This window comes from Streptomyces sp. NPDC029674 (genome assembly GCF_044903205.1).
Classification (GTDB): Bacteria; Actinomycetota; Actinomycetes; order Streptomycetales; family Streptomycetaceae; genus Streptomyces.
The window spans coordinates 418,440-474,196 of sequence record NZ_JBJDPY010000006.1; the positions used below are offsets into that span (position 1 = coordinate 418,440).

Annotated in this window: 52 protein-coding genes and 1 pseudogene (2 of these 53 cut by a window edge); 21 read left to right on the top strand and 32 right to left on the bottom strand. The window is 71.1% G+C overall.

Annotated features, from left to right (window positions below; translation table 11 throughout):
- Window positions 1-1,510, bottom strand: the start of a protein-coding gene (locus ACI2L3_RS17605; protein WP_404753232.1) for a tetratricopeptide repeat protein. 1,637 nt of this gene lie to the left of the window's left edge; 1,510 of the gene's 3,147 nt are visible here — the first part of the coding sequence; its start codon is at window positions 1,508-1,510; its stop codon lies beyond the left edge, outside the window.
- A 116-nt stretch (window positions 1,511-1,626) separates the two neighbouring features.
- Window positions 1,627-2,124, bottom strand: a complete 498-nt coding sequence (locus ACI2L3_RS17610; RefSeq protein WP_404753233.1) for a hypothetical protein — start codon at window positions 2,122-2,124, stop codon at window positions 1,627-1,629.
- Between the two features lie 188 nt (window positions 2,125-2,312).
- Here ACI2L3_RS17610 and ACI2L3_RS17615 point away from each other — a divergent pair, with 188 nt between their 5' ends.
- The 3 genes from ACI2L3_RS17615 (at window position 2,313) to ACI2L3_RS17625 (ending at window position 4,746) form a co-directional block, all read left to right on the top strand.
- Window positions 2,313-3,467, top strand: coding sequence for a lipase family protein (locus ACI2L3_RS17615; RefSeq protein ID WP_404753234.1), 1,155 nt, complete (start codon window positions 2,313-2,315; stop codon window positions 3,465-3,467).
- Between the two features lie 161 nt (window positions 3,468-3,628).
- Entirely contained in the window at window positions 3,629-3,772 is a 144-nt protein-coding gene (locus tag ACI2L3_RS17620; RefSeq protein ID WP_404753235.1) for a hypothetical protein, read from the top strand.
- Window positions 3,769-4,746 (top strand): molybdopterin-dependent oxidoreductase, encoded by a 978-nt coding sequence (locus ACI2L3_RS17625; protein WP_404753236.1) that lies wholly within the window; start codon window positions 3,769-3,771, stop codon window positions 4,744-4,746. Before ACI2L3_RS17620 ends, ACI2L3_RS17625 begins: the two co-directional genes overlap by 4 nt.
- Here the strand turns inward: ACI2L3_RS17625 and ACI2L3_RS17630 are convergent.
- Window positions 4,743-5,189: an ATP-binding protein gene (locus tag ACI2L3_RS17630; protein ID WP_404753237.1), complete on the bottom strand. Its 447-nt coding sequence runs from the start codon at window positions 5,187-5,189 to the stop codon at window positions 4,743-4,745. The genes ACI2L3_RS17625 and ACI2L3_RS17630 overlap by 4 nt on opposite strands.
- A gap of 139 nt (window positions 5,190-5,328) precedes the next feature.
- Here ACI2L3_RS17630 and ACI2L3_RS17635 point away from each other — a divergent pair, with 139 nt between their 5' ends.
- From ACI2L3_RS17635 to ACI2L3_RS17645, 3 genes are read left to right on the top strand one after another with little or no spacing between them, the layout of a single operon-like run.
- The gene (locus tag ACI2L3_RS17635) at window positions 5,329-6,192 is read left to right on the top strand and encodes a Scr1 family TA system antitoxin-like transcriptional regulator (protein ID WP_404753316.1); all 864 of its coding nucleotides are present in this window, start codon (window positions 5,329-5,331) and stop codon (window positions 6,190-6,192) included.
- Window positions 6,189-6,491, top strand: coding sequence for a DUF397 domain-containing protein (locus ACI2L3_RS17640; protein WP_404753238.1), 303 nt, complete (start codon window positions 6,189-6,191; stop codon window positions 6,489-6,491). Before ACI2L3_RS17635 ends, ACI2L3_RS17640 begins: the two co-directional genes overlap by 4 nt.
- A gap of 22 nt (window positions 6,492-6,513) precedes the next feature.
- Window positions 6,514-7,380 (top strand): phosphotransferase, encoded by an 867-nt coding sequence (locus ACI2L3_RS17645; RefSeq protein WP_404753239.1) that lies wholly within the window; start codon window positions 6,514-6,516, stop codon window positions 7,378-7,380.
- Here the strand turns inward: ACI2L3_RS17645 and ACI2L3_RS17650 are convergent.
- The 3 genes from ACI2L3_RS17650 to ACI2L3_RS17660 all read right to left on the bottom strand — a co-directional run bounded on the left by ACI2L3_RS17650 (window position 7,359) and on the right by ACI2L3_RS17660 (window position 13,928).
- Entirely contained in the window at window positions 7,359-7,805 is a 447-nt protein-coding gene (locus tag ACI2L3_RS17650) for a hypothetical protein (protein WP_404753240.1), read from the bottom strand. The genes ACI2L3_RS17645 and ACI2L3_RS17650 overlap by 22 nt on opposite strands.
- A 30-nt stretch (window positions 7,806-7,835) precedes the next feature.
- On the bottom strand, window positions 7,836-11,633 hold the full coding sequence (locus tag ACI2L3_RS17655) for a HEAT repeat domain-containing protein (protein ID WP_404753241.1): 3,798 nt from the start codon (window positions 11,631-11,633) through the stop codon (window positions 7,836-7,838).
- 876 nt (window positions 11,634-12,509) lie between these two features.
- A complete protein-coding gene (locus ACI2L3_RS17660) occupies window positions 12,510-13,928 on the bottom strand; it encodes an MFS transporter (RefSeq protein WP_404753242.1) in 1,419 nt (472 codons plus the stop codon).
- A 307-nt stretch (window positions 13,929-14,235) separates the two neighbouring features.
- On the opposite strand from ACI2L3_RS17660, the gene ACI2L3_RS17665 reads away from it, so the two are divergent.
- Window positions 14,236-15,114 carry a helix-turn-helix transcriptional regulator gene (locus tag ACI2L3_RS17665; protein ID WP_404753243.1) on the top strand — a complete coding sequence of 293 codons (879 nt, stop codon included), beginning with the start codon at window positions 14,236-14,238 and terminating at the stop codon, window positions 15,112-15,114.
- A 21-nt stretch (window positions 15,115-15,135) separates the two neighbouring features.
- On the opposite strand, the gene ACI2L3_RS17670 is transcribed toward ACI2L3_RS17665, so the two are convergent.
- The 9 genes from ACI2L3_RS17670 to ACI2L3_RS17710 form a co-directional block, all read right to left on the bottom strand.
- Window positions 15,136-16,692, bottom strand: coding sequence for an alpha/beta hydrolase (locus ACI2L3_RS17670; protein WP_404753244.1), 1,557 nt, complete (start codon window positions 16,690-16,692; stop codon window positions 15,136-15,138).
- A gap of 139 nt (window positions 16,693-16,831) precedes the next feature.
- A complete protein-coding gene (locus ACI2L3_RS17675) occupies window positions 16,832-17,479 on the bottom strand; it encodes a TetR/AcrR family transcriptional regulator (protein WP_404753317.1) in 648 nt (215 codons plus the stop codon).
- Between the two features lie 141 nt (window positions 17,480-17,620).
- A complete protein-coding gene (locus ACI2L3_RS17680) occupies window positions 17,621-19,021 on the bottom strand; it encodes a dicarboxylate/amino acid:cation symporter (RefSeq protein ID WP_404753245.1) in 1,401 nt (466 codons plus the stop codon).
- Window positions 19,022-19,346: 325 nt separating this feature from the next.
- Window positions 19,347-19,640: a DUF4229 domain-containing protein gene (locus tag ACI2L3_RS17685; protein ID WP_404753246.1), complete on the bottom strand. Its 294-nt coding sequence runs from the start codon at window positions 19,638-19,640 to the stop codon at window positions 19,347-19,349.
- Window positions 19,641-19,727: 87 nt separating this feature from the next.
- On the bottom strand, window positions 19,728-20,891 hold the full coding sequence (gene mqnE / locus ACI2L3_RS17690) for an aminofutalosine synthase MqnE (RefSeq protein ID WP_404753247.1): 1,164 nt from the start codon (window positions 20,889-20,891) through the stop codon (window positions 19,728-19,730).
- A 62-nt stretch (window positions 20,892-20,953) separates the two neighbouring features.
- The gene (locus tag ACI2L3_RS17695) at window positions 20,954-21,409 is read right to left on the bottom strand and encodes an Lrp/AsnC family transcriptional regulator (protein WP_030791839.1); all 456 of its coding nucleotides are present in this window, start codon (window positions 21,407-21,409) and stop codon (window positions 20,954-20,956) included.
- Between the two features lie 114 nt (window positions 21,410-21,523).
- Window positions 21,524-22,198, bottom strand: a complete 675-nt coding sequence (locus ACI2L3_RS17700) for a UbiX family flavin prenyltransferase (protein ID WP_404753248.1) — start codon at window positions 22,196-22,198, stop codon at window positions 21,524-21,526.
- 25 nt (window positions 22,199-22,223) lie between these two features.
- Window positions 22,224-23,126 carry a menaquinone biosynthesis prenyltransferase MqnP gene (gene mqnP / locus ACI2L3_RS17705; RefSeq protein ID WP_404753249.1) on the bottom strand — a complete coding sequence of 301 codons (903 nt, stop codon included), beginning with the start codon at window positions 23,124-23,126 and terminating at the stop codon, window positions 22,224-22,226.
- A complete protein-coding gene (locus ACI2L3_RS17710) occupies window positions 23,123-24,577 on the bottom strand; it encodes a menaquinone biosynthesis decarboxylase (protein WP_404753250.1) in 1,455 nt (484 codons plus the stop codon). Before ACI2L3_RS17710 ends, mqnP begins: the two co-directional genes overlap by 4 nt.
- Before the next feature lie 89 nt (window positions 24,578-24,666).
- Between ACI2L3_RS17710 and ACI2L3_RS17715 the strand changes: the two genes are divergently transcribed.
- On the top strand, window positions 24,667-24,981 hold the full coding sequence (locus ACI2L3_RS17715; RefSeq protein ID WP_404753251.1) for a PLD nuclease N-terminal domain-containing protein: 315 nt from the start codon (window positions 24,667-24,669) through the stop codon (window positions 24,979-24,981).
- A 4-nt stretch (window positions 24,982-24,985) separates the two neighbouring features.
- Window positions 24,986-25,876: pseudogene (locus ACI2L3_RS17720) on the top strand (LysR family transcriptional regulator); the annotation flags it as partial.
- On the opposite strand, the gene ACI2L3_RS17725 reads toward ACI2L3_RS17720, so the two are convergent.
- Entirely contained in the window at window positions 25,779-26,744 is a 966-nt protein-coding gene (locus ACI2L3_RS17725; protein WP_404753252.1) for a DMT family transporter, read from the bottom strand. The pseudogene ACI2L3_RS17720 and the gene ACI2L3_RS17725 overlap by 98 nt on opposite strands.
- 122 nt (window positions 26,745-26,866) lie before the next feature.
- On the opposite strand from ACI2L3_RS17725, the gene ACI2L3_RS17730 reads away from it, so the two are divergent.
- On the top strand, window positions 26,867-27,799 hold the full coding sequence (locus ACI2L3_RS17730; RefSeq protein ID WP_404753253.1) for an isopenicillin N synthase family dioxygenase: 933 nt from the start codon (window positions 26,867-26,869) through the stop codon (window positions 27,797-27,799).
- Between the two features lie 45 nt (window positions 27,800-27,844).
- Here ACI2L3_RS17730 and ACI2L3_RS17735 read toward each other — a convergent pair whose 3' ends face one another.
- From ACI2L3_RS17735 to hemL, 9 genes are all read right to left on the bottom strand, one after another.
- A complete protein-coding gene (locus ACI2L3_RS17735; RefSeq protein WP_404753254.1) occupies window positions 27,845-28,753 on the bottom strand; it encodes a CU044_5270 family protein in 909 nt (302 codons plus the stop codon).
- Window positions 28,750-29,385, bottom strand: a complete 636-nt coding sequence (locus ACI2L3_RS17740; RefSeq protein ID WP_404753255.1) for an RNA polymerase sigma factor — start codon at window positions 29,383-29,385, stop codon at window positions 28,750-28,752. The genes ACI2L3_RS17735 and ACI2L3_RS17740 overlap by 4 nt, the downstream gene beginning before the upstream one ends.
- Before the next feature lie 80 nt (window positions 29,386-29,465).
- Window positions 29,466-30,569, bottom strand: a complete 1,104-nt coding sequence (gene ccsB / locus ACI2L3_RS17745; protein ID WP_404753256.1) for a c-type cytochrome biogenesis protein CcsB — start codon at window positions 30,567-30,569, stop codon at window positions 29,466-29,468.
- A complete protein-coding gene (locus ACI2L3_RS17750) occupies window positions 30,566-32,296 on the bottom strand; it encodes a cytochrome c biogenesis protein ResB (RefSeq protein WP_404753257.1) in 1,731 nt (576 codons plus the stop codon). The genes ccsB and ACI2L3_RS17750 overlap by 4 nt, the downstream gene beginning before the upstream one ends.
- 3 nt (window positions 32,297-32,299) lie before the next feature.
- The gene (locus ACI2L3_RS17755) at window positions 32,300-33,064 is read right to left on the bottom strand and encodes a cytochrome c biogenesis CcdA family protein (protein ID WP_404753258.1); all 765 of its coding nucleotides are present in this window, start codon (window positions 33,062-33,064) and stop codon (window positions 32,300-32,302) included.
- Window positions 33,064-33,699 (bottom strand): TlpA family protein disulfide reductase, encoded by a 636-nt coding sequence (locus ACI2L3_RS17760; RefSeq protein WP_404753259.1) that lies wholly within the window; start codon window positions 33,697-33,699, stop codon window positions 33,064-33,066. Before ACI2L3_RS17760 ends, ACI2L3_RS17755 begins: the two co-directional genes overlap by 1 nt.
- An 85-nt stretch (window positions 33,700-33,784) precedes the next feature.
- Complete coding sequence (locus ACI2L3_RS17765; protein WP_404753260.1) at window positions 33,785-35,005, bottom strand: hypothetical protein; 1,221 nt, start codon at window positions 35,003-35,005, stop codon at window positions 33,785-33,787.
- Window positions 35,006-35,162: 157 nt separating this feature from the next.
- Complete coding sequence (locus tag ACI2L3_RS17770; RefSeq protein ID WP_404753261.1) at window positions 35,163-35,867, bottom strand: histidine phosphatase family protein; 705 nt, start codon at window positions 35,865-35,867, stop codon at window positions 35,163-35,165.
- Entirely contained in the window at window positions 35,864-37,189 is a 1,326-nt protein-coding gene (gene hemL / locus ACI2L3_RS17775; RefSeq protein ID WP_404753262.1) for a glutamate-1-semialdehyde 2,1-aminomutase, read from the bottom strand. Before hemL ends, ACI2L3_RS17770 begins: the two co-directional genes overlap by 4 nt.
- A gap of 341 nt (window positions 37,190-37,530) precedes the next feature.
- On the opposite strand from hemL, the gene ACI2L3_RS17780 reads away from it, so the two are divergent.
- Complete coding sequence (locus tag ACI2L3_RS17780) at window positions 37,531-37,968, top strand: hypothetical protein (protein WP_030565229.1); 438 nt, start codon at window positions 37,531-37,533, stop codon at window positions 37,966-37,968.
- A 7-nt stretch (window positions 37,969-37,975) separates the two neighbouring features.
- On the opposite strand, the gene ACI2L3_RS17785 is transcribed toward ACI2L3_RS17780, so the two are convergent.
- Together ACI2L3_RS17785 and ACI2L3_RS17790 are read right to left on the bottom strand one after the other, a co-directional pair.
- The gene (locus tag ACI2L3_RS17785) at window positions 37,976-38,659 is read right to left on the bottom strand and encodes a CE1759 family FMN reductase (RefSeq protein WP_404753263.1); all 684 of its coding nucleotides are present in this window, start codon (window positions 38,657-38,659) and stop codon (window positions 37,976-37,978) included.
- Window positions 38,656-39,747: an LLM class flavin-dependent oxidoreductase gene (locus ACI2L3_RS17790; RefSeq protein ID WP_404753264.1), complete on the bottom strand. Its 1,092-nt coding sequence runs from the start codon at window positions 39,745-39,747 to the stop codon at window positions 38,656-38,658. Before ACI2L3_RS17790 ends, ACI2L3_RS17785 begins: the two co-directional genes overlap by 4 nt.
- Window positions 39,748-39,861: 114 nt before the next feature.
- Here ACI2L3_RS17790 and ACI2L3_RS17795 point away from each other — a divergent pair, with 114 nt between their 5' ends.
- From ACI2L3_RS17795 to ACI2L3_RS17815, 5 genes are all read left to right on the top strand, one after another.
- Window positions 39,862-40,425, top strand: a complete 564-nt coding sequence (locus ACI2L3_RS17795; RefSeq protein WP_404753265.1) for a GNAT family N-acetyltransferase — start codon at window positions 39,862-39,864, stop codon at window positions 40,423-40,425.
- Window positions 40,426-40,519: 94 nt separating this feature from the next.
- Complete coding sequence (locus ACI2L3_RS17800; protein WP_404753266.1) at window positions 40,520-40,855, top strand: YnfA family protein; 336 nt, start codon at window positions 40,520-40,522, stop codon at window positions 40,853-40,855.
- A 413-nt stretch (window positions 40,856-41,268) separates the two neighbouring features.
- Complete coding sequence (locus ACI2L3_RS17805; RefSeq protein ID WP_404753267.1) at window positions 41,269-42,033, top strand: SDR family NAD(P)-dependent oxidoreductase; 765 nt, start codon at window positions 41,269-41,271, stop codon at window positions 42,031-42,033.
- Between the two features lie 2 nt (window positions 42,034-42,035).
- Window positions 42,036-42,245, top strand: a complete 210-nt coding sequence (locus ACI2L3_RS17810; protein ID WP_404753268.1) for a hypothetical protein — start codon at window positions 42,036-42,038, stop codon at window positions 42,243-42,245.
- Between the two features lie 182 nt (window positions 42,246-42,427).
- On the top strand, window positions 42,428-43,261 hold the full coding sequence (locus ACI2L3_RS17815) for a hypothetical protein (RefSeq protein ID WP_404753269.1): 834 nt from the start codon (window positions 42,428-42,430) through the stop codon (window positions 43,259-43,261).
- Between the two features lie 52 nt (window positions 43,262-43,313).
- Here ACI2L3_RS17815 and ACI2L3_RS17820 read toward each other — a convergent pair whose 3' ends face one another.
- Entirely contained in the window at window positions 43,314-44,507 is a 1,194-nt protein-coding gene (locus ACI2L3_RS17820) for an RtcB family protein (RefSeq protein WP_404753270.1), read from the bottom strand.
- A 211-nt stretch (window positions 44,508-44,718) separates the two neighbouring features.
- On the opposite strand from ACI2L3_RS17820, the gene ACI2L3_RS17825 reads away from it, so the two are divergent.
- The 3 genes from ACI2L3_RS17825 to ACI2L3_RS17835 all read left to right on the top strand — a co-directional run bounded on the left by ACI2L3_RS17825 (window position 44,719) and on the right by ACI2L3_RS17835 (window position 48,111).
- Window positions 44,719-45,597, top strand: a complete 879-nt coding sequence (locus ACI2L3_RS17825; protein ID WP_404753271.1) for a DUF3558 domain-containing protein — start codon at window positions 44,719-44,721, stop codon at window positions 45,595-45,597.
- Window positions 45,598-45,740: 143 nt separating this feature from the next.
- Entirely contained in the window at window positions 45,741-46,622 is an 882-nt protein-coding gene (locus ACI2L3_RS17830) for a DUF3558 family protein (protein ID WP_404753272.1), read from the top strand.
- Between the two features lie 190 nt (window positions 46,623-46,812).
- On the top strand, window positions 46,813-48,111 hold the full coding sequence (locus ACI2L3_RS17835) for a DUF2637 domain-containing protein (protein WP_404753273.1): 1,299 nt from the start codon (window positions 46,813-46,815) through the stop codon (window positions 48,109-48,111).
- Window positions 48,112-48,136: 25 nt separating this feature from the next.
- Here ACI2L3_RS17835 and ACI2L3_RS17840 read toward each other — a convergent pair whose 3' ends face one another.
- Complete coding sequence (locus tag ACI2L3_RS17840) at window positions 48,137-48,346, bottom strand: hypothetical protein (RefSeq protein WP_404753274.1); 210 nt, start codon at window positions 48,344-48,346, stop codon at window positions 48,137-48,139.
- Window positions 48,347-48,484: 138 nt separating this feature from the next.
- A complete protein-coding gene (lysS, locus tag ACI2L3_RS17845; protein WP_404753275.1) occupies window positions 48,485-50,263 on the bottom strand; it encodes a lysine--tRNA ligase in 1,779 nt (592 codons plus the stop codon).
- A 156-nt stretch (window positions 50,264-50,419) separates the two neighbouring features.
- Between lysS and argS the strand changes: the two genes are divergently transcribed.
- A complete protein-coding gene (gene argS, locus ACI2L3_RS17850) occupies window positions 50,420-52,186 on the top strand; it encodes an arginine--tRNA ligase (protein WP_404753276.1) in 1,767 nt (588 codons plus the stop codon).
- 153 nt (window positions 52,187-52,339) lie between these two features.
- Here argS and ACI2L3_RS17855 read toward each other — a convergent pair whose 3' ends face one another.
- Both ACI2L3_RS17855 and ACI2L3_RS17860 read right to left on the bottom strand, forming a co-directional pair.
- Window positions 52,340-53,578 (bottom strand): PLP-dependent aminotransferase family protein, encoded by a 1,239-nt coding sequence (locus tag ACI2L3_RS17855; protein ID WP_404753277.1) that lies wholly within the window; start codon window positions 53,576-53,578, stop codon window positions 52,340-52,342.
- Window positions 53,579-53,712: 134 nt separating this feature from the next.
- On the bottom strand, window positions 53,713-55,014 hold the full coding sequence (locus tag ACI2L3_RS17860; protein ID WP_404753278.1) for a helix-turn-helix domain-containing protein: 1,302 nt from the start codon (window positions 55,012-55,014) through the stop codon (window positions 53,713-53,715).
- Between the two features lie 282 nt (window positions 55,015-55,296).
- On the opposite strand from ACI2L3_RS17860, the gene ACI2L3_RS17865 reads away from it, so the two are divergent.
- Window positions 55,297-55,757, top strand: partial view of a carboxymuconolactone decarboxylase family protein gene (locus ACI2L3_RS17865; protein WP_404753279.1) — the 5' portion only. The gene runs 13 nt beyond the window's last position; only the first 461 of its 474 coding nucleotides appear in the window; the start codon lies at window positions 55,297-55,299; its stop codon lies off the right edge, out of view.

Genomic DNA, 55,757 nt, shown 5'->3' on the forward strand with positions numbered 1-55,757 from the left:
ACATCTCGGCCCGGTCGGCCCGGGCCCGGAGGGTGTCGACGTGGTCGGCCCCGAGGCGCCGCCCGGCCTGCTCGGCGAGGACCTTGAACTGTTCCAGGGCGTGCGTGTAGTGCCCGGACGCCGCCACGCTGTTCGCCGCCCGGAAGATGACGTCGTGCGCCGCGCCCGCCCACAGCGCCCCGTCGGCCACGCGCCGCAGCGCGTCGGTGTTCGCCCGCAGCGCCGCGCCAAGGGCGGTGTCCTTCTCGACCTCCGGCCACGCCTCGACCAGCGCGTCGGCGGCCACCACGGCGGCCTCGTCGATCCGCTCCCGGGACAGCGACTCGCGGATGCTGCGCTGCACCAACTGGTGGGCGCGGACCGCCTGGTGGGCCACGCCCGGCGTGTAGTCGACGAGGTGCATGCGGTGCAGGGCGAGCAGTGCGTCGGTGGCGTCGTCGGGCTCGAGGGCGTCCACTGGCTGCGCGGGTTCAGCGGCCTGCACGGGTTCCGCTGTCTTCGCGGTCTCCAGTGCCTTCGTCGGCTCCGTCGCGGCCCGGTACCGGGCCAGATAGCGGCGGGCCGCGCCACTCGTGAGCACCGCCTCGGGGATGCCGCTGGGGTCGAGCAGGGCGATGAGGGCGAGCAGCGGGCTCGCCACGCCCTTCGGGCGCATCCGGTCGGCGCGGTCGACGGACAGCGACCAGGTCGCGGCGAGGGTGACGGTCTGCGCGTCCGGCAGCGAACCGGGCTCGGGCATCAGACGGGCCAGGTCGCGCGTGCGTCCGGCGAGGCGTTTGCGGTACTCGGAGCAGTCCAGGCCGGTCTCCAGGAGGTACGCGGCGGCCTGCGCCAGCGCGAGCGGCAGGTCGCCGAGGTCCTGCGCGAGCCGGGCGATGCAGTCGGACGACGGCTGCCCGGGGGGCGGGTCGCCGCCGTTGCCCGTGCCCCGGCCACCCGCATCACCCCTGCTGCCCGTACCGCCCGCGTCACCCGTACCGCCTCCGTTGCCCCGGCGCGCCCCCGAGAGCACCTGTGTGAGGTAGCCGACCGACTCCTCCCTGTCGAAGAGGCCGACGTCGATGCAGCGGTGCCCGTGCCCGGTCAGTACGGCGTCGCGGCGCCGCGTCGTGACCAGCGTCCTGCCGTGCGGGCCCGCCGGGGGCCACAGGGCGATGCGCGGCGCGGAAGGGTCGGCGAGCAGGTCGACCGGGTCGGCGAGGTCGTCGAGCACCACCATCCAGCCGGGCCCCGGCTCGCCGTCGCCGCTCGGTGGCCGCGGCTCCAGCCAGGCGAGGAAGCGGGCGGCGGCCTGCTCCGGGTCGGCCAGGGAGATGCCGAGCACGTCTTCGGCGGCCTGCGCGTACGCGGCGACGACCGCCTCGCGCTTCACCGCCGTCACCCACAGGAGCAGGTCGACCTCGCCGCCGCGCAGCAGGTCGCGCGCGTACCGGGCGGCCAGCTGGGTCTTGCCGACGCCGCCGGTGCCGGACAGGACCTGGCCGAGCACGGCGGTGCCGCCGTCGGCCATCTCCCGCGCGAGCCGCCTGCCGACTCCGCGGTCCTGGAAACAGTGCGCCTCCTGGGGCAGTACTCCGACGATGTGGGGGCTGCGCCGCGTGAACGGCCTGACACCCGCCGGTCCGCTCAGCCCTCGGCCGGATCCGGCGGGGAAGGGCGGTCCAGCCTCAGGTCCCCGTGCATTTCTCCGATGTTGACCGGGCTGCCGTAGTTCACGACGGGCCCCGCGGCGGCCTGCGCGCCGGGGCCGGAGACCGTCATGTGCCCGACGGAGGGCCCGCTGCGCGCGACGGCGGCGCGCAGTTCGCCGACGAGCGCCCGCAGTTCGTCTCCGCGCTCCCCGCGCGCGCCGTCGTCGAGGTCGTCGAGGGCGATCTCGAACCGGGTGCGCCAGGAGATCTGCTCGTCGCCGCGCAGCCGGCGTCCCAGGTCGCCCGCCGCTCCCGCGACGTTCGCGTCCGTGCGGTCCAGGCGGGCCAGCTCGGCCCGCTCGCGCGCCGGATCGCCCCTGCTGAACCACCGTGCCACCGGCCCCCGCACGCCCGGCCAGGCGTCCGTGCCCGCGGCCTGCACGACGGCGGCCGAGCCCGCGGCCGCCAACTCGTTCATGGCGTCGTCGAGCATCGCCACACCCCCACTCGCTCCAGAGCCCGCGGCTCCCCCTCTGCGAACGTAGCGCCGGGGCGGCGCGCTGGATACCTGCGAGCCGAAGTCAACGAAGGTGAGCGTCCCGGTCAGCCCCTGGATTACCCGCGGGTCTCTACGGTCGTTGCCAGAACACCCTCGCCTCCACAGACAGTTGGGAGAGCCGCATGCACACACGTACCAGCGTCAGAGCGTGGGCCGTGGTGGCCGCGCTCGGCCTGTCGGCCGTCACTCCGCTCACCGCGGCGCACGCCGGGGAAGCCGGCTCCCCCGGCGATGTGGTGAGCGCCGAGCCGAGCAGCTTCCACCCGCTGCCGGGCCAGCCCACGAACACCCGGGCCTGGAAGATCCACTACCGCTCGACCACGGCCAAGGGCGAGCCGAACACCGTCTCCGGCACGGTCATCGTGCCGCAGGACGGCCGCGAGGGCCCCCGCCCCTTGATCACGTACGCCGTCGGGACCGTCGGCGTCGGCGACCACTGCGCGCCCAGCGCGGGCTTCCCCAAGGGCACCACCCTGGAGGCCAACCTCATCCAGCAGCTGACCCGGCGCGGCTGGGCGGTGGCCGTCACCGACTACGAGGGGCTCGGCACGCCCGGCGACCACACGTACACGGTGGGCCGTGCCGAGGGTCACGCCGTGCTTGACGCCGCGCGCGCCGCGATCCGGCTGCCCGAGGCGGGCCTGGACGAGGACACGCCGGTCGGCATCATGGGCTACTCGCAGGGCGGCCAGGCGTCGTCGTGGGCGGCCGAACTGCACGGATCGTACGCCCCCGACCTCGACGTCAAGGGCACGGCGGCCGGCGGTATCCCGGGCGACCTGCTGAAGGTGGCGAAGTTCAACGACGGCCTGTACGGCTCGGGCCTGATCTTCATGGCGGCGATCGGCCAGAACGCGGCCTTCCCCGAACTGAACCTCGACTCCTACCTCAACCCGCTGGGCAAGGGGCTCTTCAGCGCGATGAAGGACGCCTGCGTCGCGGACGGCGCGGTGCTCGGCTCGTTCCGCACCATCGCGTCGGTGACCACGAAGAACCCCCTCGACCAGCCCGACTGGAAGCGGCGCCTCGACGAGTCGCGGGTCGGCACGGTCAAGCCGGACGCGCCCGTGTACCAGTACCACGCGCTCGGCGACGAGCTCATTCCATACGGCGTGGGCAAGCAGGTCCGCGAGGACTGGTGCGCGCGCGGCGCGAACGTGGAGTGGCAGACGGTGCGGGTCGGTGAGCACGTCAGCGGCGTGATCACGCAGTCGCCGCACGCGGTGCAGTGGCTGGCGGACCGGTTCGCGGGCAAGCGGGCGCGAGGGGACTGCTGAGCCCGGTCGATGCCCCGGGTTACGGCTCCGTCGGTGAGCCTTAACCCGGGTATCTCCGGATGGTCGGCAAAAACCGGTGGGCAGCGCGGTGTGGCCCCCCATAGGATTTCGAGGTTTGCATGAGGTTTGCACGACTTCGAGAACCGGGGGGAATTCTCGTCATGCTCTTGGCTCCCACGGCACTGTCCCTGGCCATGCTGGCCCTCTTCGTCCTGGCGATGAAGGCGTCCGACGCGCGGCCGCACCGCCCCACGACGGAGCCGGGTGCGGATCCGGAGGTCACCGGACAGGAGGCCGCCCGGTGACCGCACAGGCCCCGTTGGCACCGCCGCCGGGTGACCCTTCGCTGGCGGATCCCGCGCCGGGCCCCGACTTCGTCACCCCGGTGGACAACGTCTTCGTACGCGCGCACCTGGGCATCCCGGAGATCGACCCGGACACCTGGACGCTGACGGTCGAGGGCCTGGTCGCCCGCCCCCTCCGCCTCGACCTGCCCGCGCTCCTCGCCCTCCCCCGACAGCAACTCACCGCCGTACACGAGTGCTTCGGCAGCCCGCTCCGCCCGGACACGCCCACCCGCGCGGTCACGAACATCGAGTGGACGGGCCTGCCGCTGGCCGCGCTCCTGGACCGCGCGCTCCCGCTGCCCGCCGCGCGGCACGTGCGCTTCGAGGGCGCGGACACGGGCTCCTTCCAGGGCGAGGACGGCCTCACGTACGTCAAGGACCTCCCCCTGGAGACCGCCCGCCGCGACGTGTTCCTGGCCCACGGCATGAACGGCGCGCCGCTGCCCGCCCGGCACGGCCACCCGCTCCGGACCGTCGTCCCCCGCATGTTCGGCACCAACTCGGTGAAGTGGCTGACCCGCGTCGTCCTCACGGCCGAACGCCCGCGGCACATGTTCACGACGACGCTCTACACACGGGTACTCCCGGGTGACGACGCCCCGCGGCCGGTCCGCGAACTGGACGTCAACAGCAAGATCCTCTCGCCGGCGGGCGACGCGCGGGTGGCCCACGGCGAGGTGGTGTTCCGCGGCCGCGCCTGGAGCACGGCGGAGGTCGTCCGCCTCGACCTCTCCGTCGACGGCGGCCCGTGGGAACCCGCCACCCTCGACGTCCTCGGCGCCGACCCCACCTGGCAGGGCTTCTCCCTCCGCCGTACGCTCCCGCCCGGCCCGCACACGGTCCGCTCCCGCGCGACGGACGCCGCGGGCCGCGTCCAGCCGCCGCCGGGCTCCCGGAACTCGGTCCACGAGGTGCGCTTCACGGTGGGTTAGCCGCGGCCTGACTGCCCCTCGTGGCGCAGCTCGGCCCAGACGGTCTTGCCGACGGCCCGCTCGGTCACGCCCCAGGCACTGGCCAGCGCCTCGACGAGCAGCAGCCCGCGTCCCGACTCGGCGTCGGGGGCGCCCTGTTGCTCCTCGGGCCGCCGGTCGCCCCGGCTGTCGGCGACTTCGACACGGAGCGTGTCGGGCCTCGTCCGGACGAGGCGCAGCTCGAAGTCGCGGCCGGCGACGTGGCCGTGCGTGACGGCGTTCGCCGCGAGCTCGGCGACGACGTGCGCGACGGCGTCGGACAGCTCGCTCCCGTGCGGGATGCCCCAGAGGTCCAGCTGGTGGGTGGCGAGGCGCCGGGCCAGGCGGGCGCCTCGCCGGGTGGAGCTGAACAGTTGCGCAAATCTCTGGGGTGCGGCCTCGGAGTCGCTGACGCGAGTGGTCATTTGGGGATTCATGTGACTCAGCGTGGTCGAGTGGTCCTACGGTGGCCAGGTACGACGCCACGACGCCGGGTAGCAGTACGGGTACGGCCCGTTGGCGTACGAGACGTCGACCGTGACCCAGACAAGGGCGGTACGGGCAATGGCGAGTAATCACGAGGAGCGCCCCGAGCGGCCCTCAGTAGTGGACGGAACTGCCCACCTTTTCCGGGCACTCGGCAAACAACTGAAGGTCCTGCGCGAGCACGCCGGGATGAGTCAGAAGGAACTGGCCCTGGAGGTGCACTGCACGGAGGGCCTGATCTCCGCGATGGAACGCGGCGTCCGCACGCCCCAGCCGGAGTTCCTCCGGCGGGCCGACAAGGTGCTCAGGGCCGGCGGGGTGCTGGTGGCGGCCATCGAGGACGTCGAGGAGGCACTGAAGAAGGCGCGGACTCGACATCCGGAGTGGTACCGGGGCTACGCGGAGTTGGAAGCCCAGGCCGTTGAGTTGTACGACTACAGCTGCATGGCAATCCTCGGTCTCCTGCAAACCGAGGAATACGCACGTGCCGTCTTCACGCAACGTCGGCCGCCGCTGGACGAGGAGACTGTCGAGACGCGGATCGCCGACCGGCTATCGCGTCAACAGATCTTCGAGCAGTGGCCGCCCCCGGAATTCAGCTTCGTCATCGAAGAGTCGGTCCTGCGACGGCCGATCGGCGGCCCTGACGTCCACGAGAAGCAGCTGCAGCATCTCCTGCGCATCTGTCACATGCGAACTGTCCAGCTCCAAGTGATGCCAACAGAGCGCGAGGAACACCCGAGCCTGGGCGGCTCGTTCACGCTGCTTACGCCTAAGAAGCGTGAGTCAGTGGCGTACATGGAAACACAGGGATACCCCCGGCTCATCACAGACCGGGAAGAGGTCCGCATCATCGCCCTCCGCTATGGAATCATCCGAGCCCAGGCCCTCAACCCTCAGGAGTCCCGGGCGCTGATCGAGAAGATGCTGGGAGATCGATGAACACCGAGCAACTCCACTGGTACAAGAGCAGCTACAGCGACGGGGAGGGCGGCCAGTGCCTCGAAGTCGCCTACAACTGGCGGAAGTCCAGCCACAGCGGCGGCGAGGGCGGAACGTGTGTCGAAGTCGCTTATCCCTGGCAGAAGTCCAGCCACAGCAGCGGCGAGGGCGGCCAATGCGTAGAGCTATCGTCCTGCCCCCACGCCATCCACATCCGTGACTCCAAGAACCCCACCGGCCCCACCCTCTCCATAACCCCCGCCACCTGGTCCGAGTTCCTCCCCTACGCCAAGGCCTGACGTGGAGGAGGCCACCCCCACCGTGCTCCGCACGCTCCTCAAGGAGCAGCACCCGGACCTCGCGGAGCTGGAGATCCACTCCCCGGTGAGGGGGTGGGACAACGAACTCTGGCGGCTGGGCCAGAACCTGGCCGCCCGCCTCCCCCGCACGGAGCGCGCCCCGGAACTGCTCCGCAAGGAACACCGCTGGCTACCGGCGCTCGCGCCGACGCTCCCCCTCCCCGTACCGACCCCCGTACACCTGGTGGAGCCGACGCCCCGCTTCCCGCAGCCGTGGACCATCGCCGCCTGGGTGCCGGGTTCTCCGGCGGACCGCACGCCGATCAGCAGGGCCGACCACGGGGCGGAGACGCTGGCGGAGTTCCTGCGGGCGCTGCACAAGGAGGCCCCGGCGGACGCACCCCGCACCCAGGACCGTGGCGCACCCCTCCCCACCCTCGCCCACGCCTTCGAACGGCAACTGCGGGACCTGGCCCAGGAAATAGGGGAGCAGGAGCCGGCCCTCCGCACCATCTGGCAGGACGCCGTCACGGCACCGCCGTGGCAAGGCGCCCCCGTCTGGCTGCACGGCGACCTGCACCCCGCGAACGCCGTCGTCACCCACGGCACGCTCTCCGGCGTCATCGACTTCGGCGAACTCTGCGCGGGCGACCCGGCGCTGGACCTCGCGGCGGCGTGGCTGCTCCTGCCGGCGGGGGCGGCGCCACGCTTCTTCGCCTCGTACGCACGGGCCGACGAGGCGACAGTCCGTCGCGCCCGGGGACGAGCCGTCCTGCAAGCCTTCGCCCTCATCTCCGTCGGCCGGGCCGGCGAACGCGGGCTGCCCGGCGGCAAGGTGACGTGGGGCTGCGCGGGCCGGGCGACGCTTCAGAGGCTGATCGCCCGGTAGTTCAGCAGCTCGTCGACGACCCGCGCCGCCGCGCCGGCACCGTCGCCCGCCAGGACCAGGTCGCGGGCACGGGGGTGCGGGACGTTCGCGGCGAGAAGCAGCAGGTAGTACTCACAGTCCGTGGAGCCCGGATCCGCCAGAACCCGCCGCACGATCTCGACGAGCTCGTCCCGTGTGGCATCCGGCACCCGGGGCCACGCGGGCCGCGCGGCCTCCCGCGCGAACTCCTCCAGGCTCCGCCACCCCTCGTACTCGACGAAGTCGAGCGGACCGTAACGGTGTCCGGTCGCCGCGTTGAACGCCGTGACGGCCTCGCCCCCGTCCCCGTCGAGGACCAGCGCGGCGACGCGCTCGATCTCACGGCTCAGCGCGGCCAGCCGTCGCGGGGGCACGGGCGGGGGCAGGAGTTCGGGTCGCAGGTCCACGGTGGGGATTATGGGCGCGCGGAACCGGAGTCACGACACCTCGTGCCCGAGCGACGCCATCGCCTCCGCCGCCGCGAGCGCGCGGGCGGCCTCCTCGCGGACCACCGGGTCGGCATCGGCGTCCGCACGCTCCCGGAGCAGCCGCAGCGTGTCCGGGTACGCGGGCCGGCCGAAGGCCAGTACGCGGAGGGCCGCGATACGGACGTCGGCGGCCGGGTCCGCGACGGCCCGGTCGCGCGCGGTCCCGGCGGCGAGGTCACCATCGTCGACCACGGCCAGCCAGCGCAGGGCCGCGCGCCGGACCTCGGGCTCGGCGTCGGAGAAGGCACGGTCGCGCAGCAGCTCACGTGTGCCGGGGTCCGGGGCGTGCCGGGCGCCGAGCAGACGGACGGCGATGAGGCGGACGCTCTCATGGGGGTCGGTGGCGGCGGGACCGGCGATGTCCTCCCAGCCGCCGGGCGCGTCGTCGGGGCGGCGGCCCAGCGCCTCCAGGGCGGCGCGACGGACCGAGGCGGACGCGTCGCCGGTCGCGAGGGTCTGGAGAAGGTCTCCCGCGTCGGCCCGGCCGGCCAGCTGCCGGGCCGCCTCCGCCCGGACGAGCTGGTCCGGGTCCGTGGCGGCGCGGTTCCGGACCAGCTGCCATGTGGCGGCGTCGGCGCCCCGGTACACGCCCAGCCGGCGCAAGGCCACCGCGCGAAGGGCACCGTGCGGAGCGTCGGCCGCCAGCTCACTGGCCAGCCGCCAGGTGGTCTCCTCGGCGGGGCGCGCCTCCGTGAACAGGCGCAGCGCGGTGGCGCGGTTGGTGTCGTCGGGTTCGGAGAGTGCGCGATCGTGCAGCAGGTCGGCCGTGGCGGCGTCGTCTCCGGCGAGGCCGCTCAGCCGGTTGAGCGCGACACTCCGCAGCCACGCTTCCTGGTCGTGCAGTGCGCAATGACGCAGCGGTTCCCAGGCGAGGGGGTCGCCGTCCGGCCCACGGGACCACGCCCACAGAGCCGTCTCGCGGACGTACGCGGAAGGGTCGTGGCGCAAGCGGTCGGCCGCGAGCTCCCGCACCCCGGCGTGGCCGGGGCGGTCGGCCATCAGGAAGTCCAGCACCCCGCCCCGGACGAGCTCGGCCGGATCGGCGACGGCCCGTTCGCAGAGCAGCCGCACAGTGGCGGGATCGCCGCCCCAGCCGTGGAGCAGCACGAGCAGCGCCACGCGGCGGACATGGGCGGAGGTGGACCGGACGGCCGCCTCGGTGATCAGCTCTCGCGTGCCGGGGTCGGACCTCCGGTGCAGAAACAGGGCCTCCAGTGCCGCGGCGCGCAGGCCCGCCTCCGTGTCGGACTCCGCGCGGGACCGGATGAGCCGCATCGTCTCGCCGTCGCCGTCCCGCAGCCGGGCGAGGGCCAGCAGCGCCTCGGCACGGACCAGCTGATGGGGATCGGCCGCCGCACGGTCCCTGGCCAGGGCCACCACCTCGGCCTCCTCGTCCATCGGGGCCACGGCGAGCTGGGACAGCGCGGCCTGGCGCACCCGTTCATCGGGGTCGGCGACCGCCCGCTCCGCCATCAGCTGCCGCGTGGCCGCCTCGCCCCACCGGTGGTCGCACAGGAGCAGCACAGCGCTCTTCCGCGCCTCGGCGGCACGGTCGGCGACGGCGCACTCGCGGATCAGCTCCCAGGTCGTGGCCTCCCCCTCCCACCGCAGGACCAGCTGCCGCATGGCCTCGCGCCGCACCGCGGCACTGTGTCCGTGCACGGCGAGGAACCGGTGCGACGCGGCGTCCGGGTACAGCGCGCAGGCGATGCGTACGGACAGCTCCGCGGCCCGCGCGTACTGCCCCCGCAGGTGGAACCAGCGCAACAGGCGGGCCCGGCCGCTCCAGTGCGGTGCGAACGTCCCGAATGCCGGGACGGCGTCCGCGAGTTCCGGCAAGAGAGGGCTCTCCGGGTCCACCGCCTCCAGCACCCCGATCACCGCGTCCACGACCGCCCGGCTCTGCGCGGCCAGCGGCCCGATCCTCCGCACCTCCGCCAGCGCGCGGACGGCCAGCACGACGAAGCGGGTGTCGTCGTGCTCGGTCCGCGACCGGTGCAGGCCAAGGAGCCGGTCGATCGCCGCCGCGGCCTCCGGTTCCCCGATCTGTCCGACCAGGAGCAGCAGCACCTCGTGCCAGGCGGGGTCGGCGGCGTGCCGTGCGAAGACCTCCTCGACGAGTTCGTCCCGGCTCCACTCGCGGTAGCGGGTGTACCGGCGGTCGATGTCCTCCGCCGCCAGGTACTCCAGGAACGCCCGGTGCACGAACCCGTACACGCCGCCGCCGTAGTGGCTCAGGATGAAGTTGCGCTCACGGAACTGCCGGACCATCGTCCGGGCCGCCGACACCGCCTGCGCGGCGGGCAATTCGTACTGCTCGCGGAGGTAATCCCTGAACGTGGCCAGCAGCTCGTCGGTGTGGATGTGGTTACCCGCGATGCCGCCCCGCCCGTCCTGCATGCGGCGCGCCACGAGGCGGAGCAGCTCGTGCCGGTCCTCGTCCCCCAGGTACGAGAGGGCCTCGGCCTCCGCCGGGTCGCGCAGGTGCTTGGCGTGCTCGTCCCAGTGGGCGACGAGGACCGCGACCGCGTGCCGGTAGACGCCCTGCCGGTCGCGCGGCAGCTCCCGGCGGCGGCCGATGATGGCCAGAATCGTCAACAGGAGCGGGTTTCCCGCGAGTTCGCGTACGGGGCGGGAATGGGTGACCGCCTCCTTGAGGCGGCGGCACAGGCGCGCGGCGCGCTCGGCGTCGTGCGGGCACGCGGTCGCGTACCACTGGTGCGCGAATCGGCCGATCTGCTCGGCATTCAGGTCCTGGATCATGTGGTGGGCGAAGTCGGCGCGTTCGAGTACGCCTCGCTGGTAGCCGATGACGCGCGAGGTGACGATCACCCGCACGCCTGCCGCCCGGTAACGGCTCGCGAAGTCGGCGATGCGGTGGCTGACCTGTTCGCGCGCGCCCGGGTCGAAGAGCTCGTCGAGCCCGTCGAATACCACCACGACCCGTCCGCCGACGAGGAGTTGCCCGAGCACCGCTCGCGCCGGCGCCAGACCCTTCGTGATGTGCAGGTGGTCGAAGAACTCCTCGAAGGTACGGTCCCGCCAGGGCGCGGCGGCGTACTCGCGGAGCTCCACGACGAGCGGTACGCGGCCCGTCAGGGCTTCCAGCGGTCCGGGCGGCACGGCACCCGTCAGCGCCAGCGCCACGTGGTGCGCCAGTGTCGACTTGCCGGACCCCGGGTCGCCGAGCAGCACCGTCCGGTCGGCGTCGGGCTCGGCGAGGGCCTCCAGGACCTCCCGTACGGGACGCCGCAGATAGGCCTGGCGCGCGTGCTCCAGCGTCTGCGGGTCGAGCTCCACGCCCGGCGGCACCAGATCCGCGGGCCACTCCCCGGCTTCGAGGAGCCGGTTGAGGAGATCGCGCGGCAGCTCCACGGGGGGCGGGTCGGCGCGGACGAGGGGCGGCACGAACACCGCGTTCAGCTCGACCGGTGGGTGGTCGCCCTCCTCCGTGGGGATCAGGACGTCCAGGTCGAGCCGCCCGTAGCACTCGCGGACGCGGACCGCGTACTGGCGCAGGGCGTCGTCGACCTCCTCGGGCGACGCCGGGCCCGGACCCGGGGGCGGGACCGCCTGCTGCACCACGAACTGCTGCTCGATGTGCGTGTGCGTGACGCTGCTGTGCGCGCCGATGGCGTTCCCGGCGACGTCACCCCCGGCGCCGATCGCCCCGTCCCCGCGCACCCCGACGCGCTGCCGCCACGCCTTCCGCCCGGCTGCCTCTGCCCCGTCGCGCGTCGAACTCATCGCTGCCCGGCCTCACTTCCGTCGCCGAACGCGTTCCCGTGTACGTCACCTCCGGCGGCGACGGCACCGTCACCGCGGGCGGAGACGTGGGAGCCGGGTGCAGGGCTGCTGGGCGCAGGGCCGGCGGGCGCAGGGCCGGCGGGCGTTGGGCCAGCGGATGCAGGGCCGGCGGATGCAGGGCCGGCGGGCGTTGGGCCGGCGGGCGCAGGGCCGGCGGGCGTTGGGCCGGCGGGCGTTGGGCCGGCGGGCGTTGGGCCAGCGGATGCAGGGCCGGCGGATGCAGGGCCGGCGGGCGTTGGGCCAGCGGGCGCAGGGCCAGCGGGCCCAGGGCCAGCGGGCCCAGGGCCAGCGGGCCCAGGGCCAGCGGGCGTTGGGCCAGCGGGCGTTGGGCCAGCGGGCGTTGGGCTGGCGGGCGTTGGGCTGGCGGACGCGGAACCAGTGGGCGCGGAACCAGTGGGCGCAGGGCTGTCGGACGTCGCCCTGCTGCGGGTCCCGAACGCGTTCCCGGTCACATCGCCGCCCGCCGCGACCGCGCCGCGCCCCCGGGCCCGTACGACATGAACATCCCCGCCTCCACCGCCCGGACCGCCACCCGCCTGCGTCAACGCGTGCGCGGAGAACCCGAGGCCCGCCAGCCCGGCGACAGCTCCCACGAGACTCGCCGTCCGGTCCGCGGTGTCCAGGTCCACCAGGAACGCCACCAGCGTCAGCCCCACGGCGACCAGTGCGCCGCCCGCCGCGACGCACCACACCACAGCCCGCCGAGCCCCGGACAATCCCGCCATCCCGCCCCCTCGTACGCCCGCCCCTGCACCGCCACGCCCCCCGAAGCTAGCGCGCCGGCCGGCCGGAGCGGGCCCGGTCCGGGGAAGCGGGTCAGTCGCGCGGGAGCAGCCAGGCCGCGAGGGCAGTCGTCGCGCAGAGGGTTACGCCAGCGACGACCAGCCCCGTGTGCATCCCGGAAAGGGAGAACCCGGAGGCCCCAGCACCGGCACCACCGCCACCGCCTCCGCTCGCGAGGAGCGCTCCGAACAGGGCCACGGACATCGCCCCGCCCGTCTGGCGGAGCGAGTTGAGGAGGCCGGAGGCCGTGCCCGCGCGTTCGCCCGGGACACTGTCGAGGAGTTGGGCGGTCAGCGCGGGGACGGCGAAGGCGCCGCCGAGGCCCGTGGGGACGAGCAGGACGAGGACGAGCCACAGCGGCGTACCGGCGTTCAGTGGGACGAGTGCGAACATGGCGAGGGCGAGCATCGCCTGCCCGAGGACGATGACCGTGCGCCGCCCGAGCCGCTCGGCGGCCCGCGGCGAGACGAGGTTCGTCCCGGTGATGAACGCGGCGAGCGGCACGAACATCAGGCCCGCCTCGATGCCCGACATGCCGCGCAACTGCTGGTAGTAGAGGCCGAGGAGGAAGGTCACTCCGTAGAACCCGGCGTTCACCGCGAAGCCGACCGCGAGGGCGACCGCGACCGGCCGCTGCCGCAGCAGACCCAGCGGGACCATCGGCGCGGGGTGCCGCTTCTCGGCGCGGTGGAAGGCGAGACCGGCGCCGACGGCCACGGCGAACGCGGTGAGCACGGGCACGCTGCCCCAGCCCAGGTGCCCGCCCTCGATGACCGCGAACGCCAGCCCGGCCAGAGCCAGTACGGCCGTCACCTGCCCGGCGAGGTCGAGCGGCGCCGGGCGGCGCGGGGAGCGGGCGACCCGGGCGAGGAGGACGAGGATCACGGCGCCCACCGGCAGGTTGAGGAGGAAGACGGACCGCCACCCGGCGGTCTCCGTCAGCACGCCACCGAGCACGGGCCCCACCGCGACGGACGCGGAACCGCCCACCGTCCACAGCGCGATGGCGCGGGCGCGGCGGCGCGGATCGTCGTACGCCTGCCGGATCAGCGCGAGCGAGGCGGGCATCACGACGGCCGCGCCCGCGCCCTGCGCGACCCGGGCCGCGATCAGTGCCCCGATGCCGGGCGCCAGCGCGCACGCCAACGACGCGGCGGTGAACACCCCCACGCCCCACACGTACGCCCGCCGCGCCCCCGCCCGGTCGGCCAGCGCCCCGGCGGACAGCATCAGCGCCGCGAACATCAACGTGTACGAGTCCACGACCCACTGCAGCCCCGCCATGCCCCCGTGCAGGCTGTCCCGGATGTCGGGCAGCGCGATGTTCACGGCGGTGACGTCGATGGTGATGACCGCGAACCCGAGCAGGGCGGCGACGAGGGCGAGGTGGGCGGAACGGGTGGGGCGGGCACCGGCCTGGGTGGGGCCGGGCGCCAGCACTGCGGTGGGCATGTCACTCCTATGGCGAGACCACCCCGTCACGGGGTGGCGTATGGAAAGGGCCGTCGCCGAACCGTGCGGCGGCACGACGGTCCGGGGCACGAGCGCCGGCACCGCGGAAGGCACGGCCACCAAGACCGCGGCCCGGCGCCATGCACCCCCTGGGCCGAGGCGGCCGAGCCCCCCGCAGCAGCGACCACTCTCCGCCCGATCCCGACGCGGTGGCAGGCCGCGCTTCACAGGGGCCCCCCGTTCCTGGCCCTCACACGGCCCCTCAGGCCGGCCCCGCCCCTCGTACCCCACCAGGGACAATGAACGGATGACGGACAGCACAGCGAGCGCCCCGGCGCGACCGGGAGCCACCAGCACCGGTACGGAACTCGGCCGGTATCTGCGGGCCCGCCGGGCCAGGGTGACGCCGGCCGAGGCGGGGCTCCCCGCCGGTGCGGGGATCCGCCGCACGCCGGGCCTGCGCCGCGAGGAACTCGCCACCCTCGCCGGGGTGAGCGTCGACTACTACACGCGGATGGAGCGCGGCCGTGAGACCAATCCCTCCCCCGCCGTCATCGACGCCCTGGCCCGCGCCCTGCGCCTGACGGGCGACGCCCACGAACGCCTCCGCGACCTGGCCGAGCTGGCATCGGGCCGCCTCACGGAACCGCACCCGACGGCCGACCACACGGTCCGCGACTCCACGCTCCGCACACTGGAGGCGCTGGCCCCGCTGCCCGCGTACGTGGTGAGCAGGCACAGTTACATGCTGGCCGCCAACGCCCCGGGCAAGGCGCTGCTCCCCGGCCTGTGGGAGTGGCCCGCCGAGCAGCGCAACGTGATCCGTTACGTCTTCCTGCACCCCGTGGGCCGCGAGCTCTACCGGCCGTGGGAGGAGACGGTCGCCAGGTCGGTGTCCCACCTGCGCGCGATCGGCGGCACGGACACCGACTCGCCCCAGCTGACGCACCTGGTCGGCGAACTGCTCCTGAAGTCACCGGACTTCGCCCGCATCTGGGAGCGGTACGACGTGTGCGAGCGGGGCGGCGGCACCAAGTCGTTCGAGCACCCGAAGGTGGGCGCGATGACGCTCACGTACGAGGTGATGACGCTGGCGAGGACGGGCGGGCAGCGCATGGTGGTCTACCAGGCTCCGCAGGGCACCCCGGACGAGAAGGCGATGCTGGGCCTGACCCGGGCCCACTGACCGGCGGCCGGCTCACTCGGCTCACTCCGCCGCGCACGAACTCCCCGTCTTGGGCGTCTCCCCGTACAGCAGGAACCCGTTCACCTTGTCCTGCACGCACTCGGACCCCAGGTAACCCGTGTGTCCGTCGCCCTTGTTGTCGAGGACGACGGCCTGCGGCCCGAGGCGCCGCGCGGTCTCCTCCGTCCACCGGTACGGCGTCGCCGGGTCGCCGCGCGTGCCGACGAGCAGCAGCTTGGGCGTCTGCACGTCGCGTACTTCCTCACGGATGTACGTGGTCCCGGGAGGCCGCCCGAAGCAGAGCAGCACGGGCGTCAGCATCGACTTGCCGAAGACGGGCGACGCGGCGTCGAACTCCTTCTGGAGCCTGCCGACTTCCTTCTCTATGCGCGCGGCGTCGGGCCGGTCCGGATCGTCGGCGCAGTTCACGGCCATGAGGGCGGCGGCCATGTTGTCGCCGGGGACTTCTTCCCGCACGGCCGTGTGGGCGAGACCGCCGCTCATCCGTATCAGCGCCCGCGGGTCACCGTCCGCGAGCAGCGCCCCCAGGGCCTGCGACAGCGCGGGCCAGGCCTGCCTGCTGTACAGCGCCTGGCCGAGGACGCCGACGACGTCCTGGCCGGTGAACTCCTCGCCGCTCATGGACCGCAGCGGCATCTCGTCCATCTCCTGGATGAGCCTGACCATGCTCTGCCGCGCGGCACGCGAGTCCGTGCCGAAGACGCAGCCCGCGTTACCCGTGCACCAGGTGAGGAAGTTGTCGAGGGCGGTCTGGCGTCCCTCGGCGGTGGCGAGGGACTGCGCGGCGACGGGTTCGGTCAGCGTGTCGACGCCGTCGAGCGCCATCCGCCCGACCTTCTTCGGGAACTGGGCGGCGTAGACCGCGCCGAGCCGGGTTCCGTACGAGAATCCCAGGTAGTTCAGCTTCTTGTCGCCGAGGGCCTGCCGCATGACGTCCATGTCGCGGGAGACGTTGACGGTGCCCATGTGCGGCAGGACGGGTCCCGACCTGGCCGCGCACTCCTTGGCGACCTCGCGCATCTCCTTCAGGACGGCGGCCGCGTCCTCCGCCCCGCCGGACGCGGGGCCGGTGCTCTCCTCGGCGTCGCCGCAGCTGACCGGGGCGCTCCGGCCGACTCCGCGCGGGTCGAAGGAGACGACGTCGTAGTCCTTGCTCAGGAAGCCGAAGTCCTTCTGCGCCCCCGCGAGCGCGGAGACGCCGGGCCCGCCGGGTCCGCCGAAGTTGAGCAGCAGGGAGCCGCGCGGCTTGCCGCTCGTGCTGGACTTCATGCGGATCATCTGGACGTCGACGGTTCCGGCGCCGGGCTTCGCGTAGTCGATGGGGACGGTCACGTGTCCGCACCGGATGTCCTCGGCGCCGCCCGTGGCCTCCGCCATGGCCTCGGTGTCGCCCGTACAGGCGGCCCACTTGATCTTCTGCGTATAGAAACGGGACAGGTCGGGGCGTCCGTCACCGCCTCCGCCGCCACTGGCGCCCACGGCACCCGGCACGCCCGCCACGCCCGCTCCCGCGACCACCAGCACGGTGACGCCGGCGACTGCACAAGCCTTGCGCACGGCAACCTCCCAGGGTGTGCCCCTCGATCACCCTAAGCGCGGCACGCGCCCCTCGCCCGTTCAGGAGATACGTCTGGCCGGGCTCCTGACCTGCGGGTACCCTTCGCCCGGCACCGCGCCCCGGCCAGCAGGAGGCCCCTCAGGGGCACGACCACCGGCGCCCCTCCATCAGGCCCCCGAGCCCCGCCCACGCGAAGTTCATGAGCGTGCCGGCGGCCTCCCTGGCCGAGACGGACCCGTCCGTGTTGGCCCACCCCGCCAGCGACTCCGCCGCCCCCACCAGCGCCTGCGCGAGCCCCGCGACCTCCCGGTCGGGCAGCGACGGGTCACCGTGCGCCGACCGCGCCGCCTCCGCGATCAGCGACGTCACGAACGCGACGATCTCCTCCCGCATCGCGGCGACCTCCGCCGCGAACGGCTCCCCGTGCGTCCGGGCCTGACTGTGCAGCACGGACCAGCCGTCGGGCCGTTCGGCGGTGTGCGTGAAGAACGCCCGCAGCCCTTCCCACAGCTGCCGGTCGGCGGGCTCCCCCACGGCCCCGCCGGCCCCCTCCCGCACCGCGGCGACCAGCGCGGCGGCCTCCCGCCGTATGCACGCGCTGAAGAGGTCTTCCTTCGAGTTCAGGTACAGGTACACGAGGGGCTTGGACACCCCCGCGAGCTCCGCGATCTCGTCCATGGAAGCGGCCCGGTACCCCCGCTGCCCGAAGGTCCGCACCGCCGCGTCCAGCATCTGCTGCTCGCGCACGGCCCGCGGCATCCTCTTCTGCCGCCGCTTCTCGCCCATGCCCACGCCCACCCCGGCCCCCGCCTTCCCACGCTGTCCGTCCACACGTCAGCGTACGGTCAACGGACGCCGGGTCACGATCACCGGAAAGCCCCGCCCCGGAATCCCGGGACGGGGCTTCGGCCGAGAACTCGGACGGACTCAGACGGTGGCGGGCACCGCACGCGACGGTGCCGCGTCCTCGGGGGTGTCGGTCCCGTCGAACTCGTCGAGCGGCGACGCCGACGCGCTGTCGTACGCCTCGTGGTCGAGGATCTTCTCGCGGGCGGCGACGATCACCGGGACCAGCGCCTGCCCGGCGACATTCGTCGCCGTGCGCATCATGTCCAGGACCGGGTCGATGGCGAGGAGCAGGCCCACGCCCTCCATCGGCAGGCCGAGCGTGGAGAGGGTCAGGGTCAGCATGACCGTGGCGCCGGTCAGGCCCGCCGTCGCGGCCGAGCCGACGACCGAGACGAACGCGATGAGCAGGTACTCCTTGATGCCCAGGTTCACGTCGAAGATCTGCGCGACGAAGATCGCGGCGATCGACGGGTAGATCGCGGCGCAGCCGTCCATCTTCGTGGTCGCGCCGAAGGGCACGGCGAAGGACGTGTACTCCTTCGGGACGCCGAGGCGCTCGGTGACCTTCTGGGTGACCGGCATGGTGCCGACCGAGGAGCGGGAGACGAAGGCCAGCTGGATCGCGGGCCAGGCGCCCTTGAAGAACTGGAGCGGGTTGACCTTGGCGACGGTGGCGAGCAGCAGCGGGTAGACGCCGAACATCACCAGGGCGCAGCCGATGTAGATGTCGGCGGTGAACGTCGCGTACTTGCTGATGAGGTTCCAGCCGTAGTCCGCGATGGCGAAGCCGATGAGGCCGACGGTGCCGATCGGGGAGAGCTTGATGACCCACCACAGGGCCTTCTGGAGCAGGGCGAGGACGGACTCGCTGAGCTCCAGGATGGGCTGGGCCTTGTCACCGATCTTCAGTACGGCGATACCGGCGACGGCGGCCATGAAGACGATCTGCAGGACGTTCAGCTCGGTGAAGGGCGTGATGACGTCCGTCGGGATGATCCCGGTGAGGAAGTCGATCCAGGAGCCGGCGTGGTCGGGGGCCTTGCCATCCTTGGGGGTGAGGCCGGTGCCGGAGCCGGGGTTGGTGAGCAGGCCGATGGTGAGGCCGATGGCGACCGCGATCAGCGACGTGATCATGAACCACAGCAGGGTGCGGGTGGCCAGCCGTGCGGCGTTGTTGACCTTCCGCAGGTTGGTGATCGACACCAGGATCGCGAAGAAGACGAGCGGGGCGACGGCCAGCTTCAGGAGCCCGATGAAGGTGTCACCGACCTTGGAGAGGGTGGTGACGAGCCAGTCGACGTCCTGGTCGCGGGCTATCCAGCCGAGCAGGACACCGAGGACGAGACCGCCGAGGATCTGCGCCCAGAACGGCATCTTGAGGTACTTGGATATCCGGAAGCTGGGCTCCCGCTGCTCGTGCTTCTCGGGCTTCTCGGGCTTGCCGGCCTTGTCGGCGGGCGTCGCGGGGTTCGCGGACACGGACACACTCCGGTGAGGAAAGTCAGGGTGAGGGGGACGTACGGGAGCGGCGACCGCGAAGGGTCAGCAGCGCCGCCGCAGCGGGGGTCACGTTCAGATGTGACAGGCCGCGGACATGCAGCGGCAGAGGTCGACATGCAGGCGCGCCACGAGCGGGACGCTCATGGCGTGGCGGTGCGCTGCTGCTGTCTTCATGACAAACACGTTAACACTCGTGCTTTGAGAACATCAAAGGTCTTGTTTGAGGTAGCGCCCGTCCGCGAATGCCCGGAACGCACGGAACCCCGGCGCCGCAGCGCCGGGGTTCCGGTGAGAGTGATGAACGTTACGAACGCTGGGCGCGCGCCACGTCGTCCGCCTCGTCCTCCTGGGTGCGGTTCGCCTCCAGGTTGGCCTTGGCGCGGTCGACCTTGGCGACGACCTGCTCCGAGGCGCGGTCGCGCTCCTTGCGGAGGGCCACGAAGCTGATGGGCGCGGAGACGACCAGCGAGAGCAGCAGCACCCACAGGAGGTTGGAGTCGCCGAGTCCCCGCGGCAGGATCTCCGAGTAGACGAGGCCCCAGACGACCAAGAAGCAACCCACGAAGATTCCGAGGCGCATCAGCGTGTAGCGGAGCATGTCAATCCACTCTTCCGTTCCGAAATGGGCCCGAGCAGGACGAGCCTCTCCAGTGAAGCATGAGAGGGCTCGTCCCCGGCAAGGGGGTCAGACCCGCATCGCCTGCGGGGTCTCCCGCAGCATCGGGTCGGGTCCCTCGTACTCGCGGATCGCCTCGTAGCGCGTGTTCCGCTCGACCGGGCGGAAGCCTGCCTCGCGGATCAGGTCGAGGAGGTCCTCGCGGGTCAGCTTGTTCGGCGTACCGAAGTTGTCCGCGTCGTGCGTGATCTTGTACTCGACGACCGAGCCGTCCATGTCGTCGGCGCCGTGCTGCAGCGCGAGCTGCGTGGTCTGGAGGCCGTGCATGACCCAGAAGACCTTGACGTGCGGCACGTTGTCGAAGAGGAGCCGGGAGACCGCGAAGGTCTTCAGGGCCTCGGCGCCGGACGCCATGGTGGTGCGCGCCTGGAGGCGGTTCCTGACCTTGCCGTCCTTCATGTCCACGAAGTCGTGCTGGTAGCGCAGCGGGATGAAGACCTGGAAGCCGCCGGTCTCGTCCTGCAGCTCACGCAGGCGCAGGACGTGGTCGACGCGGTGGCGGCGCTCCTCGATGTGGCCGTACAGCATCGTGCACGGGGTCTTCAGACCCTTCTCGTGCGCGAGGCGGTGGATGCGCGACCAGTCCTCCCAGTGGGTGCGGTGGTCGACGATGTGCTGGCGCACCTCCCAGTCGAAGATCTCCGCGCCGCCGCCGGTCAGCGACTCCAGGCCCGCCTCGATCAGCTCGTCCAGGATGTCGGAGGCCGACATGCCGGAGATCGTCTCGAAGTGGTGGATCTCGGTGGCGGTGAAGGCCTTCAGGGAGACGTTCGGGAGCGCCTTCTTGAGCTCGCTCAGCGAACGCGGGTAGTAGCGCCACGGCAGGTTGGGGTGCAGGCCGTTGACGATGTGCAGCTCGGTGAGGTTCTCGCCCTCCATCGCCTTGGCGAGGCGGACGGCCTCCTCGATGCGCATCGTGTACGCGTCCTTCTCGCCCGGCTTCCGCTGGAACGAGCAGTACGCGCAGGACGCGGTGCACACGTTCGTCATGTTGAGGTGACGGTTGACGTTGAAGTGCACGACGTCGCCGTTCTTGCGCGTGCGCACCTCGTGGGCGAGGCCGCCGAGCCAGGCCAGGTCGTCCGACTCGTAGAGCGCGATGCCGTCCTCGCGGGACAGCCGCTCGCCGTCCCGGACCTTCTGCTCCAGCTCGCGCTTGAGACCTGCGTCCATGCCCTCGCCCTTACCTCTCCAGCCACCTACGACAAACTCACGCCAACGGTACGCCCCGGAGCTCACTCCTCTTCCGGCAGCTCCCCGACCCGGTTCTCCCACTTGGTGGAGAGCACGATCGTCGTACGCGTACGGGACACCCCGCGCGTGCCGCTGAGCCTGCGGATCGTCTTCTCCAGGCCGTCCACGTCGCTGGCCCTGACCTTGAGCATGTACGAGTCGTCGCCCGCGATGAACCAGCAGTCCTCGATCTCGTGCAGGTCCTTCAGGCGTCGCGCCACGTCCTCGTGGTCGGCGGCGTCGGAGAGCGAGATGCCGATGAGGGCGATGACGCCGAGGCCGAGCGAGGCGGAGTCGACGGTCGCGCGGTAACCCGTGATGACACCGGCCGCCTCGAGGCGGTTGATCCGGTCCGTGACGCTGGGCCCGGAGAGGCCCACGAGCCGCCCGAGTTCGGCGTACGAGGCCCGGCCGTTCTCCCGCAGGGCCTGGATGAGCTGCCTGTCCACGGCGTCCATAGGTGCGATGCCTTTCATTATTCAGCGATACCGCGAGTCTATGTGCAGAATCTAAGGCGCAACAGGGTCTAAACCCTGCGAATCTCGGAGCGCACCGCCAGGGAGCCGGAGGCGCTACTCCCCCCGGGAGCCGGAACCCAGCTCCCCCTTCCACCGGCGGTACAGGCTGTGCGGCACCCCTGCCGCGTCCAGCGTCCGCCCGGCGACGAAGTCCACCAGGTCCTGGATGTGCGTCGCGCCCGCGTAGAACGCCGGAGAGGCGGGCAGCACGATCGCGCCCGCGTCGTCCAGGCTCACCAGGTGCTTCAGCGTCTGCCCGTTCAGCGGCGTCTCGCGCACGCAGACCACGAGCCGCCGGCCCTCCTTCAGCGTCACGCTCGCCGACCGCTGCAGCAGGTCCTTCGAGAGCCCGAGCGCCACCCCGGCCACGCACGCCGTGGACGCCGGCACGATCAGCATCCCCTTCGTCGCGTACGACCCCGAGGACGGGCCCGCCGCCAGATCACCGGCGGCCCAGTACCGCACGTCGGACACGTCGGGGTCGAACACCCCCGGCTTGCCGTCCGCGCCGCGCGCCAGCCACTGCCGCAGGTCGTCCCGCCAGTGCGCGTCCCGGAACGCGATGCCCGTCTCGTCGAGCAGCGTCAGCCGCGAGGCCCGCGAGACGACGAGGTCGACGCTCTCCCCCGCCGCGAGCAGCGCGCGCAGCACCGCGGCGGCGTACGGGGTCCCGGAGGCCCCCGACACCCCCACGATCCAAGGCCTACGCTGCGTGTCTCCTGGGTTCACGCTGTGCAGCCTATCCGTCGGCGTTTCAGACGGTGAGCCCGCGTACGAGCAGATCCAGCAGCGCGCACGCGAACAGGGCGATCCCGATGAAACCGTTCACCTGGAAGAAGGCGCGGTTGAGGCGGGACAGGTCGTGCGGCTTCACGATCGAGTGCTCGTAGACGAAGGCACCCGCGACCACCGCGAGGCCCAGCCAGAAGAACACGCCCGCGTCCGTGGCCGCGGCGTACCAGACGAAGAGCGCCGTCGTCACCAGGTGACAGCCGCGCGCGCCCCAGATCGCGGCCGGGATGCCGAACCGCGCGGGCACCGACTTCACGCCGACCTCGCGGTCCGTCTCCACGTCCTGGCAGGCGTAGATCAGGTCGAAGCCGCCGATCCAGACGCCGACCGCGAGCCCGAGGATCACCGCCAGGCCCGACCACTCGCCCGTGACCGCGATCCACGCGCCGACCGGGCCCATCGCCTGGGCGAGACCGAGGATGGCCTGCGGGAAGTTGGTGAACCGCTTGCCGTACGGATAGACGACCATCGGGATCACCGCGACGGGCGCGAGCGCCAGACAGAGCGGGTTGAGCAGCGCGGCGGCGCCCAGGAAGATCACGAGCGCGATGAGCGCACCCGTCCACGCGGACTTCACCGACACGGCGCCCGTGACGAGCTCGCGGTGGGCGGTGCGCGGATTGCGGGCGTCGATCTCGCGGTCGATGATCCGGTTCGCCGCCATGGCGAACGTACGCAGACCGACCATGCAGACGGTCACCAGGAGCAGCCGCCCCCAGTGGATGTTCTCGTCCAGCCGGAACATCGCGGTCAGCGCGGCGATGTACGCGAACGGCAGCGCGAACACGGAGTGCTCGATCATGACGAGCCGCAGGAAGGCCTTGGTGCGTCCCGGCTGCGGGAGCGCGGCTGATGCTGAGGTCACGAGAGTCCGTACTCCTTCCAGCGACGGTCGACCTTCTCCGCGACGGCCGGGTCGGACTCGACCATGTTCGGCCAGCCGCCGTCCCGGGTGTAGCCCTCCTCAGGCAGCTTCTTCGTCGCGTCTATGCCTGCCTTGCCGCCCCAGAACTGCTGGTAGGAGGCGTGGTCGAGGTGGTCGACCGGGCCCTCGACGACCGTGAGGTCACGGGCGTAGTCCGTGTTGCCGAGCGCGCGCCAGGACACCTCGTGCAGATCGTGGACGTCACAGTCCTTGTCCACCACGACGATCAGCTTCGTCAGGGACATCATGTGCGCGCCCCAGATGGCGTGCATGACCTTCTGGGCGTGCTTCGGGTACTTCTTGTCGATCGAGACGATCGCGCAGTTGTGGAAGCCGCCCGACTCCGGCAGGTGGTAGTCGACGATGTCCGGGACGATCACCTTGAGGAGCGGCAGGAAGAAGCGCTCCGTCGCGCGGCCGAGGGGGCCGTCCTCCGTCGGCGGGCGGCCGACGACGATGGACTGGAGCAGCGGCCGCTGCCGCATCGTCACGCAGTCGATCTTCAGCGCGGGGAACGGCTCCTGCGGCGTGTAGAAGCCCGTGTGGTCGCCGAAGGGGCCCTCGGGGAGCATCTCGCCCGGCTCCAGCCAGCCCTCGATGACGACCTCGGCGTGCGCGGGCACCTGGAGCGGGACCGTCTTGCAGTCGACCATCTCGACGCGCTTGCCCTGGATGAACCCGGCCAGCATGTACTCATCCATGTCGCCGGGCAGCGGCGCCGTCGACGCGTACGTCACGGCCGGCGGGCAGCCGAACGCGATCGCGACCGGCAGCTTCTCGCCCCGGCGGGCGGCCACCTGGTAGTGGTTGCGGCTGTCCTTGTGGATCTGCCAGTGCATGCCGATGGTGCGCTTGTCGTGGCGCTGGAGGCGGTACAGACCCAGGTTGCGGACCCCGGTGTCCGGGTCCTTGGTGTGGGTCAGGCCCAGGTTGAAGAAGGAGCCGCCGTCCTCGGGCCAGGTGAAGAGCGCGGGCAGCTGCTCCAGGTCGACGTCGTCGCCGGTGAGCACGACCTCCTGGACAGGAGCATCCTTCACCTTCTTCGGCGGTACGTGCGTCATCGCGCCGAGCTTCCCGAACGCCTCGCGCACCCCGACGAAGCCGTGCGGCAGCTCCGGCTTGAGCAGGCCGCCGATCTTGTCGCTGATCTCGCCGTACGACTTCAGGCCCAGCGCCTTCAGGAGGCGGCGGTCCGTCCCGTACACGTTCATCGCCAGCGGCATCGCGGAGCCCTTGACGTTCTCGAAGAGGAGCGCGGGCCCGCCGGCCTTCTGTACGCGGTCGACGATCTCGCCGACCTCCAGGTACGGGTCGACCTCGGCCTTGATGCGCTTGAGATCGCCCTCGCGGTCCAGTGCCCGGAGCAGGGAGCGAAGATCGTCGTAAGCCATGCGTTCCAGTATCCGGCACCGGTTACCCTGGCCCCGTCACCGGGGGGCTGCACGCCTGCCGCCGTCATCGCTTGGGGGACCCCGCCACCATGCTCAGGTATCTGCCGTTCCTGCTGGTCCTGGCGGTGTGGATCTACGCCTTCATCGATGTCCTGAACACTCCGGAGAAGGAGGTCAGGCATCTGCCCAAGGTGGTGTGGGTCATCATCGTGCTGCTCTTCGGAGAGGTGCTGCTCGGCCCGATCGCCTGGTTCGTCACGGGCAAGGTGCGGCACACCCCCGCCGCCGGCGGCGGACGCGGCCGGACCCGGTGGGTGGCGCCCGACGACAATCCGGAGTTCCTGAAGTCCCTGCGGGACGAGGACCCGGACGAGAAGAAGCGGGACAAGGGCGACGAGGGCTGAGCCGATGGAACTGCGGCTCCTCGTGACCTTCGAGAAGGTCGCCACCGTCCTCAGCTTCACCCGCGCCGCCACCGAGCTGAAGTACGCGCAGTCCAGCGTCACCAGCCAGGTCCGCGCCCTGGAGAGCTCCCTCGGCACCGAGCTCTTCGACCGGCTCGGCAGCCGGATCCGGCTCACCGAGGCGGGCGAGCGGCTGCTGCCCTACGCCCGGCAGCTCATCGACCTCGCCGACGAGGCGCGGGCCGCGGTCGTCGACGCCGAGGAACCGTCCGGCGCGATCGCGGTCGGCACGATGGAGTCGCTGACCTCCTACCGGCTTCCGCCGCTCCTCGAACTCTTCCACCACCGCTATCCGAAGGTGCGGCTCTCGCTGCGCCCCACGCTGGGCGACGAGACCCGGCAGGCGCTGCGGCAGGGGACGTACGACGTGGGGTTCCTGATGGAGCCGGAGACCGCGCACCAGGGGCTGGAGAGCGAGGTCCTCGCCGAGGAGCCGCTGGTCCTGGTCTGCGCCCCGGCCCACCCGCTGGCCGCGCGGGGAGCGGCGGAGCTCACCACGGACGATCTGGCCGCCGCCCAGCTCGTCGGCACCGAACCCGGCTGCCCCTACCGGGACCTCTTCGAGGCGGAGCTGCGGGAGCGGACCGGCGCGCCCCCGCCGTTCATGGAGTTCGGCACCATCGAGGCGACGAAGCAGGGTGTGGCGGGCGGGCTCGGAGTGGCGCTGCTGCCCGCCGTCGCGGTGGCGCGGGAGCTGGCGGAGGGCACGCTCGTACGGCTGCCGTGGGAGCCGCCGTTCACACTGTGGACGCAGCTCGCGTGGCGGTCGGGGAAGCGTCTTCCGCCGCGGGTGCGGCTGTTCGTGGAGCAGGCCGTGCGGCTCGTGCGGGAGCAGGGTTCGCCGTCCGGGCCAGCGTGACCTTGAGGCTGGCGAGGACGATCAGCGGGACGCCGAGCGCCTGGACGAGCCCGATGTGGTGGCCGTAGACGGCCCAGTCGGCGACCATCGCGACCGCCGGGTAGGTGAAGGCGAGCACGGCGATCTTGGCGGTGGGCAGCTTGGCGTACGCCGCGTACATCAGGACGTACATGAGGCCGGTGTGGATCACGCCGAGCCCGGCGAGCCAGGCCCACCCGGCGCCCGTGCCGCTCATCGCGCCGAAGTCGGTGAAGGGCAGCAACAGCGGGATGCCAACGACGACTTGGACCAGGGCGATGAGGTGCGGGCGCACGCCGGTGACGCGCTTGGTGACGAGGGTGGACAGGGCGTAGAGGACGGCGGCGAGGAGCGCGAGGCCGATGCCGGCGAGCGAGCCCGCGTCACCCGGGCGCACCCCGGACACCAGCACGAGCCCCGCGAACGCGGCGACGAGCCAGCCCAGTTGCGCTCGGGAGAGCCGCTCACGCAGGACGACGGCGCTGAGCAGCACCAGGAAGAACGGCTGCGTGTGGTACACGACGGTGGCCAGCGAGATCGAGGTGGCCTCGTACGCCTTGAAGAGGAACACCCAGTTGAAGACGATGAACACGCCGCCCAGCGCGGCGAGTCCGAGCTTCTTGGGGGTGAGTCCGTGGTTGCGGAAGTAGCCGCGGGCGTAGGCGTACGCGCCGAGGGCTAGGGCGCCGAACAGGACGCGGAAGAAGACGACGTTGAAGGCGGACGCGCCGGACTCGACGACGAAGATGCCGAGAGTGCCGGACAGCATCATGGCGGCGGTGAGCTGGGCCGTGCCCGTGCGCTCGGAAAGCTTGGCTGAGGTCATGCCCATGAAGCTACGAGCGGGCGTATGTGCTGGTCCACGCGCCAGTGGGGCGTCCTCCCGATGGCTCCATCGGCGCTGTCGATGAGGCCTGACCGGGGCCTCACGTGGGCACGATGGGAGGCATGAGCAGCGCATCCCGCATTCCGACGGTCGACCTGCGGCCGTGGCTTTCCGGCGCCCCCGACGCCCGCGCGCGGACGGCGCGGACCGTCGACGAGGCCCTGCGGACCGCCGGGTTCCTCCTCATCACCGGGCACGGCGTCGACCCGGCGCTGCGCGCGGCGATCCGGTCGTCGGCCCGCGGCTTCTTCCACCTGCCGGCCGGGGCGAAGCAGCCGTACGCGGTGAAGGTCGGCGGCCGCGGCTGGCTCGGCCCCGGCGCGGAGGCGAACAGCTACGCGGAGGGGACGGCCGCTCCCCCGGACCTCAAGGAGTCGCTGTCGTTCGCGGCGGACGAGCCGACGGGGAACCCGGCCGTGGACGCCGAGTGGTTCACGCCCAACACCTGGCCGGAGGAGACGCCCGAGCTGCGGGCGCTCGTCCAGACGTACCTGCGGGAGATGCGGTCGCTCTCGGACCGCCTCCTCGAACTCCTCGGCGTGGCCCTCGGCGAGGGCGAGAACTTCTTCACCCGCCACACCGGCCACCCCACCTGGGGCTTCAACATCAACTGGTATCCGGGGCGGGAACGGGTGGGCGAGCCCGAGCCGGGCCAGTTCCGCATCGGCCCGCACACGGACTTCGGCACGGTCACCGTCCTCGACCGGGAGGCGGGCCGGGGCGGCCTCCAGGTCTTCACGGAGGACGGCGGCTGGGAGGACGCGCCGTTCGACCCGGCGGCGCTCACGGTCAACATCGGTGACCTGATGGCGCGTTGGACCGGCGACCGCTGGCAGTCGGGCCGCCACCGCGTCCTGCCCCCGCCCGCCGACCTGCCCGCCGAGGAGCTGATGTCCCTCGTGTACTTCTACGAGTGCGACCCGGGCACGGACGTGAAGGGCATCGACTCGCACGTGTACCTGCGGGGGCAGCTGGACGCGATCACGGTGGAGTGACCGGGCCGCGGCACCCCCGCCCGCGGCCCCGGCACTCGCACGTGCCTAGGGGCGCCGTCCCGCCTTGTCGACGACGACGCGCTCCAGGACGGCGGTGTGGGCGGTCACCGTGCCCTTCTTGAAGCCCGTCGGCAGGTCCTCGACCGCCACCTGCCGCTCGCCGAGGAACTGCTTGGTCTTCTTGTCGAAGATCAGCTCCTGGCGCTGGCCGTCGTTCTCGCGGGTGATGGCCACCCCGTGCCGCCCCACCGCGTCCACCGCGTCCCCGCGCACCTCGACGCCGGGGATCGTCGACGCGGCGAGGTAGAGCGCGGCGGCCTGCTTCGGCGGCATCAGAGCACCGCACATGTCGCCGACCTGGACGAACGCGTTCTGGTCCTTGCTCTCGCCGCCCGTGGCCACCCGGTAGAGCCAGTCCCGCATGTTGACCGGGTCGGTCGGCAGCTTCTGCAGGCTGCGGTAGTGGGAGTTGCCCTCCACGAGGGGCGGGTCCGGCGGCAACCGCTCGTGGTCGAAGCCGTCGACACGGTCGTTGATCACCTCCGTGTGCCTGCCGTCCACCGAGTTCCAGTACTCCCGGACGTGCAGCGGCTGGATGCGGGACTTCTCGTCGCTGCCCGACTCCATGTACCTCTCCTTGGTCCTGATGTACACGAACTGGTCGTCGCGCAGGCCCTTCGGTGCGGGCTGCGCCTTCGCCGCCGCGGCGATCTCCTCCAGCATCCGCACGGTCTCCTTCGACGGCGGCCCCGCCTGCGCCGCCCGGTCGCCGAACGGCGAGGCGACCAGGACGCCCGCCACCACCGTCGCGGCGACCGCTCCCGCGACGAGCGCGGGCCGGAACCAGACCTTGCGGCTGTTCTCGTTCCGCTTCTGCCGGATCTCGGTCAACAGGTGCTCCTTGAGCAGGTGATGACGGCCCGGCGGAAGGTCGCGCTCGGGAAAGTCGTTCATCGGTTTCCCTCCTTGACGGGCCTGACCGCGGTGGTGCGGTCACCTCTTACCTGTCCGCACCTCTTGGCTGGTTCCAGGGCTTTTGCGAGTTTCGCCCGGGCGCGGGAGAGCCGGGAGCGCACCGTCCCGACGGGGATGCCGAGCGCGGCCGCCGTGGAGACGTAGTCGAGCCCCGACCAGACACACAGCGCGAGCACCTCCCTCTCGGCGCGGCGCAGCCGGCCCAGTGCCGTGCGGACGAGGGAGAGCTGTTCCTCGTCGTCGATGCGCCCGGCGAGCTCGTCCGCGAAGTCGGCGACGACCTCGTCCCGGGGCAGCCGCGCCACGGCGGCGGCGTGCCGGCGCGCGGCCCTGCGCGTGTTGCGGGTGACGTTCGTGGCGACGCCGAGCAGCCACGGCCGCAGCGAGCCGCCGTCGACGTCGACCCTGTCCCGCAGCCGCCACGCCTCCAGGAACGTGAGGGACACCGCGTCCTCCGCCGACGACCAGTCGCCCGTCAGCCGGAAGGCGTGGTTGTAGACGGAGCGCGCGTACGCGTCGAAGAGCTCGCCGAAGGCGTCGGCGTCCCCGTCCCTGATGCGGACGCGCAGCGCTCTGTGCCGTGCCTGAAGTTCCCCCTCATTGGTCTCCACGCCTCCTACCTGTCCGTACGGAAGAAGCCGGTTCCCGTGACCTGGATCACGGGAACCGGCTTCTCTCGGAGGCGCGTTGCTCAGACTCCGGCGTACGAGTGCTTGCCGGTGACGAAGATGTTGACTCCGTAGTAGTTGAACAGCCAGCAGCCGAAGGCGATCAGGGCCAGGTAGGCGGCCTTGCGGCCCTTCCAGCCGGCGGTGGCACGGGCGTGCAGGTAGCAGGCGTAGGCGACCCAGGTGATGAAGGACCAGACCTCCTTGGGGTCCCAGCCCCAGTAGCGGCCCCAGGCGTCGCCCGCCCAGATCGCGCCCGCGATGATCGTGAACGTCCACAGCGGGAAGATCGCGGCGTTCAGGCGGTACGAGAACTTGTCGAGCGAGGCCGCCGAGGGCAGCCGCTCCAGGACGGACGTGGCGAACTTGCCGGGCTGTCCGCCGTTCTGGAGCTTCGCCTCGTAGCTGTCGCGGAAGAGGTAGAGCAGGGTGCCGACGCCGCCGACGTAGAAGACCGCGCCGCAGAAGATCGCCGTGGAGACGTGGATCCACAGCCAGTACGAGTGCAGGGCGGGGACCAGCTGGTCGCTGTCGGTGTAGAGGACCGTGACGGCGAGGCCGAGGTCGAGCAGGACCGTCGTGACCAGTGGGAGGCCGAGCCAGGCGATGTTCTTCTTCAGCGCGAGCAGCACCAGGTACACACCGACGGCGACGGTGGAGAAGGTGATGCTGAACTCGTACATGTTGCCCCACGGCGCGCGCTGCACCGACAGGGCGCGGGTGAGGACGCCGCCGAACTCCAGGAGGAACGCGAGCACGGTGAGGGAGACCGCGATGCGGCCGTAGAGGTCGCCCTTCTCGTCACCGGCGGCCGCGCCGGGCCCGTCCGGCACGTCGCGCGTGCCGGCCACGGACCGGGTGACGACCTTCGGCCGCTCCAGGGTGGCGGTGCCGCCGCCCTTGGCCTGGACGGTGACCGCGGGCGCCGCCGTGGCGGACGCGGCGGTCTTGCTCGGGGTGAGCGCCGCGGCGGTGCGGGCGACCTTGCTGCGGCTGCCGAAGAGCCACTCCGCCATGTGCGCGAAGAAGGCCAGGAGGTAGACGGCCATCGCGGAGTAGATCAGCACGTTGCTGATGTGCGCGAGGTTCTCGTTGGGCTCGGCGGCCAGGGTGGTGGCGAGATTCACTTCTCAGCCCCTTCGGCAGGTACGGCATCGGGGTCGGGCGCGGGCGCGGTCGGCGCCTTGTCGTGCAGCTGGGCGGCGAGCTGGGAGAGCTCCTCGGGAACCTTCGCGGACTCGCTGCGGCCGAGGCCCGCCATCTCCACGACGGTGACGCCGTCGGCGTCCCGGACGGCCCGCACCCATACGCGGCGGCGCTGGATGAACAGCGAGCCCGCGAGGCCCGCGACGGCGGCGATCGCGCCGCCCAGCGCCCAGCCGGTGCCGGGCTGCTGCGAGATCTGGAAGGTCGCCCACTCCTTGAGGTTCTTCTCGAAGGTGATCGACCCGGCGCCGTCGGGGAGCTTCATGGTCTCGCCGGGGCGCAGCCGCTGCTTGAACAGCTCGCCGTTCTCGTCCTTGAACTTCTTCATCTTGCGGGTGTCCAGCTGGTACACGTTCTGCGGGACACCGGCGTCGACGCCGAGGCTGCCGTGGTACGCGGACAGCGCGAGCACCGGGTAGTCGGCGGCGGGGAACTGCGAGAACATCTGGCCCTTGCCGACGCCCGCGAAGGTGGGCACGAAGAAGGCGTTGAAGCCGAGCTGGTCGGGCTTGCCGTTCTTGTCGCGGTAGTTGTCCATGACCTTGATGGCGCCGGTCGCGGTGCCGTTCTGGTCGATGGGCAGCAGCGGCACGGACGCCTGGTAGACGACCTTGCCCTTGCCGTCGCGGACGGTGACCGCGGGGGCGAAGCCGTGGCCGATGAGGTAGACCTTCGAGCCGTCGACCTCCAGCGGCTTGTTGACCTCGATCGACTTCTTCTTCTCGGGGCCGTCGGCGCCCTCGCTGTAGGTGACGTCCGCGCGGTAGGTGCGGGCCGTGCCGCGGTTGGGGCCCGACTTCTCGTACGTACCTACGAACCGGTCGAGCTTGAAGCTGAACGGCTCCAGGTTCGAGGAGTCGAAGAGGCTGCCGGACTTGAAGTCGTCGTACTGGCTGAGGGTGTTGGCGAAGCCGTCACCCTCCATGATCAGCTTGCCGCCCTCGGACTTGAAGAGCTGTCCGGCGGCGAACGCGAGCAGCATCACGATCAGCGCGATGTGGAACATGAGGTTGCCGGCCTCGCGCAGATACCCCTTCTCCGCGGCGACCGAGGCGCCCGCGCCGGAGCCCTCGGTGTGCACGCGGAAGCGGCGCTGCTTCAGCATCGCGAGCGCGGCCTCGTGGACCTGCTCGGGCTCGGCCTCGGTGCGCCACGTCGTGTACGCGGGCAGGCGCGTCAGCTTCTTCGGGGCGCCCGGCGGGCGGCTGCGGAGCTGGCCGACGAACTGCCAGCTGCGGGGCACGATGCAGCCGATGAGGGAGACGAACAGCAGGATGTAGATCGCGGAGAACCACACCGAGCTGTAGACGTCGAAGAGCTGCAGCTTTTCGTAGATCGGGGCGAGCGTGGTGTGCCGGTCCATGAAGTCCTGGACCTTGAGCTCGTCGACGTTGTTCTGCGGGATCAGCGAGCCCGGGATCGCGCCGAGCGAGAGCAGCAGGAGCAGGATCAGCGCGACGCGCATCGAGGTCAGCTGCCGCCAGAACCAGCGCAGCCAGCCGATGACGCCGAGCCTGGGGAGGTTGGGTGCCGCCTCTTCCCGGTCCCGGTCGCGTGGAGCGGTGGACATGCTGGCGCCCGCGGCACCGTACTCGCCCTGCTCGTCGGTGGTCCCGGTCGTGCCTTCGGGAGCTTCGGTCTTGCCCATGGATCAGATCCCCACCGTGTAGCTATTGGTCCAGACCTGCATGTCCTGCACGATGCTGTCCCACGCACCGGTGACGAGCAGCAAGCCGGTCGCGATCATCATGACGCCGCCGACGCGCATCACCCAGACGTAGTGCCGCTTCACCCAGCCGAAAGCACCGAGTGTCTTACGGAAGGCCACGGCCGCGAGGATGAACGGAATGCCGAGCCCCAGGGAGTAGGCGACACCGAGGATCGCGCCACGCTCCGCGTTGGCGCTGTCGGCGGAGAGGGCCATGACCGAGGCGAGGGTCGGCCCGATGCACGGCGTCCAGCCCACGGCGAAGAGCGCGCCGACCACCGGCGCGCCGGCCAGCCCGACGGCGGGCCGCTTGTGGAAGCGGAACTCGCGCTGCGTGAACCACGGCATGAGCCCCATGAAGAAGAGGCCCAGCACGATCATCACCACGCCGAGCGTCGTGTTGATGGCGCTCTGGTGCTCCTTGAGCGTGCGGCCGAGGGCACCGAAGAAGACGGTGGCGGAGACGAAGACCACGGTGAAGCCGGCCACGAAGAGACCGGCCCCGGCGGCCATCCGGCCGCGCCGCGCCTCGCCGAGGTCCTGCCCGCCGACCCCGGTGACGTACGACAGGTAGCCGGGCACGAGCGGCAGGACGCACGGCGAGAAGAAGGAGATGAGCCCGCCGAGCAGGGCGACCGGGATAGCGAGGAGCAGGGCCCCGCTCATCACGGTCTGGTTCGTGCCGGTGACGGCCGCGAGCGTCGACATCACTTCTCCGCGAGCACGGGGTCGATCATCTTCCGCAGCTTCTCCTCGCTCAGCGGCTGCTGGGCGCGGGCGGCGATCTTCCCGTCCCGGTCGACGACGAGCGTGGAGGGGATGGCGTTCGGATTGAGCGAACCCTGCGGGAAGCGCAGCATCAGCTTGCCCATCGGGTCGTACAGGCTCGGGTAGGGAACCTTGTGCTGCTTCTCGAACGAGATCGCCGGGCTGCGCTCGGGGTCACGCGTGTTGATCCCGACGAACTCGACGCCCTTCGGCTTGGTCTCCTTGGCGACCTTCACGAAGTTCGGCGCCTCGGCCCGGCACGGAGCGCACCAGGAACCCCAGACGTTTATGACGACGATCTTGCCCTTGTAGGCCTTGGTGATGTCCAGCTTCTCGCCGTCGAGGGTCTCCCCGTCGAGCGAGGGGTTCGCCTTGCGGTCGGCCTTCTTGACGGTGGCGATGCCGTCCGAGCCGGCGACGAAGTTGGTGTTTCCGGAGCCGCCCGACACACCGCCGGAGCTGCAAGCGGACAGAGCCAGCGCAGCAACCGCGGCGCCTGCGGTGAGCAGGGCGGCACGGCCGCGACGGTGACTGCTGCTATCGACGCGGTGTGGGGCACGGCAGGCAACACTCATGTGAAAAGTTTCGCATGTCCATTTCGGGGATCTTCCGCACCCCCTCCACCGAACGAATCGCCCACTTCAGGCGCCGTACAGAGGGCTAGCGGAGGCTCTTCCAGCCACCGGCGGGCCGCTGGCCGACCTCCAGGCCCTGCAGCTTGGCGAGCACCTTCGGGTCCTGCACGTCGAGCCAGTCGACGAACTGGCGGAAGGAGACGAGGCGCACGTCCTTCTTGCCCGCGATGTGCTTCAGGGCCTCCTCGACGGCATCCATGTAGATGCCGCCGTTCCACTCCTCGAAGTGGTTGCCGATGAAGAACGGCGCGCGGTTGGACTCGTAGGCCCGCTTGAAGCCGGCTATGTAGGCCTCGGTGGCCTGCTTGCGCCAGCCCGGGTAGTTGTGCGGGGGCGCCTTCGTCGAGTTCTGCGACTGGTTGGCGAGGATGTTGTAGTCCATCGACAGGACCTCGAAGGAGTGCCCCGGGAAGGGCATGGCCTGCAGCGGCAGGTCCCAGACGCCCAGCTTCTTCTGCGGCCACTTCTGGCGGCCGCCGGGCGAGGACGCGTCGTAGCGCCAGCCGAGCTTCTTCGCCGTCGGCAGCAGGTTGTCCTGGCCGAGCAGACAGGGCGTGCGGCCGCCGACGAGTTCCTTGTCGTAGTCGAAGGGGAGCGACGGCAGATCGGTCCAGCCGGTGTTCGTACGCCACTTCTTCACAAAGGACTTGGCCTGGTCTATCTCGTCCTGCCATTGCGCGGACGTCCAGTTGGCGACGGAACCCGTGCCCGCGCAGAAGTGCCCATTGAAGTGCGTGCCGATTTCATGGCCCTCGAGCCACGCCTGCCGGACGTACTTCAGGGTGTCCTTGATGTGACCGTCGGTGAGATAACCGATGTCGGATGCGCCGACCGCGTTGTTCGGCGGCCGGTACATGCGCTTCTTCGATTCCGGCAGCAGATAAAGCCCGGAGAGGAAGAACGTCATACGCGCGTCGTGGTCCTCGGCGAGCTTCAGAAAGCGCGGGAACAGACCGTTCCCCACTTCGCCCGCACCGTCCCAGGAGAAGATGACGAACTGCGGGGGCGTCTCGCCCGGCTCCAGTGGAACGGGCTTGCCCGGCTGACGAGGCTGCTTACCGGTGTAGGCGGTCGACCCGTCACCGATCGGCTTGGCCGGGTGCTTCTCGGCGCCTGCGCCTTCCCCGGCCTTTCCCGCGGGCTTCGACGAATCGCCGTCGCCCCCGGAGCCGCACGCCGCGAGCCCGAAAGCGGCGGCCGTGCCCGCTCCCAGTCCGAGCATTCCCCTGCGGCTGATGTCGCGCATTCCATCCCCATTCGTCGCGCCCTTGGTCGGGACGACCCGTTAGAGGGCGCGACGAACATCGGGGTTCCGGCAGGATCCACATTATTTGGAGCGTTTTGCCGGAGATGGACCTACAGTCGCTGCGCGATTACGCGCGGTTGATCAAAGGGCCGGTTTATCAGGCCCCGAATGCCTTGCTGTTGCCCTTATTCCCGCCCTTCACCGGCTTGGCGCCGGCGCGAAGATGTGCGGGCACGAGATCCCGGGCCGGTTCGCTGTAACCCACCGAGACGATCTTGTCGCCGCGGTACGTGAACGTCGTCAGCGACGCCAGCGTGCACTGCCGCTTGCGCGGGTCGTGCCACAGCCGCCGCTTCTCCACGAAGCTGCGCACGATCCAGATCGGCAGCTGGTGGCTGACGCACACCGCCTCGTGCCCGCGGGCCGCGTCCTTCGCCGCGTCCAGGGCGCCCATCATCCGTACGACCTGCTCGACGTACGGCTCGCCCCAGGACGGCTTGAAGGGGTTGACGAGGTGCTTCCAGTTCTCCGGGTTCTTCAGCGCGCCGTCGCCCACCCCGAAGGTCTTGCCCTCGAAGACGTTGGCCGCCTCGATGAGGCGGGCGTCGGTGGCCAGGTCCAGGCCGTGCGCCTTGGCGATCGGCGTGGCCGTCTCCTGGGCGCGGTCGAGCGGCGACGCCACGACGTGCGTCACGTCACGGTGGGCGAGGTGCTCGGCGACCCGGTCGGCCATCTGCCGGCCGAGCTCGGACAGGTGGTAGTCGGGCAGCCGCCCGTACAGGATCCCGTCCGGGTTGTGCACCTCGCCGTGGCGCATCACGTGGACGACGGTCAGCTCGTCGTCCGCCGGGGTGCCGCTCATGCCGTGGCCTCCGTCGCTTCCGCGGCCGCGCGCGCGGCGGCGGGCAGGGCGGCAGCGATGCGCTCGACCGCACGCTCGTCGTGAGCGGTCGACACGAACCACGACTCGAAGGCCGACGGCGGCAGGTACACGCCCTGCGACAGCATCGAGTGGAAGAACGCGGTGAAGCGGAAGGACTCCTGTCCCTTCGCGTCCTCGTAGTTCCGCACCTCGCGGTCGGCGAAGAACACGGAGAACATGTTCGACGCGTTCTGCACCCGGTGCGCGACACCCTCCTTGGAGAGCGCCTCGGTGACCAGACCGCGCAGCTGCTCGGACACGGCATTGACCTTGTCGTACGCCGCGTCGTCCAGGAGCCGCAGCTGCGCGAGGCCCGCCGCCGTCGCGACCGGGTTACCGGACAGCGTGCCCGCCTGGTAGACGGGGCCGGCCGGGGCGAGGTGCGCCATGACATCCGCGCGACCGCCGAAGGCCGCGGCCGGGAAGCCGCCGCCCATGACCTTGCCGAAGGTCATCAGATCGGGCTTCACACCGTCCACGCCGTACCAGCCCGCCTTCGAGGTACGGAAGCCGGTCATCACCTCGTCCGAGATGTACAGCGCGCCGTTCTTGGCACAGGCGGCCTTGAGGCCCTCGTTGAAACCGGGGCGCGGCGGCACCACGCCCATGTTGCCGGGCGACGCCTCGGTGATGACGCACGCGATCTCACCGGGGTGCTTGTGGAAGGCCTCCTGCACCGCCTCGAGGTCGTTGTACGGCACGACGATGGTGTCGCCCGCCTGGGCGCCGGTGACGCCGGGCGTGTCGGGGAGACCGAGGGTCGCCACGCCCGAACCCGCCGAGGCGAGCAGCGCGTCGACATGCCCGTGGTAACACCCGGCGAACTTGATGACCTTGGCGCGGCCGGTGAAACCGCGGGCGAGCCGGATGGCGGACATGGTCGCCTCGGTGCCGCTGGAGACGAGGCGGACCTGCTCGACGGGCTCGATACGGGCGACGATCTCCTCGGCGAGCGCGACCTCGCCCTCACCGGGCGTACCGAAGGAGGTGCCGTGCGACACGGCCTCCTGCACGGCGGCGATCACCTCGGGGTGGGAGTGCCCGAGGATCATCGGACCCCACGAACACACGAGGTCGACGTACTCGCGGCCGTCGGCGTCAGTCAGGTACGGACCGGTACCGGACACCATGAAACGGGGCGTACCACCCACAGCGCGGAACGCGCGCACGGGAGAGTTCACACCGCCGGGCGTCACGGCCGCCGCACGGTCGAAAAGAGTCTGCGAAACTGGGGCGCTATACGGGAAGCTCACACGAGCCATGGTGTCAGAGCGTGCGGACATCCTGCGGACAGGTGTTTCACTCCACGTTTTAGCGGGTGACCGTGGGGGAGGTCACTGACACGATGATCGGGTTGCGTGGCGGGGGCCGCGAGGCCTAGAAAAGACAGGGCCGTGCCGCCCTGGCAAAGCAGTCGGGTGGAGATATGCATCGCGGTGGCGGACTGGGCGAGGGGACCGACGGCCTGGGCCCCCGGCGTGCCCGGCGGGGCAAGCACCGGCGCGAGGCGGAAGCGGAACCGGCGCAGGCGCAGGCGTCCGACCAGACGCTCGGCGCTTCCGGCGAGTCCCGGCGGGACCGGGTGACCAGCAGGAGTGGCGGGGTGGGGGTGACGTACAAATACTTCGGCGCCCCGGACGGCGCGACCGCCGCCCGCGTGCCGATCTCGATGCGCCCCGAGGAGCTCGGCGGCGACGAGCTGGGCATGGGCGGCATGTTCACGAAGATCAAGCCGGAGACGATGGCCGCGATGGTCCTGACCGGCATCGAGGGCATACCCCTGCACAAGGTCCCCCCGCTCGAACTGGTCGTCCTCCACCCCGACTACGCCGTGGTGAAGCTCCCCATGACCGTCGTCGACCCGCTGCGCGGCGTCGGTGAGGAGTCGGTGGGCGCCGCGGCGTTCATCTGGTCCACCGTCCCGGACCGCGGTGGCCCGCGCGACGCCTTCAACGTGTACCAACTCCTCCACGAGTGGCAGGACTTCAGCCACCGCCTGCACGACGCGGGACATCAGGCGTACTGCCTGGTCTGGCCCTGACGCCCCCTCACTCCACCCTGAGGGCGGCGAGTTGCTGCTCGAAGGGCACGACCTCGAAGCCGCTCGCCGGGTCCACCGACGTGATGGCGCCGGTCAGCGAGCGGGGCGCGATCGCCGCGGCCGTGTCGGTGTCGGGCACCGCACCTGCGGTCACCGGCGCCTCCTCGCCGCCGGGCGCCATGAACCGTGCCAGCTCCGCGCCCGCACGGGTGATCCGCGCCGCGAGGCCCTCCTCGCCCCAGTCCTCCGACGCCGCGTACACGGCGGTCGGCAGGACCAGCGCCCGCAGATAGCTGAACAGCGGGCGCAGGGCGTGCTCGGTGACCAGCGAGTGACGCGCGGTGCCGCCGGTCGCGCCGATCAGCACCGGCTTCCCGGTCAGCGCGTCCTTGTCGAGCACGTCGAAGAACGACTTGAACAGTCCGCTGTACGACCCCGAGAACACCGGCGTGACGGCGATCAGCCCCTGCGCGCCGGCCACCGCGTCGAGCGCGGCGGCCAGCCGGGCGGGCGGGAACCCGGTGACGAGGTGCTGGGCGATCTCCGTGGCCAGGTCCCGCAGCTCGACGACCTCGACCTCGACGTCGACGCCGGTGCCGGCGTGGTGTGTCGTGGCGGCCGTGAGCCGGTCGGCGAGCAGCCGGGTGGAGGACGGCTGACTCAGCCCCGCGGATACGACGACGAGCTTCATGCGCTGACCTCCTGCTGAGCCTGCTGGGCCTTACGGGCGGCGTGGGTGGGGGCGTCCGGGACGCCGGCCGGGCGGTTCTTCGCGAACTCCTCGCGCAGCACGGGGACGACCTCCTCGCCGAGGATGTCGAGCTGCTCAAGGACGGTCTTCAGGGGCAGCCCGGCGTGGTCCATCAGGAACAGCTGCCGCTGGTAGTCGCCCACGGTGTCGCGGAAGGACAGCGTCCGCTCGATCACCTGCTGCGGGGAGCCCACGGTGAGCGGGGTCTGCGCGGTGAACTCCTCCAGGGAGGGCCCGTGACCGTAGACGGGCGCGTTGTCGAAGTAGGGCCGGAACTCCCGTACCGCGTCCTGCGAGTTCTTGCGCATGAACACCTGCCCGCCGAGCCCGACGATCGCCTGCTCCGGCGTGCCGTGCCCGTAGTGCGCGTACCGCGACCGGTACAGCTCGACCATCTTCGCGGTGTGTTCGGCGGGCCAGAAGATGTTGTTGTGGAAGAAGCCGTCGCCGTAGTACGCGGCCTGCTCGGCGATCTCCGGGGACCGGATCGAGCCGTGCCAGACGAAGGGCGCGACGCCGTCCAGCGGCCGGGGCGTCGAGGTGAACGACTGCAGCGGCGTACGGAACTTGCCCTCCCAGGTGACGACATCCTCGTCCCAGAGGCGGCGCAGGAGCGCGTAGTTCTCGATGGCGAGGTTGATGCCCTGGCGGATGTCCTTGCCGAACCACGGATAGACGGGCCCGGTGTTGCCGCGCCCCATCATCACGTCCACGCGCCCGTCCGCGAGGTGCTGGAGCATCGCGAAGTCCTCGGCGATCTTCACCGGGTCGTTGGTGGTGATGAGGGTGGTGGAGGTGGAGAGGACGAGCCGCTCGGTGCGGGCGGCGATGTAGCCGAGCATCGTGGTCGGGGACGACGGCACGAAGGGCGGGTTGTGGTGCTCGCCGGTCGCGAAGACGTCGAGGCCGACCTCCTCGGCCTTGAGGGCGATGGCGACCATGGCCTTGATCCGCTCGGCCTCGGTCGGCGTGCGGCCGGTGGTCGGGTCGGTGGTCACGTCGCCGACGCTGAAGATCCCGAACTGCATGGCTTGCTCACTCTCCGCGGGTCCGCATTTTGTTTACGGTTCAACTATACCCACAGAACGGGGGCGTCCGCTCACCTATTCCTTGGTGTCAGACCCGCCGCCTACGGTGGGGAGATGGAGCGATCACAGGCAGCGGCCCAGGCATCGGCCCAGGCACCGGCGATACGACTCGAACCCTGGTCCGACGAGGGCGGCCTCGCGCTGCTCCTGCGGCTCAACACCCCGGAGATGACGGAACACCTGGGCGGCCCCGAGACCCCCGAAAAGGTCGCGGACCGCCACCGCCGCTACCTCCGGCTCGACGGCAAGGGCGAGATGTTCCGCATCACCCTGGACGGCGTGGACGGCGTGGACGGCGTGGACGGCGAGGTCGCGGGCTCGATCGGGTACTGGGAGACGACCTGGCAGGGCGAGCCGGTCTGGGAGACCGGCTGGGGCGTCCTGCCCGAGTTCCAGGGCATGGGCATCGCCGCGGGCGCGGCGCGGCTGGTGACCGGGAAGGCGAGGGCGGCGGGCCGCCACGCCCACCTGCACGCGTTCCCCGCGACGGACCACGGCGCGTCGAACGCGGTATGCCGCAAGGCGGGCTTCACGCTGCGCGGCGAGTCGCGGGTGGAGTACCCGAAGGGGAACTGGCACGCGTGCAATGACTGGCGGTTCGCCTTGGGCGGGGACTGAGGTAGCCCACGGAAGGGCGGGCCCCTGCTGCGCCCGGGGGCCCCTCTTCGGGGGTGCCCCGCTCCCCGGGGCTACGCGTGCCACCCTGTCGACCATGCTCATCGCCCGTTCCGCCGCCCTGTTCGTTCTCGCCGCGCTGTTCGAGATCGGCGGTGCGTGGCTCGTCTGGCAGGGGGTGCGCGAGCACAGGGGCTGGGCGTGGATCGGCGCGGGGGTCATCGCCCTCGGCGTCTACGGCTTCGTCGCCACGCTCCAGCCCGACGCCGAGTTCGGCCGCATCCTCGCCGCGTACGGCGGGGTCTTCGTCGCAGGCTCGATCGCCTGGGGGATGGTGGCCGACGGCTACCGGCCCGACCGGTGGGACGTGACCGGGGCGCTGATCTGCCTCGCGGGCATGGCCGTGATCATGTACGCACCACGATCACGCTGACGTACCGGCGCACGCACCGCGTAGGCGCTGCGCGCACCGCGGGGTCCCCGCACGTACGCCACCGTGCGGGCACTGCGCACACGCCGCGGGGGCCTCCGCACACACCGTGTGGGCACCGCACGCATGCACCGTGTGGGCACCGCACGCATGCACCGCGGGGTCGCCGCACGCATGCACTGCGGGGTCCCCGCCCGCACGCACCGCGGGGTCCCCGAGCCCGCACCGCATGAGCACCCCGTCCACGCACCGCCGGACCACCGCCCGGCCACTGCGTCCCGCGCCCCCACACCGTCGCACCCCCACACCCCGCAACCCCCCGGAACCGAACGCATATCCTGGCGAGGACCGACCCCGCCGTACGCCGTACGCCCTGCGCCGTACGCGGCACCCGTACCCCCGCCCGAGGAGCGCCCATGACCGCCGCCGCCAACCGCATCGCGATCATCACCGGCGCGAGCAGCGGGATCGGTGCCGCCACCGCCCGCGGCCTGGCCGCCGCCGGATACCGCGTCGTCCTCACCGCGCGCCGCAAGGACCGCATCGAGGCGCTCGCCGCCGAGCTGAACGACGCCGGGCACGACGCGATGGCGTACGCGCTCGACGTCACCGACCGCGCGGCCGTGGACGAGTTCGCCACCGCCTTCCGCAAGATCGCGGTCCTCGTGAACAACGCGGGCGGCGCGCTGGGCGCGGACCCCGTCGCGAGCAGCGACCCGGCCGACTGGCGCCAGATGTACGAGACGAACGTCATCGGCACGCTGAACGTCACCCAGGCCCTCCTCCCCGCCCTCACCGCGAGCGGCGACGGCACGGTGGTGGTCCTCTCCTCGACCGCCGGGCACGGCACGTACGAGGGAGGCGGCGGTTACGTCGCGGCGAAGCACGCCGAGCACGTCCTCGCCGAGACCCTCCGTCTGGAGATCGTCGGCACCCCGGTCCGCGTCATCGAGGTCGCCCCCGGCATGGTCAAGACGGACGAGTTCGCGCTGACCCGCTTCGGCGGCGACGCCGAGAAGGCCGCGAAGGTCTACGCGGGCGTCGCCGAGCCGCTCACCGCGGACGACGTGGCGGACACGATCACCTGGGCGGTGACCCGCCCGCCGCACGTCAACATCGACCTCCTGGTGGTCCGCCCGCGCGCCCAGGCCTCGAACACCAAGGTCCACAGGGAGTCCTGACGATGCGGCTCCCCGGCGACGACCCCGGCAGACCCGCGTACTCGGCGGACTCCCCCGACCCGCTCGAACGCCTCACCCACGAACACGAGGCCCGCAGTCTCGCCGAAGAGAAGAAGAACGAACGCCTGGTCTGGTGGTACCTGGCGTACTTCCTCTTCGGCATCCACATCGTCGCGTTCATCATGATCTACGCCGTCACCCACGCGAAGTAGGCGTCCCGCCTTAGGCGCCCACTGACGAGAGTCACCCACATCGGTGAACGCGACGTATCGCCACGCGAGTTGATGTTCGTCCTGCCTAGGCTCGGCACGACAACATCACATGCGACGGCCCCCGGCCGGGCTGCAACCCCGAGCCGAGGGCCTGACCACACAGGAAGGCCTAGAGCTTCCTCATGGCTGAACACGAGCCTAGCGCTCCGCAGTTCATGGACCTTCGCGTGCCCGAGTACGCGTACATGTTCGGCTTCTTGCAGGCCGATGGGCACCTTCATCAAGGAGCCGGCCAAAAGGGCAGGCTGACCGTCGAGATCAGCGTGCGGGACATCGAGATCCTGCGCGAGTTCCAGAGGCTGACCCCGTACAACAGCACCATCAGCGAGCGCACCCGGTCGACGAACTTCGCCGAGAGCCACACCTCGGCCACCTGGACCCTGTGCTCCCTCGAAGCCAGAACCAAGCTCAACGAACTCGGCCTGCCCTACGGTCGCAAGTCGAAGAGGATCACGCCTCCGCGTGTCGAGTTCTCTCGGCGGGACTATCTACGGGGCGTCGTCGACGCGGACGGCTCCCTCGGCTACACGGCGCAGGGATTCCCGTTCGTCTCCCTGACCACGGCCAGCACGGCCGTTGGCGTCTACCTATGCCGTCATGTGCGCCAACTCTCTGGGGTCGAGCGTCTGATCAAGCGGAACACGCGGGACGGCATCTACAACATCAACTACGAGAAGGAGCCGGCCCAGCGCCTGGCGCAAGACCTTTACTACCCCGGCTGCCTCTCTCTGGAGCGCAAGCAGTTGAAAGCCGAGGCGATCGCGGCATGGACCCGCCCAGCGGATATGAGAGCAGCACACACACGACGCCGCTGGAAGGAGTGGGAGGACGAAATCCTTCTCCTGGCCTGCGACGATGCCGCTGCGGCCAAGGAGCTCGGGCGGACCGAGAAGAGCTGCCACCTGCGTCTATGGCGGCTTCGCACCGGACAGGTCCCCGCACGGGAAGAAAGGTGAGCGACTGATCCAGTGCGGCCCGGGGCTACACCAGCCCGGGCCGCCCGACCGTTCAGCCCTTCACACAGACGACCTGCTTCAGCTTCGCCACGACCTGGACGAGGTCCCGCTGCTGGTCGATGACCTGCTCGATCGGCTTGTACGCGCCCGGGATCTCGTCCACGACGCCCGAGTCCTTGCGGCACTCGACGCCCCGCGTCTGCTCCTCCAGGTCCTTCGTCGAGAAGCGGCGCTTGGCCGCGCCCCGGCTCATGCGCCGGCCGGCGCCGTGCGAGGCCGAGTTGAAGGACGCCTCGTTGCCGAGGCCCTTCACGATGTACGAGCCGGTGCCCATCGAGCCCGGGATGATCCCGTAGTCACCGCTGCCGGCGCGGATCGCGCCCTTCCGGGTGACAAGGAGGTCCATGCCGTCGTAGCGCTCTTCGCTGACGTAGTTGTGGTGGCAGGAGATCTCCTGCTCGAACATCGGCTTGGCCTTCTTGAACTCCTTGCGGATCACGTCCTTGAAGAGCGCCATCATGATCGCGCGGTTGTACTTCGCGTACTCCTGGGCCCAGAACAGGTCGTTGCGGTACGCCGCCATCTGCGGGGTGTCCGCGACAAAGACCGCGAGGTCGCGATCGACCAGGCCCTGGTTGTGCGGGAGCTGCTGGGCCACGCCTATGTGGTGGTCGGCGAGCTCCTTGCCGATGTTCCGGGAGCCGGAGTGCAGCATGAGCCAAACTGAATCGGACATATCTATGCAAACTTCCGCAAAATGATTCCCGGATCCAAGCGTTCCCATTTGCTTGACCGCCCGCTCCTCACGGAACTTCACCGCCTCGGCGACTCCCTCGAACCGCCCCCAGAACTCCTCCCACCCAGCCGTGGCCATGCCATGGAAGCCCCCCGGCCCGACGGGGTCGTCGTGCATGGCGCGCCCCACCGGAATCGCCTCCTCGATCTTCGAGCGCAGGCGGGACAGGTCGCCCGGCAGGTCATTGGCGGTCAGCGACGTCCTGACGGCGCTCATCCCGCAGCCGATGTCGACGCCGACCGCCGCCGGACAGACCGCGCCCTGCATGGCGATGACCGAGCCGACCGTCGCGCCCTTGCCGAAGTGGACGTCCGGCATGACGGCCAGGCCCTTGATCCACGGCAGCGTCGCCACGTTCTGGAGCTGGCGCATCGCCGAGTCCTCGACCGTGGCCGGGTCCGTCCACATCCGGATCGGTACCTTCGCACCGGGAACCTCTACGTACGACATATCGCCCTCATTCCCCCGTAAACAACATCAATCAACCGTAATCAGCTACAAGCCTTGAAGCGCAAATACCGGCGCCAAGGTCAACGAAAGGGGTGACGGACCGGCGGCCACGGCAGCGCGTGCGATACACATTGTGTCCACCGGCCGCCCACCAGCGGCAACCCAATAACCAGGCAGAGCCAGGCACAGCCAGGCGAGAGGAGCCATCACGGTGCAGCGGAAGGCCAAGGCCTGTGTACCCGGCGTCGCCGCACTCATCGCGGCGCTGCTGACCGGCTGCACCGCCGGCTCCGGCGGCGACGGGGGCGACGACTCCAAGCCGGGGGGCAGCGGCAGCTCGACCGCCGCCGCCCAGCCCGGCAAGTACCGCACGCTCCCCGAGCCCTGCGGCGAGGTGGACACCGACACCCTCGACGCGATGCTGCCCGGCATCGCGGAGATGGAGGACGTCGAGCAGCGCGAGAAGGCGTACGAGGGCACGCCGACGGGGACGTACGACACGGACCGGCGCGTGGGCTGCCGCTGGAAGGTCGAGTCGTCCGGCGCCTCCCACCACCTCATGATCGACTTCGAGCGCGTCGTCTCGTACGACGGCACGGTCAGCGACGACGCCCGCGCCGCCGAGGTCTACGCGACGAAGCTGCGCGAGGCGGGCCTCACCCGGCCCCCCGGCTCCTCCTCGGAGGACACCTCCCCCACGGCCGACGACTCCGAGCCGGGCGACAAGCCCCAGGGCGGGAAGAACGCCAGGCGCGACGACGACAAGGGCAAGAAGGACAAGAAGGACAAGGAGACGGAGAGCCCCGAAGCCGGGGCCGGGTCCTCGGAGTCCGCCACCCCGCCCCCCGGCCTGGAGCCCCGCACCCTCCCCGACCTCGGCGACGAGGCCTTCATCGACGACGCCCTCACCACCTCCGCCTCGGCCTCCCGTCACCGCACCGTGACTGTGGTGTTCCGCACGTCGAACGTCGTCGTGACCATCGAGTACGACGAGCAGCCCGGCCGCCGCACGGATGTCCCGGACAGCAAGGAAATGCAGGACAAGGCGCAGGAACTGGCCGACGGCCTCGCCGGGGAGTTCGACGAGTAGCGGGGTGCCGGAGCGGGTACCGGCGGGGCCCCCGCTCCCCGAAGCAGAGCCGTCCGTCGTCCCATGCGCGTACCGTGGCCCCTCGGACCCGACGACGTCACGAGACGAACTGGACGTCACGAGACGAACAGAGTGAAGGAACCATGCACCGACCTGCACAGCGAAAGCGACAGCTCCGCAGCCGCCTCCTCGTCTGCGCGGCCGCCGTACCGGCGATCCTCGTCGCCGGTTGCTCCTCCGACTCCGGCTCCGACTCCGGCTCCGACGGGGCCAAGAAGGACTCGGGCGCCAAGGCCTCGGCCTCGGCGAAGGCCGCCGACAAGGCCCCGAGCGTGGAGAAGGCCGCGTACGCGAAGCTCCCCGAGCCCTGCGAGGTCCTCTCGAAGAAGACACTCGACGAGCTGGTGCCGAAGGCCAAGGACAAGTCCGGCAAGGCGGGCACGTCCAGCGACACGGCGCTGCGCGGCAGCTGCTCCTGGGACAGCCTCGACAACAACGGCGTGGACGGCTCGCAGTTCCGCTGGCTGCGCGTCTCGCTGATGCGTTTCGAGTCGGACCCGTCGCTCGGCAGCGGCGCCAAGCGCGCGCAGGACAGCTACGCCAAGCAGGTCGCGGACGCCCAGGCGACGAAGGACGCGAAGGGCGTCAAGGCGGAGCCGGTGCAGGGCGTGGGCCAGCAGGCGACGCTCGTGCGGTACGACCTGAAGAAGGACAAGGACACCTTCAAGCAGCAGACGTTCGTGACGCGCGTGGAGAACGCGGTCATCACGATCGACTTCAACGGCGCGGGCCTCGCGGGCGACAAGTCGCCGGACGCCGGCAAGCTGGGGAAGGACGCGCAGAAGGCGGCCAAGGAGGCCGCGGAGGCGGTCGTGGCCGCCAACGAGGGCGGCGGCAAGGCGTCGTCCGGCGCGAGCGACAAGCCGAAGTCCGACGACAAGTCGGACGACTCGAAGACCGACTCGAAGGCCGACGACAGCAAGTCCGACGCCAAGCAGAAGGCCGGCAGCAGCAGCAAGTCCTGACGGACGTCCGCACGTCCGTCAACTCGCGCGCTGAGCAGGCACGTTGTGGAAGCCCGGCCCCTCGGGGGCCGGGCTTCCGGCGTACCGGCACGCGGCCTTCCGCACGCGTGTGCCAGGCTGTCGCTCGCAACAAGCCGACACAGGCCTTGAATCAGGGACTTGTACAGGGAGGGGTTCGCGGGTGGCCGCGATGCAGCTGACACGCACGCACCGGATACTCATCGGGGTGGTCGTCGCCGGAGCGGTCGTCATCGCCGGGATCGGTTTCGCCGGGTCGTACGCGGCCGTGCGCGAGCTCGCCGAGAAGAAGGGCTTCGGCGACTTCTCGGCGGTCTTCCCCATCGGCATCGACGCGGGCATCTGCGTACTGCTCGCGCTCGACCTCCTGCTGACCTGGCTCCGCATCCCCTTCCCGCTGCTGCGGCAGACGGCGTGGCTGCTCACGGCGGGCACGATCCTCTTCAACGCCGCGTCCAGCTGGGGCGATCCGCTCGGCGTCGCCATGCACGCGGTGATCCCGGTGCTGTTCGTGGTCGCCGTCGAGGCGGCGCGGCACGCGGTGGGCCGGATCGCGGACATCACCGCCGACAAGCACATGGAGGGCGTGCGCCTCACGCGCTGGCTGCTCTCCCCCGTGCCGACGTTCAAGCTGTGGCGCCGCATGAAGCTGTGGGAGCTGCGCTCCTACGAGCAGGTCATCAAGCTCGAACAGGAGCGTCTCGTCTATCAGGCGCGGCTGCAGGCCCGGTTCGGCCGTTCCTGGCGGCGCAAGGCGCCGGTCGAGTCGCTGATGCCGCTGCGTCTCGCGCGCTACGGCGTTCCCCTGGCGGAGACCGCGCCGGCCGGTCTCGCCGCGGCGGGCATCGAGCCGGTGCTGCTCCCGCCCGCCCCCGCGGTCTCGATGACGAAGCCGGCGGGCGAGCAGCACCAGCCGCCCCAGCCCCACCCCCAGCTGACCGCCGCGTCCGCCGCCGCCCCCGAGCCGGACGAGGACCCGGAGCCCGCGGAGCCGCCGCACCCGGAGGAGACGCTCCCGGTGGCCAACCACGCGAGCCCCTGGTTCGCGGCGCACAACGCGTCGTACGCGCCCGTCGCCCCGTACGACGAGTGGTACGCCGAGCAGGAGCGGCAACAGGCGACCGACGACGGGGTGGGCGTGGGCGTGGCGGACGGCACCGAGCACGGCCCGGAGTTCCCCGTCGAGCACGGCCCCGAGTTCCCCGTCCCGAACGGCGCCGGCGGCACCCGCCCGCTCGGTGACGGCACCCCGCAGCCGGCCCCCGCTCCCGCTCCCGCCCCCTCCGACGAGGACCTGTACCAGGTGTTCCGCCAGTCGATAGAGGGTGAGGGCATGCCGACTCCCGGCGCGTTCGCCGCGAACGCGGAGGCGGCGTTCGGCCTGCGCCTCCAGTCCCGCGAGCTGAACAACTACATGGACCGCTTCTCGGCCCGCCTGGAGAACGAGTTCGTGGAAGACCACATCGCGTAGCCCCGCACGGGTGATGCCCGCGGCGTCAGGCCCGGGCCCTGTGCCGCTGCTTCGACGTCTCGCCGTAAAGGGCGAGCCCCGCGCCCACCACGAAGAGCAGGACGTACAGGGGTGTGGGCACGTCCCACCACTTGTGCAGCATGCCCCAGGGACCGTCGCCGAACGTCCGTCCGGCGACGCCCAGGGCGCCCTGAATTCCCACGATCCATCCGACGATGGCGATGATCTCTCTCATACGTCCACGATCGGCCACGGATTCGCGGCACACGTCCTGCCTCCGGCCGAATCCGCGGTAGTCCGAAGGATGGATGCACCGCACACGGCGAAGGCCCCGTTCCGGCTGGAACGGGGCCTTCGCCGTGTCACTGAGGCCCTAGGCCGCCAGCAGCTTGCGCACGCGGTCCGCGCCGACCGCGAGGAGCAGCGTGGGCAGGCGCGGGCCGGTCTCGCGGGTGACGAGGAGGCGGTAGAGGAGCGCGAAGAACGAGCGCTGCGCCACCTTGATCTCCGGCGGGAGCTCCTTCGCCGTCGCGTCGGCGGAGAAGCCCGCCTGCACCTTCGGCACGCCGTACACGAGGTGCGTGAGGCCGTCCAGGGACCAGTGCGAGTCGAGGCCCTCCAGGAGGAGGCGCAGCGATTCGCGGCCCGCGTCGTCGAGTGAGGCGAGCAGCTCCGTGTCCGGCTCGGAGCGGACGATGGTGCGGGCCTCGGCCGGGACCTGGGTGGTGATCCAGTTCTCGGCGCGGTCCAGTCGCGGCCTGGTCTCGTCGAGGGACGTGATCGGGTCGGACGGGTCGAGGTCGCGCAGGATGCGCAGGGTCTGGTCCTCGGCGCCGGCGGTGATGTCGGCGACGGAGGCCAGTGTGCGGTAGGGCAGCGGGCGCGGGGTGCGCGGCAGCTCACCTGCGGCCGTGCGGACCGCCCGGGAGTGGGCGGCGGCGTCGGCGGGCAGCGCCGAGCCGTCGGCGACCTTCGCCTCCAGCTTGTCCCACTCGTCGTAGAGCCGCTGGATCTCCTGGTCGAAGGCGATCTTGAAGGACTGGTTCGGCCTGCGGCGCGCGTACAGCCAGCGCAGCAGCGGCGCCTCCATGATCTTCAGGGCGTCGGCCGGGGTGGGCACGCCGCCCTTGGACGACGACATCTTCGCCATGCCGGAGATGCCGACGAAGGCGTACATGGGGCCGATGGGCTGCACGCCGTCGAAGATCTGGCGGACGATCTGGCCGCCGACGACGAAGGACGAGCCGGGCGAGGAGTGGTCGACGCCGGACGGCTCGAAGACGACGCCCTCGTACGCCCAGCGCATGGGCCAGTCGACCTTCCAGACCAGCTTGCCGCGGTTGAACTCGCTGAGCAGGACGGTCTCGCCGAAGCCGCACGCCGTGCAGGTGTAGACGAGCTCGGTGGTCTCGTCGTCGTACGAGACGACGGTGGTGAGGTCCTTCTCGCACTGTCCGCAGTACGGCTTGTACGGGTAGTACCCGCCCGTGCCGCCGCTGCCGTCGTCCTCGCTCGCCGCGCCGGAGCCCTCGGCGGCCTCCAGCTCGGCCTCGTCGACGGGCTTCTGCTGCTGCTTGCCCTTGCCTGCCTTGGCGGGGTCCTTCTTCGTCCGGTACTGGTCGAGGATCGCGTCGATGTCGCCGCGGTGCTTCATCGCGTGCAGGATCTGCTCGCGGTAGGCGCCCGAGGTGTACTGCTCGGTCTGGCTGATCGGGTCGTACTCGACGCCGAGCTCGGTGAGCGCCTCGGCCATGGCGGCCTTGAAGTGCTCGGCCCAGTTCGGGTACGCGGAACCGGCGGGGGCCGGGACGGAGGTCAGCGGCTTGCCGATGTGCTCGGCCCAGGACTCGTCGATGCCGGGGACGCCGGCCGGGACCTTGCGGTACCGGTCGTAGTCGTCCCAGGAGATCAGGTGGCGGACCTGGTACCCGCGGCGGCGGATCTCGTCGGCGACCAGGTGCGGGGTCATGACCTCGCGGAGGTTGCCGAGGTGGATCGGTCCCGACGGGGAGAGGCCGGAGGCGACGACGACCACCGGCGCGGTGCCATCGTGTTTCGCGCCCGGGGCACGACGCTCCGACTCGGCGATGACCTCGTCCGCATAGCGGGAGACCCAGTCGGTGGTATCGGTGCTCTGAGCCACGATCGGCACGCCTTTCTTCTACGTGTTTCTTCTACGTGAGTACCGCTTGACGAAGCCATTCTCCCAGGTCGCCCCTCAACCGCGAAAACCGCTTTTCACCGCGTGGGATACTCGGTTTTCGTAGCTACAGCACACCCAGGCACCCGAGCAGAACGGCACCCATTCATGGCCTCGGTCACGTCCCTCACCGCCTCCGTCCACCAGCGCCTCGCGGACGCCCTCTCGGCTGCCCTGCCGGAAGCGGGCGCCGCGGACCCGCTGCTGCGACGCAGCGACCGGGCCGACTTCCAGGCCAACGGCATCCTGGCGCTCGCGAAGAAGGCCAAGGCGAACCCGCGTGAGCTGGCCACCCAGGTCGTCGAGCGGATCACCAACGGCGACCTGCTCGCCGACGTCGAGGTGTCGGGCCCGGGCTTCCTGAACGTCACGGTCACCGACAAGGCGATCGTCGAGACGCTCGCCGCCCGTGCCGCCGACGGCGACCGGCTCGGCGTGCCGCTGAACCCGCACGCGGGCACGACGGTCATCGACTACGCCCAGCCGAACGTGGCGAAGGAGATGCACGTCGGCCACCTGCGGTCCGCCGTCATCGGTGACGCCCTGCGGCACATGCTGGACTTCACCGGCGAGAAGACGATCGGCCGCCACCACATCGGCGACTGGGGCACCCAGTTCGGCATGCTCATCCAGTACCTGATCGAGAACCCCGACCAGCTGGCCCCGGCCGACGAGGTCGACGGCGAGCAGGCCATGTCGAACCTGAACCGGATCTACAAGGCGTCGCGCGCGGTCTTCGACGCGGACGAGGCGTTCAAGGAGCGGGCCCGCAAGCGGGTCGTCGCCCTGCAGTCCGGCGACAAGGAGACCCTCGACCTGTGGCAGCGGTTCGTCGACGAGTCGAAGGTCTACTTCTACTCGGTCTTCGAGAAGCTGGACATGGAGGTCCGCGACGAGGAGATCGTCGGCGAGTCCGCGTACAACGACATGATGGCCGAGACGGCGCGGCTCCTGGAGGAGTCGGGCGTCGCGGTCCGCTCGGAGGGCGCGCTCGTCGTCTTCTTCGACGACATCAAGGGCAAGGACGACCAGCCGGTCCCGCTGATCGTGCAGAAGGCGGACGGCGGCTTCGGTTACGCGGCCTCCGACCTCTCCGCGATCCGCAACCGTGTCGTCGACCTGCACGCGACGACGCTGCTGTACGTGGTGGACGTGCGCCAGTCACTGCACTTCAAGATGGTCTTCGAGGCGGCCCGCCGGATGGGCTGGCTGAACGACGACGTCACGGCCCACAACATGGGCTACGGCACGGTGCTCGGCGCGGACGGCAAGCCGTTCAAGACGCGTGAGGGCGAGACGGTGCGGCTGGAGGACCTGCTCGACGAGGCGGTCGAGCGCGCGACCGCGGTCGTCCGCGAGAAGGCGGAGAAGATCGGCCTGACCGAGGAGGAGATCGTCGAGAACGGCCGGTACGTGGGCATCGGTGCCGTGAAGTACGCAGACCTGTCGACGTCGGCGAACCGTGATTACAAGTTCGACCTCGATCAGATGGTCTCCCTGAACGGCGACACGTCGGTCTACCTCCAGTACGCGTACGCGCGCATCAAGTCGATCCTGCGCAGGGCGGGCGACAGCGCGCGCCCCGCCGCGCACCCGGAGCTCGAACTCGCCCCGGCCGAGCGTGCGTTGGGCCTGCACCTGGACGCGTTCGGCGACACGGTCGCGGAGGCCGCCGCGGAGTACGCGCCGCACAAGCTGGCCGCGTACCTCTACCAGCTGGCGTCGCTGTACACGACGTTCTACGACAAGTGCCCGGTCCTCAAGGCGGACTCCCCGGCGCAGGTCGAGAACCGCCTGTTCCTGTGCGACATCACGGCGCGGACGCTGCACCAGGGCATGGCACTCCTCGGCATCAGGACGCCCGAGCGCCTCTGACGCCCGGGCGGGCCTGACGGGGGCGGGGTCAGGCGTAGTAGTGGATGGTGCCGGCGGCGGTCTGCGCGGGGGCGGCGACCGCGGTCGGGCCGACGGCCACCGCGAGGCCGACCAGGGAGCACCCCAACTACGCGTGCTGTCGCGGCAGTTCGCCTACATTTCGCCGAGCCCCGGACCGAGCCCCCGCCCGAGCCCCCGCCCGAGCCTCCGCAGCCCCTCCGCGATCTCCTCCTCCGTCTGCGTCACGAAGCACATCCGCAGGGTCGTCCGGTCCGGTTCCCCGGCGAAGAACGGGGCGCCCGGCACGTACGCCACGTCGTGGGTGATGACGGTCCGCAGCAGCTCCGTCGTGTCGTATCCGTCGGGCAGCTTCGCCCACACGAACATGCCGCCCTCCGGCCGGATCCACCGGGACCCGGCCGGCAGCGCGTCGGCGAGGCCCGCGAGCATCGCGTCCCGGCGGTCGCGGTAGACGCCCGCGACGCGGGCGACGTGCGCGTCCAGGTCCCGGTCGGCCAGGTAACGCGCCGCGGCGAGCTGGTTGACGGTGGGCGTGTGCAGGTCGGCGGCCTGCTTGGCGACGGCGCAGGCGCGCAGCAGCGCGGCGGGCGCCCGCAGCCAGCCGAGCCGCAGGCCGGGCGCCATGACCTTGGAGAAGCTGGAGAGGAGGACGGTGCGGTCGGCGGCGCCCGGATACGTGGCGATCCACGGCGCGCGCTCGCCCTCGAAGCGCAACTCGCCGTATGGATCGTCCTCGACGATCCACAGCCCGCGCCGCTCGGCGACCAGGGCGATCGCCGCGCGGCGGTCGGCGGGCAGGGTGCGGCCGGTCGGGTTCTGGAAGGTGGGGACGGTGTAGAGCAGCTTGGGGCGGTGCAGGGCGACGAGTCCGTCGAGGGCGGCGGGGTCGATGCCGGACTCGTCGCAGGGCACCGGCACGACGCGCGCGCCCGCGAAGGCGAAGGCCTGAAGTGCCGCCAGGTAGCAGGGGTTCTCGACGAGGACGGTGTCGCCGGGCTCGATGAGCGCGATGGCGAGGAGCGAGAGCGCCTGCTGCGATCCGGTGGTGACGAGCACGTCGTCGGCGCCGGTCGGCAGCCCGCGTACGGTCGTGCGCGCGGCTATGGCGGTACGCAGCGCGGGCTCGCCCTCGGTCGTCGCGTACTGCAGCGCCCGCTCGGGGGTTTCCTCGAGGACCGCGCGGAAGGCGGCCGCGATGCCTTCGCCGTCGAAGAGGCCGGGGGCGGGCAGCCCGCCCGCGAAGTTGATGACTTCGGGCCGCGCGGTGACCGCGAGGATGTCCCGTACCGGCGAGCCGCCGACCGCTGTGGCGCGCGCGGCGAGCGGCGGGGTGGGGGCGGCTGCGGTACGGGCGGGCTCGGTGACGGTCACGGCGGCGGCTCCTTCGGCACTGGCGGCTCTCGTGCAGAGCGATGTGCCCGCACCCTAGACACGTAGGTGCGGGCTACACACGCCATTCCGGGATGCGGACGCCGGCGTACCGGGCTCCGCGGGCGTACCGGAACTCAGCCGTCCTGCAGCTGCCTCTGCCACTTGGATGCGCCGGGCGGCCAGCCGTAGGTGGGGCGCCCCTTGCTGCCGCTGGTGCGGAACGGCTTGCCCTGGTCGTCGACGCGCAGCGCGTCGTGCCGCCTGCCGCTGGACCACTCCAGCTCCAGGTACCAACGCACGTCGTGCAGATCGGTGTTGGCCATGATGTAGAAGACCTCGGGGTCGCTCTCGCTGACCTTGTACGGGAAGTCGCGCTGGCCCGCCACGGGCTTGGCGTCCGGTGCCGCGGCATCGAGGTCGACGGAGAAGGACTTGGTGTTCACGGTGCCGCCGCAGCCGGTCGCCATCTGGAAGTTGTTCCAGGCGAGCGGCGCGCTGGTGCTCTGCACGCGGACGTTCATGTCTTGGAGGACGACGGTGTCCTTGCTCATGCCCTGCACGGTGACCTCGATGAACTGGTAACCGGCCGGGACGGCGCCGAGGTCGCCGACCCAGCTGGGCGCGTCCTGCGCGGCCGGCTGCTGGGGCACCTCGGCGGCCTTGCGGTTCACCAGGAAGCTCTGCAGGCAGGGGTCGTCGTAGGCGTACGGTCTGGTGCGCACCGTGAGCGGCACGCCGGGGTCGTCCTGCGCGCCGCCGGACGTAGGGCCCTTGCCGTCGCGACGCGGGGCGTCGGGGGCCGGCGCCCCCTTTTTGGCGGGCGCCTCGGAGGGCTCGCCCTTCTTGCCGTTCTTGCTGTCGGCCTTGCCCTTCTCACCGTCCTTGTTCTCGGCGTTCTCGGCGTTCTCGCCGTTCTCGGCCTTGCCGGGCGAGGTGTCCGTGGGGACGCCGGGGCCGGGTGAAGTGGCGGTCCCGGCCTGCCGCTTGTGGCCGTCGCCGTCTCCGTCGCCGCTCATGGCGAGAGCGATGGAGCCGAGGCCGACGACGGCGGCGACGGCGGCCGCGAGCACGACGGTCCGCCGCCTGCGCGTCGGCGGCCGCTTCGAGACAACCACGACTTGGTCCGACTCCGGCACGGACTCAGGCGTAGGCGTAGGCGCCGACGGCGGCGGCTGTGGCGGCTGCGGCTGCTCCGCCTTCTTCCCCCGCGCCGCGTCCGCGAGGATCCACCGCCGGTGGACCTCGACGAGCTCTTCGGGCGTCGCCTTGCAGAGACGGGCGAGCCGCTCCACGGGAGCGAACTCCGTCGGCACGGCATCGCCGTTGCAGTAACGGTGCAACGTCGACGTACTCATGTGAAGCCGTCTCGCCAGCACGCCGTAGCTGAGCCCGGACCGCTCCTTGAGCTCCCGCAGCAACTCCGCGAGAGACGCCATCTCCGCCCTCCACCATTCCATTCAGACGTTCCAGGGGGAGGTCGTTCCCTCCTGACCAGAGCCGGTACGAACGTTCCAGCGTCCCCACAGACGACGACCAAGCACAGCACGGTTCCGCAGCCCGCCACCAACCGGCGCACCGGAGACGGAGCACGGCAGTCCGCCCCGGAACGGTGAGACCCAGGTCACACCCATACCTGTCACATCTCACCCGTGCCCGTCCGTCGTAGCTGTGTAGCACCCGGAAAGCACCCGGAAACAACAACGGCAGAGGAGCACATCATGGGACCCCGTTTGAACGTCTTCGCCAGCCCGTCCGCCGGCAAGGCCCTGAAGCACCTGTCCGCGGTCGCCAAGGTCATCTCGGACACGGGGCTGCCGGACTCGACGCAGGAACTGGTGAGGATCCGCGCGAGCCAGATCAACGGCTGCGGGTTCTGCCTCGACATGCACACCAAGGAGGCGATCGCCGCCGGTGAGGCGCCGACGCGGCTCCACCTGGTCGCGGCGTGGCGCGAGGCCACCGTGTTCACCGAGGCCGAGCGGGCCGCGCTGGAGCTGGTGGAGGAGGGCACGCGCATCGCCGACGGGGCGGGCGGCGTCCCGGACGACGTCTGGGCCAACGCCGCGAAGCACTACGACGAGGAGCAGCTCACCGGCCTGGTGATGTCGGTCGCGCTCATCAACAGCTTCAACCGGCTGAACGTCATGGTCCAGCAGCCCGCCGGGGAGTACGAGCCCGG

What these genes read in the sequence shown, in the direction of transcription:
- ACI2L3_RS17610 (WP_404753233.1), bottom strand. Translation starts at nt 2,124, where the DNA reads ATGCTCGACGACGCCATGAACGAGTTGGCGGCCGCGGGCTCGGCCGCC.
- ACI2L3_RS17615 (WP_404753234.1), top strand. Translation starts at nt 2,313, where the DNA reads ATGCACACACGTACCAGCGTCAGAGCGTGGGCCGTGGTGGCCGCGCTC.
- ACI2L3_RS17620 (WP_404753235.1), top strand. Translation starts at nt 3,629, where the DNA reads ATGCTCTTGGCTCCCACGGCACTGTCCCTGGCCATGCTGGCCCTCTTC.
- ACI2L3_RS17630 (WP_404753237.1), bottom strand. Translation starts at nt 5,189, where the DNA reads ATGACCACTCGCGTCAGCGACTCCGAGGCCGCACCCCAGAGATTTGCG.
- ACI2L3_RS17635 (WP_404753316.1), top strand. Translation starts at nt 5,329, where the DNA reads ATGGCGAGTAATCACGAGGAGCGCCCCGAGCGGCCCTCAGTAGTGGAC.
- ACI2L3_RS17640 (WP_404753238.1), top strand. Translation starts at nt 6,189, where the DNA reads ATGAACACCGAGCAACTCCACTGGTACAAGAGCAGCTACAGCGACGGG.
- ACI2L3_RS17655 (WP_404753241.1), bottom strand. Translation starts at nt 11,633, where the DNA reads ATGAGTTCGACGCGCGACGGGGCAGAGGCAGCCGGGCGGAAGGCGTGG.
- ACI2L3_RS17660 (WP_404753242.1), bottom strand. Translation starts at nt 13,928, where the DNA reads ATGCCCACCGCAGTGCTGGCGCCCGGCCCCACCCAGGCCGGTGCCCGC.
- ACI2L3_RS17665 (WP_404753243.1), top strand. Translation starts at nt 14,236, where the DNA reads ATGACGGACAGCACAGCGAGCGCCCCGGCGCGACCGGGAGCCACCAGC.
- ACI2L3_RS17675 (WP_404753317.1), bottom strand. Translation starts at nt 17,479, where the DNA reads ATGGGCGAGAAGCGGCGGCAGAAGAGGATGCCGCGGGCCGTGCGCGAG.
- ACI2L3_RS17685 (WP_404753246.1), bottom strand. Translation starts at nt 19,640, where the DNA reads ATGCTCCGCTACACGCTGATGCGCCTCGGAATCTTCGTGGGTTGCTTC.
- mqnE (WP_404753247.1), bottom strand. Translation starts at nt 20,891, where the DNA reads ATGGACGCAGGTCTCAAGCGCGAGCTGGAGCAGAAGGTCCGGGACGGC.
- ACI2L3_RS17695 (WP_030791839.1), bottom strand. Translation starts at nt 21,409, where the DNA reads ATGGACGCCGTGGACAGGCAGCTCATCCAGGCCCTGCGGGAGAACGGC.
- ACI2L3_RS17710 (WP_404753250.1), bottom strand. Translation starts at nt 24,577, where the DNA reads ATGGCTTACGACGATCTTCGCTCCCTGCTCCGGGCACTGGACCGCGAG.
- ACI2L3_RS17715 (WP_404753251.1), top strand. Translation starts at nt 24,667, where the DNA reads ATGCTCAGGTATCTGCCGTTCCTGCTGGTCCTGGCGGTGTGGATCTAC.
- ACI2L3_RS17725 (WP_404753252.1), bottom strand. Translation starts at nt 26,744, where the DNA reads ATGACCTCAGCCAAGCTTTCCGAGCGCACGGGCACGGCCCAGCTCACC.
- ACI2L3_RS17730 (WP_404753253.1), top strand. Translation starts at nt 26,867, where the DNA reads ATGAGCAGCGCATCCCGCATTCCGACGGTCGACCTGCGGCCGTGGCTT.
- ACI2L3_RS17735 (WP_404753254.1), bottom strand. Translation starts at nt 28,753, where the DNA reads ATGAACGACTTTCCCGAGCGCGACCTTCCGCCGGGCCGTCATCACCTG.
- ACI2L3_RS17750 (WP_404753257.1), bottom strand. Translation starts at nt 32,296, where the DNA reads ATGGGCAAGACCGAAGCTCCCGAAGGCACGACCGGGACCACCGACGAG.
- ACI2L3_RS17755 (WP_404753258.1), bottom strand. Translation starts at nt 33,064, where the DNA reads ATGTCGACGCTCGCGGCCGTCACCGGCACGAACCAGACCGTGATGAGC.
- ACI2L3_RS17760 (WP_404753259.1), bottom strand. Translation starts at nt 33,699, where the DNA reads ATGAGTGTTGCCTGCCGTGCCCCACACCGCGTCGATAGCAGCAGTCAC.
- ACI2L3_RS17765 (WP_404753260.1), bottom strand. Translation starts at nt 35,005, where the DNA reads ATGCGCGACATCAGCCGCAGGGGAATGCTCGGACTGGGAGCGGGCACG.
- ACI2L3_RS17770 (WP_404753261.1), bottom strand. Translation starts at nt 35,867, where the DNA reads ATGAGCGGCACCCCGGCGGACGACGAGCTGACCGTCGTCCACGTGATG.
- hemL (WP_404753262.1), bottom strand. Translation starts at nt 37,189, where the DNA reads ATGGCTCGTGTGAGCTTCCCGTATAGCGCCCCAGTTTCGCAGACTCTT.
- ACI2L3_RS17785 (WP_404753263.1), bottom strand. Translation starts at nt 38,659, where the DNA reads ATGAAGCTCGTCGTCGTATCCGCGGGGCTGAGTCAGCCGTCCTCCACC.
- ACI2L3_RS17790 (WP_404753264.1), bottom strand. Translation starts at nt 39,747, where the DNA reads ATGCAGTTCGGGATCTTCAGCGTCGGCGACGTGACCACCGACCCGACC.
- ACI2L3_RS17795 (WP_404753265.1), top strand. Translation starts at nt 39,862, where the DNA reads ATGGAGCGATCACAGGCAGCGGCCCAGGCATCGGCCCAGGCACCGGCG.
- ACI2L3_RS17800 (WP_404753266.1), top strand. Translation starts at nt 40,520, where the DNA reads ATGCTCATCGCCCGTTCCGCCGCCCTGTTCGTTCTCGCCGCGCTGTTC.
- ACI2L3_RS17805 (WP_404753267.1), top strand. Translation starts at nt 41,269, where the DNA reads ATGACCGCCGCCGCCAACCGCATCGCGATCATCACCGGCGCGAGCAGC.
- ACI2L3_RS17810 (WP_404753268.1), top strand. Translation starts at nt 42,036, where the DNA reads ATGCGGCTCCCCGGCGACGACCCCGGCAGACCCGCGTACTCGGCGGAC.
- ACI2L3_RS17815 (WP_404753269.1), top strand. Translation starts at nt 42,428, where the DNA reads ATGGCTGAACACGAGCCTAGCGCTCCGCAGTTCATGGACCTTCGCGTG.
- ACI2L3_RS17820 (WP_404753270.1), bottom strand. Translation starts at nt 44,507, where the DNA reads ATGTCGTACGTAGAGGTTCCCGGTGCGAAGGTACCGATCCGGATGTGG.
- ACI2L3_RS17830 (WP_404753272.1), top strand. Translation starts at nt 45,741, where the DNA reads ATGCACCGACCTGCACAGCGAAAGCGACAGCTCCGCAGCCGCCTCCTC.
- ACI2L3_RS17835 (WP_404753273.1), top strand. Translation starts at nt 46,813, where the DNA reads ATGCAGCTGACACGCACGCACCGGATACTCATCGGGGTGGTCGTCGCC.
- ACI2L3_RS17840 (WP_404753274.1), bottom strand. Translation starts at nt 48,346, where the DNA reads ATGAGAGAGATCATCGCCATCGTCGGATGGATCGTGGGAATTCAGGGC.
- argS (WP_404753276.1), top strand. Translation starts at nt 50,420, where the DNA reads ATGGCCTCGGTCACGTCCCTCACCGCCTCCGTCCACCAGCGCCTCGCG.
- ACI2L3_RS17860 (WP_404753278.1), bottom strand. Translation starts at nt 55,014, where the DNA reads ATGGCGTCTCTCGCGGAGTTGCTGCGGGAGCTCAAGGAGCGGTCCGGG.